The organism is Paraburkholderia sp. SECH2 (assembly GCF_030464795.1).
Lineage (GTDB): Bacteria > Pseudomonadota > Gammaproteobacteria > Burkholderiales > Burkholderiaceae > Paraburkholderia > Paraburkholderia aspalathi.
In genome coordinates this window covers 1-48,073 of record NZ_JALPRH010000040.1, presented here as the reverse complement: position 1 = coordinate 48,073, position 48,073 = coordinate 1, and the positions used below count along the sequence as shown (strand labels likewise).

General features: G+C 62.7%; 43 protein-coding genes, 1 other RNA gene and 1 riboswitch. Of the genes, 22 read left to right on the top strand and 22 right to left on the bottom strand.

The window, feature by feature from the left end; genetic code table 11:
* Nucleotides 1-86 precede the first annotated feature (86 nt).
* From M0D66_RS35900 to lptF, 3 genes are read right to left on the bottom strand one after another with little or no spacing between them, the layout of a single operon-like run.
* Nucleotides 87-461, bottom strand: coding sequence for a sirohydrochlorin chelatase (locus M0D66_RS35900; protein WP_093636188.1), 375 nt, complete (start codon nt 459-461; stop codon nt 87-89).
* Between the two features lie 11 nt (nt 462-472).
* Entirely contained in the window at nt 473-1,621 is a 1,149-nt protein-coding gene (lptG, locus tag M0D66_RS35895) for an LPS export ABC transporter permease LptG (protein ID WP_054035129.1), read from the bottom strand.
* Between the two features lie 3 nt (nt 1,622-1,624).
* Entirely contained in the window at nt 1,625-2,722 is a 1,098-nt protein-coding gene (gene lptF / locus M0D66_RS35890; RefSeq protein ID WP_093636190.1) for an LPS export ABC transporter permease LptF, read from the bottom strand.
* A gap of 137 nt (nt 2,723-2,859) precedes the next feature.
* Between lptF and M0D66_RS35885 the strand changes: the two genes are divergently transcribed.
* From M0D66_RS35885 to M0D66_RS35875, 3 genes are all read left to right on the top strand, one after another.
* The gene (locus tag M0D66_RS35885; protein WP_266212738.1) at nt 2,860-4,386 is read left to right on the top strand and encodes a leucyl aminopeptidase; all 1,527 of its coding nucleotides are present in this window, start codon (nt 2,860-2,862) and stop codon (nt 4,384-4,386) included.
* Between the two features lie 52 nt (nt 4,387-4,438).
* On the top strand, nt 4,439-4,855 hold the full coding sequence (locus M0D66_RS35880; RefSeq protein WP_093636194.1) for a DNA polymerase III subunit chi: 417 nt from the start codon (nt 4,439-4,441) through the stop codon (nt 4,853-4,855).
* A gap of 106 nt (nt 4,856-4,961) precedes the next feature.
* Nucleotides 4,962-5,648 (top strand): DUF2486 family protein, encoded by a 687-nt coding sequence (locus M0D66_RS35875; RefSeq protein ID WP_211703044.1) that lies wholly within the window; start codon nt 4,962-4,964, stop codon nt 5,646-5,648.
* Nucleotides 5,649-5,731: 83 nt separating this feature from the next.
* Here the strand turns inward: M0D66_RS35875 and M0D66_RS35870 are convergent, their stop codons facing one another.
* Nucleotides 5,732-6,073, bottom strand: coding sequence for a c-type cytochrome (locus M0D66_RS35870; RefSeq protein WP_266212737.1), 342 nt, complete (start codon nt 6,071-6,073; stop codon nt 5,732-5,734).
* Between the two features lie 195 nt (nt 6,074-6,268).
* Complete coding sequence (gene ilvD, locus M0D66_RS35865; protein WP_200564325.1) at nt 6,269-7,942, bottom strand: dihydroxy-acid dehydratase; 1,674 nt, start codon at nt 7,940-7,942, stop codon at nt 6,269-6,271.
* 226 nt (nt 7,943-8,168) lie between these two features.
* Between ilvD and M0D66_RS35860 the strand changes: the two genes are divergently transcribed.
* Together M0D66_RS35860 and lgt are read left to right on the top strand one after the other, a co-directional pair.
* Nucleotides 8,169-9,152: a LysR family transcriptional regulator gene (locus M0D66_RS35860; protein WP_266212736.1), complete on the top strand. Its 984-nt coding sequence runs from the start codon at nt 8,169-8,171 to the stop codon at nt 9,150-9,152.
* Nucleotides 9,153-9,295: 143 nt separating this feature from the next.
* Entirely contained in the window at nt 9,296-10,201 is a 906-nt protein-coding gene (gene lgt / locus M0D66_RS35855; protein WP_256456164.1) for a prolipoprotein diacylglyceryl transferase, read from the top strand.
* A 95-nt stretch (nt 10,202-10,296) separates the two neighbouring features.
* Here lgt and M0D66_RS35850 read toward each other — a convergent pair whose 3' ends face one another.
* From M0D66_RS35850 to M0D66_RS35830, 5 genes are all read right to left on the bottom strand, one after another.
* The gene (locus M0D66_RS35850; RefSeq protein WP_200618764.1) at nt 10,297-11,028 is read right to left on the bottom strand and encodes an SIMPL domain-containing protein; all 732 of its coding nucleotides are present in this window, start codon (nt 11,026-11,028) and stop codon (nt 10,297-10,299) included.
* 197 nt (nt 11,029-11,225) lie between these two features.
* Complete coding sequence (locus M0D66_RS35845) at nt 11,226-11,684, bottom strand: EVE domain-containing protein (protein WP_266212735.1); 459 nt, start codon at nt 11,682-11,684, stop codon at nt 11,226-11,228.
* Between the two features lie 91 nt (nt 11,685-11,775).
* Nucleotides 11,776-11,957: non-coding RNA, 6S RNA (gene ssrS / locus M0D66_RS35840), on the bottom strand.
* Nucleotides 11,958-12,050: 93 nt separating this feature from the next.
* Entirely contained in the window at nt 12,051-12,362 is a 312-nt protein-coding gene (locus M0D66_RS35835) for a cell division protein ZapA (RefSeq protein ID WP_266212734.1), read from the bottom strand.
* Nucleotides 12,359-12,715, bottom strand: coding sequence for an ATPase (locus M0D66_RS35830; protein WP_093636210.1), 357 nt, complete (start codon nt 12,713-12,715; stop codon nt 12,359-12,361). The genes M0D66_RS35835 and M0D66_RS35830 overlap by 4 nt, the downstream gene beginning before the upstream one ends.
* A 207-nt stretch (nt 12,716-12,922) precedes the next feature.
* A riboswitch (cobalamin riboswitch) is annotated at nt 12,923-13,180 on the top strand.
* 90 nt (nt 13,181-13,270) lie between these two features.
* On the opposite strand from M0D66_RS35830, the gene M0D66_RS35825 reads away from it, so the two are divergent.
* The 7 genes from M0D66_RS35825 to M0D66_RS35795 all read left to right on the top strand — a co-directional run bounded on the left by M0D66_RS35825 (nt 13,271) and on the right by M0D66_RS35795 (nt 21,223).
* Nucleotides 13,271-15,175 (top strand): TonB-dependent receptor, encoded by a 1,905-nt coding sequence (locus M0D66_RS35825; RefSeq protein ID WP_266212733.1) that lies wholly within the window; start codon nt 13,271-13,273, stop codon nt 15,173-15,175.
* 27 nt (nt 15,176-15,202) lie between these two features.
* Nucleotides 15,203-16,258, top strand: coding sequence for an iron ABC transporter permease (locus M0D66_RS35820; RefSeq protein WP_266212732.1), 1,056 nt, complete (start codon nt 15,203-15,205; stop codon nt 16,256-16,258).
* Complete coding sequence (locus M0D66_RS35815; RefSeq protein WP_266212731.1) at nt 16,255-17,094, top strand: ABC transporter ATP-binding protein; 840 nt, start codon at nt 16,255-16,257, stop codon at nt 17,092-17,094. Before M0D66_RS35820 ends, M0D66_RS35815 begins: the two co-directional genes overlap by 4 nt.
* Before the next feature lie 37 nt (nt 17,095-17,131).
* The gene (gene cobT / locus M0D66_RS35810; protein ID WP_200618759.1) at nt 17,132-18,202 is read left to right on the top strand and encodes a nicotinate-nucleotide--dimethylbenzimidazole phosphoribosyltransferase; all 1,071 of its coding nucleotides are present in this window, start codon (nt 17,132-17,134) and stop codon (nt 18,200-18,202) included.
* 48 nt (nt 18,203-18,250) lie between these two features.
* Nucleotides 18,251-19,027, top strand: a complete 777-nt coding sequence (locus M0D66_RS35805; RefSeq protein ID WP_200650725.1) for an adenosylcobinamide-GDP ribazoletransferase — start codon at nt 18,251-18,253, stop codon at nt 19,025-19,027.
* A complete protein-coding gene (gene cobC, locus M0D66_RS35800; RefSeq protein ID WP_200618758.1) occupies nt 19,012-19,602 on the top strand; it encodes an alpha-ribazole phosphatase in 591 nt (196 codons plus the stop codon). The genes M0D66_RS35805 and cobC overlap by 16 nt, the downstream gene beginning before the upstream one ends.
* A 205-nt stretch (nt 19,603-19,807) precedes the next feature.
* Nucleotides 19,808-21,223, top strand: a complete 1,416-nt coding sequence (locus M0D66_RS35795; protein WP_093636223.1) for a Fic family protein — start codon at nt 19,808-19,810, stop codon at nt 21,221-21,223.
* A 36-nt stretch (nt 21,224-21,259) separates the two neighbouring features.
* On the opposite strand, the gene M0D66_RS35790 is transcribed toward M0D66_RS35795, so the two are convergent.
* Genes M0D66_RS35790 through cobU form a run of 4 tightly spaced genes read right to left on the bottom strand, consistent with a single transcriptional unit; the run spans nt 21,260 to nt 24,687 of the window.
* Nucleotides 21,260-22,171: a cobalamin-binding protein gene (locus M0D66_RS35790; protein WP_266212730.1), complete on the bottom strand. Its 912-nt coding sequence runs from the start codon at nt 22,169-22,171 to the stop codon at nt 21,260-21,262.
* Entirely contained in the window at nt 22,168-23,205 is a 1,038-nt protein-coding gene (gene cobD, locus M0D66_RS35785; RefSeq protein ID WP_266212728.1) for a threonine-phosphate decarboxylase CobD, read from the bottom strand. The genes M0D66_RS35790 and cobD overlap by 4 nt, the downstream gene beginning before the upstream one ends.
* Nucleotides 23,198-24,133 carry an adenosylcobinamide-phosphate synthase CbiB gene (gene cbiB / locus M0D66_RS35780; protein ID WP_200618755.1) on the bottom strand — a complete coding sequence of 312 codons (936 nt, stop codon included), beginning with the start codon at nt 24,131-24,133 and terminating at the stop codon, nt 23,198-23,200. The genes cobD and cbiB overlap by 8 nt, the downstream gene beginning before the upstream one ends.
* On the bottom strand, nt 24,133-24,687 hold the full coding sequence (gene cobU / locus M0D66_RS35775) for a bifunctional adenosylcobinamide kinase/adenosylcobinamide-phosphate guanylyltransferase (protein WP_266212727.1): 555 nt from the start codon (nt 24,685-24,687) through the stop codon (nt 24,133-24,135). Before cobU ends, cbiB begins: the two co-directional genes overlap by 1 nt.
* A gap of 164 nt (nt 24,688-24,851) precedes the next feature.
* Between cobU and M0D66_RS35770 the strand changes: the two genes are divergently transcribed.
* Together M0D66_RS35770 and M0D66_RS35765 are read left to right on the top strand one after the other, a co-directional pair.
* Nucleotides 24,852-26,321 (top strand): cobyric acid synthase, encoded by a 1,470-nt coding sequence (locus M0D66_RS35770; RefSeq protein WP_266212739.1) that lies wholly within the window; start codon nt 24,852-24,854, stop codon nt 26,319-26,321.
* Nucleotides 26,322-26,464: 143 nt separating this feature from the next.
* Nucleotides 26,465-26,881, top strand: a complete 417-nt coding sequence (locus tag M0D66_RS35765) for a DoxX family protein (protein WP_054035112.1) — start codon at nt 26,465-26,467, stop codon at nt 26,879-26,881.
* 164 nt (nt 26,882-27,045) lie between these two features.
* Here the strand turns inward: M0D66_RS35765 and M0D66_RS35760 are convergent, their stop codons facing one another.
* On the bottom strand, nt 27,046-27,465 hold the full coding sequence (locus M0D66_RS35760) for a PaaI family thioesterase (RefSeq protein ID WP_093636233.1): 420 nt from the start codon (nt 27,463-27,465) through the stop codon (nt 27,046-27,048).
* Between the two features lie 210 nt (nt 27,466-27,675).
* Between M0D66_RS35760 and M0D66_RS35755 the strand changes: the two genes are divergently transcribed.
* Nucleotides 27,676-28,314 carry a ParA family protein gene (locus M0D66_RS35755; protein ID WP_266212726.1) on the top strand — a complete coding sequence of 213 codons (639 nt, stop codon included), beginning with the start codon at nt 27,676-27,678 and terminating at the stop codon, nt 28,312-28,314.
* A 74-nt stretch (nt 28,315-28,388) separates the two neighbouring features.
* Here the strand turns inward: M0D66_RS35755 and panD are convergent, their stop codons facing one another.
* The 4 genes from panD to M0D66_RS35735 form a co-directional block, all read right to left on the bottom strand.
* The gene (gene panD, locus M0D66_RS35750) at nt 28,389-28,775 is read right to left on the bottom strand and encodes an aspartate 1-decarboxylase (protein WP_046566452.1); all 387 of its coding nucleotides are present in this window, start codon (nt 28,773-28,775) and stop codon (nt 28,389-28,391) included.
* Nucleotides 28,776-28,824: 49 nt separating this feature from the next.
* The gene (gene panC / locus M0D66_RS35745) at nt 28,825-29,658 is read right to left on the bottom strand and encodes a pantoate--beta-alanine ligase (protein WP_266212725.1); all 834 of its coding nucleotides are present in this window, start codon (nt 29,656-29,658) and stop codon (nt 28,825-28,827) included.
* 188 nt (nt 29,659-29,846) lie between these two features.
* The gene (locus tag M0D66_RS35740; RefSeq protein WP_093636239.1) at nt 29,847-30,719 is read right to left on the bottom strand and encodes a ScpA family protein; all 873 of its coding nucleotides are present in this window, start codon (nt 30,717-30,719) and stop codon (nt 29,847-29,849) included.
* Nucleotides 30,720-30,723: 4 nt separating this feature from the next.
* Nucleotides 30,724-30,909, bottom strand: coding sequence for a DUF3460 family protein (locus M0D66_RS35735; protein WP_054035105.1), 186 nt, complete (start codon nt 30,907-30,909; stop codon nt 30,724-30,726).
* 422 nt (nt 30,910-31,331) lie between these two features.
* On the opposite strand from M0D66_RS35735, the gene M0D66_RS35730 reads away from it, so the two are divergent.
* Nucleotides 31,332-33,170, top strand: coding sequence for an autotransporter assembly complex family protein (locus tag M0D66_RS35730; protein ID WP_211705764.1), 1,839 nt, complete (start codon nt 31,332-31,334; stop codon nt 33,168-33,170).
* Nucleotides 33,171-33,198: 28 nt separating this feature from the next.
* Nucleotides 33,199-37,590 (top strand): translocation/assembly module TamB domain-containing protein, encoded by a 4,392-nt coding sequence (locus M0D66_RS35725; protein ID WP_266212724.1) that lies wholly within the window; start codon nt 33,199-33,201, stop codon nt 37,588-37,590.
* 119 nt (nt 37,591-37,709) lie between these two features.
* Here the strand turns inward: M0D66_RS35725 and metG are convergent, their stop codons facing one another.
* Together metG and M0D66_RS35715 are read right to left on the bottom strand one after the other, a co-directional pair.
* Nucleotides 37,710-39,845, bottom strand: coding sequence for a methionine--tRNA ligase (metG, locus tag M0D66_RS35720; protein ID WP_200618749.1), 2,136 nt, complete (start codon nt 39,843-39,845; stop codon nt 37,710-37,712).
* A 406-nt stretch (nt 39,846-40,251) separates the two neighbouring features.
* A complete protein-coding gene (locus M0D66_RS35715) occupies nt 40,252-40,905 on the bottom strand; it encodes an OmpA family protein (RefSeq protein WP_093636247.1) in 654 nt (217 codons plus the stop codon).
* Between the two features lie 340 nt (nt 40,906-41,245).
* Between M0D66_RS35715 and apbC the strand changes: the two genes are divergently transcribed.
* The 5 genes from apbC to M0D66_RS35690 all read left to right on the top strand — a co-directional run bounded on the left by apbC (nt 41,246) and on the right by M0D66_RS35690 (nt 46,934).
* The gene (gene apbC, locus M0D66_RS35710) at nt 41,246-42,334 is read left to right on the top strand and encodes an iron-sulfur cluster carrier protein ApbC (RefSeq protein ID WP_266212723.1); all 1,089 of its coding nucleotides are present in this window, start codon (nt 41,246-41,248) and stop codon (nt 42,332-42,334) included.
* A gap of 131 nt (nt 42,335-42,465) precedes the next feature.
* Nucleotides 42,466-42,999, top strand: coding sequence for a superoxide dismutase family protein (locus M0D66_RS35705; protein WP_093636251.1), 534 nt, complete (start codon nt 42,466-42,468; stop codon nt 42,997-42,999).
* Nucleotides 43,000-43,248: 249 nt separating this feature from the next.
* A complete protein-coding gene (dcd, locus tag M0D66_RS35700) occupies nt 43,249-43,818 on the top strand; it encodes a dCTP deaminase (protein WP_028200499.1) in 570 nt (189 codons plus the stop codon).
* An 84-nt stretch (nt 43,819-43,902) separates the two neighbouring features.
* Complete coding sequence (locus tag M0D66_RS35695) at nt 43,903-46,188, top strand: arginine/lysine/ornithine decarboxylase (RefSeq protein ID WP_093636253.1); 2,286 nt, start codon at nt 43,903-43,905, stop codon at nt 46,186-46,188.
* 2 nt (nt 46,189-46,190) lie between these two features.
* Complete coding sequence (locus M0D66_RS35690; protein WP_266212722.1) at nt 46,191-46,934, top strand: lysozyme inhibitor LprI family protein; 744 nt, start codon at nt 46,191-46,193, stop codon at nt 46,932-46,934.
* Nucleotides 46,935-46,945: 11 nt separating this feature from the next.
* Here M0D66_RS35690 and M0D66_RS35685 read toward each other — a convergent pair whose 3' ends face one another.
* Nucleotides 46,946-47,872 carry a bestrophin family protein gene (locus M0D66_RS35685; RefSeq protein ID WP_093636257.1) on the bottom strand — a complete coding sequence of 309 codons (927 nt, stop codon included), beginning with the start codon at nt 47,870-47,872 and terminating at the stop codon, nt 46,946-46,948.
* Nucleotides 47,873-48,073 lie beyond the last annotated feature (201 nt).

Here is a 48,073-nt window from a genome sequence, read left to right as displayed (position 1 = left end):
AACAATTCAAGGAAAGGCACCAAAGCCAGAACAAGGAAAGGCCAAAACCCTAAGAGCACGGACAAAAGCGCCGCACAGGCAAAAAATCAACCCTGCCGAAGGCAATACCCAGCAACAGCATCCAACACCCCTTCATCCTCGCCAACGGCAACAGCACACCGAATCTCGACAGCCGGATACACCCCCCGACACCTCTCAATCACCTCCGGCAGATCCCTCCGCACATGCCCACCTTGCCCAAAAAACACAGGCACAACAGTCACAACAGAGCACCCGTCGGAGACAAGATCCCCAACAGCAGTAGGCAAATCCGGCTCCATCAACTCAAGAAAAGCCAACAAAACCGCCCCTGCATCAGCGCCGCGCGCAGCGCGAACCTTCTCAGCGAGCCTCTCAAACGGCTCCCGCCACCGCACATCCCTCGCGCCATGCGCAAACAAAACAAGTCCATGCGTAGCCATGACAAAGGCCCCTAATGGCGATCAACCCACTTCAACCCGACCAGCCCGAGCACGAGATAAACCAGCCCAGGCGTAGCCGCAGTCAACGGCGCAGGCCACGTATTCAACGTGCCGATATGCGAGAACAGCGTATTGAACAACTGGAAACTCATCCCCAGCATAATCCCGCCGAAAACCTTCACCCCCACCACGCCGGCGCGCGTATGCAGATACGCAAACGGCAACGACAACACCAGCATCACGAACACCGCAAACGGATACAGCAGCTTGCGCCACAGCGCAATTTCATACCGCTGCGTGTCCTGATGATTCTCGGTCAAATGCTGGATGTAGCGGAACAGGTTGAACATCGACATCCGGTCCGGCGACACCAACAGCACCGACAAGATCTGCGGCGTCAGTTCCGAACGCAGCGAATACGCCGGCAACGCCACCTGCTTTGCACGGTACACCGGATTCAATGCATCTGCCGGCGTGCCCGCAGGAGGGGGGACGTCGATCAGTTGCGTGTCCGTCACATCAGTCAGTTGCCAGTGACCCGGCGGCTGGTACGTGCCGCTCTTCGCGATCCGCACGTTAGAGAGACGGAACTGCGAATCGAATTCGTAGATGCGCACGTTGCTGATCGTCGCGTCCGGCTTCAATTCGCCGACGTTGACGAAGCGCGTCACCTGCTCGCCGTCCGCGCGCGCCGTGAGCGTGTCCTTCACCCACACGCCCGACTCGAAGTTGCTCGATACCGACGACCCCAACGCCTCGAGCCGCACGCGTTCCGACAACTGATCCGTGTACGGACCGACCACTTCGCCGATCAGGTAAGTCAGGAACACCAGCGGAATGCCGATCTTCATGAGCGAGCGCAGCGCCTGATTGGTGGCGAGGCCGGACACGCGGAAAATCGTGTACTCGGAATTCGCCGCCATCTGCGCGAACACGTAGATCGCGCTGATCAACGCAGCAACCGGAATGATTTCGTAGAACCGCGACGGCGTTTGCAGCGCGACGCGCAGCACCGCGTACTGGAACTTGTAGTTGCCGTGGCCGACGGAATTCAGTTCGTTGATCAGGTCGAAGAAGAAGAACAGACCCGAAAACGCAAACAGAATGAAGATGAACGTGAGATAGATCTGACGCGCGAAGTACCTTTCATAGATGCGCATCGGTCAGCTCCCCTGCGAACGGCTGAACATCGCCCGCGTGAATAGCGGCCGGTTGCGCACGCGCAGCCAGAAGATGAACGCGACGATCACCGCCACGACAACGTGCAGGCCCACCAGTCCAGCCGCGAACGACATCCTGCCTTGCTCGATCCACGACTGCACGACGTTCAACAGATTGGAATACGTCAGATAGATCAGGACGGCCATCACCAGGTTGATCGTGCGGCTGCGCCGCGGGTTCTGGTGCGCAAGCGGAATCGCCAGCAGCATCAGGTTGATCGCGATCAGCGGCAACCCCGCGCGCCAGGCAAATTCGGCGAGATTTTCATCGGTGGGGTTACGCAGGAGCGTGAGCGTGGGCAAGCTGGTGGTAGTGGGCGTATTGACGACCGGCTGGCTCTGGATCTTCAGGCCGTAGCGTTCGAATTCCATGATGCGGAAATCAGGGTGGCCCGGTTCGCCGTCATAGCGGCGGCCGTTTTCCAGCACGACAAAGCGGTCGCCGTTCTTATGAGTTTCGGTGTGGCCGGTTTTCGACACGACCACGTTGACCTTGCCGTTCTCCGTACTGGTCACGAAGACGTTCTCGACACGCGCCTGGTCGGGCGACATCTTCTCGATGAAGAACACGCGGTGGTTGGTGGCCGACTCGCGGAATTGACCCGGCGCGAGCAGCGAGACTTCGTCGCGCTGCTGGAAACGCGCGCGCAGCAGCTTGTTCTGTTGGTTCGACCACGGCCAGCCGACGAACACGAAGAACATGATGAGGATGATGATCGGTGTGGAAAAAATGGCGATCGGCTTGATGAATTGCGTCAGGCTGACCCCGGAGGACAGCCACACGACCATCTCGGAGTCTTTGTACCAGCGTGTCAGCACGAACAGGATCGACACGAACAGGGTCGCGACGAGCATGATCGCCAGGTAGCCGATCACAGTCAGGCCGATCAGGACCAGCACGTCGCGCGGGTCGATCTCGCCTGAGGCCGCGAGGCCGACGATGCGGATCATCATCGTCGTCAGCACGAGCGTGAGGAGAACCATGAACACGGCACCAGCCGTATACGCGAGTTCGCGCTGGAGGGAGCGTTCGAAGATCATTATTGATGATGAGGTGGGGCGCTCTCGGTGACGTACGGATTGGTTCCCGTCACGCCTCCGGTGCAGCCGCCGCGGGAAAAATAGCGGATAATTGCGGCTTTCATCCTAAGCCCAGATTTTATCCGAGGACAAGCGCGATGGACTTTAGCATAAAAGCCTGTGATTGGACCAAAGGCTCGTCAAACGGTTTCCTGACCGGGAAATCCGATTGCATCGTAATCGGCGTGTTCGAGTCGCAAACGCTCTCGGGCGCTGCGCTGGAGATCGACGCGGCCACCAAGGGCCTCCTGACCCGCGTCATCAAGGCCGGCGACATGGACGGCAAGGCCGGCACCACCCTGTTCCTGCATGAAGTCTCAGGCATCGGCGCTTCGCGCGTGCTGCTGGTCGGCCTTGGCAAGCAGGATGCTTTCGGCCAGAAAGCCTACGGCGAAGCCGTGCGGGCCGCCTGGCGAGCACTGCTCGGCACCAAGATCGTCCAGGTTACGTTCACGCTCGCCCAGCTGCCAATCCTCGAGCGCTCGGTCGATTGGGGCGTGCGCGCCGCGATCCTCGCGCTGCGCGAGTTGAGCTACCGCTTCACGCAGATGAAGAGCAAGCCGGACAACGCGCCGCGCGCCCTGAAGCGCATCGTGTTCAGCGTCAACACCGGCGACGAGAAGGCCGCCAAGCTCGCGGCCAAGCAGGGCGCAGCGCTCGCCAATGGCATGGATCTGACGCGCGACCTCGGCAACCTGCCGAGCAACGTCTGCACGCCGACCTATCTTGCCAACACCGCGAAGAAGCTCGCCAAAGACTGGAAGCTGAAAGTCGAAGTGCTCGGCGAAAAGCAGTGCGAAGCCCTGAAGATGGGCTCGTTCCTGTCGGTCACGGCCGGCTCGGTCGAACCGGCCCAGTTCATCGTGCTGCAGTACCAGGGCGGCGCCGCGAAAGCCGCGCCGGTGGTGCTGGTCGGCAAGGGCGTCACGTTCGATACCGGCGGCATTTCGCTGAAGCCGGGCGAAGGCATGGACGAAATGAAGTACGACATGTGCGGCGCCGGTTCGGTGCTGGGCACGTTGCGCGCCGTCGCCGAAATGGGCTTGAAAATCAACGTGGTCGGCATCATCCCGGCCGTCGAGAACATGCCGTCGGCCACCGCCACCAAGCCGGGCGACATCGTCACCAGCATGAAGGGCCTGACGATCGAAGTGCTGAACACGGACGCCGAAGGCCGGCTCATCCTGTGCGACGCGCTGACCTATGCCGAGCGTTTCAAGCCGGCGGCGGTGATCGACATCGCCACGCTCACCGGCGCCTGCATCATCGCGCTGGGTCACCACAACAGCGGCCTGTTCTCGAAAGACGACGCGCTGGCGGGCGAGCTGCTCGATGCCTCGCGTGAAGCCTCCGACCCGGCCTGGCGCCTGCCGCTCGACGACGAGTATCAGGATCAGCTCAAGTCGAATTTCGCGGATCTGGCGAACATCGGCGGCCGTCCGGCGGGCAGCGTGACGGCGGCGTGCTTCCTGTCGCGCTTCACTGACGCGTATCCGTGGGCCCATCTGGACATCGCCGGCACAGCGTGGAAGAGCGGCGCGGCGAAGGGCGCCACCGGCCGCCCGGTGCCTTTGCTCGCGCAGTTCCTGATCGATAGGGCCGCGGACGGTCGCGCTGCACAATGACGCATTGCAGTAAGGTTGCAGGCATTGCTGTAGACGCAAAGCGGAGCCGCCGATGACGAGAATCGATTTTCACTCGAACGTCGGCGATTCGCTGCTGTATGCGTGCCGCCTGATCCGCAAGGCGTATCAGGCGGGCCAGCCGACTATCGTGCTGGCCGAGCCCGCGCGTCTGCGAGCTTTCGACGAGCAGTTGTGGACCTTCTCACCCCTCGACTTCGTGCCGCACTGCATGGCGGGCACGGCGCTTGCCGCGCAAACGCCAATCGTGCTGGCCTCGAACCTCGATGATGTGCCGCATCATCAGGTGCTGCTCAATCTCGGCGCCACGGTGCCGGCGCAATTCGCCCGCTTCGAAAGATTGCTGGAAGTGGTCGGTAACGCACACGACGAACTCGCGGCTGGCCGCGAACGCTATCGTTTCTATCGCGATCGCGGCTATGCTTTGAACAACTACAAGCAAGGCAGTTAGGCCCCCAGCCGGGTCCTATTTCGCCCGCGTCGCGTGATGTTTTTGTCGGATGGATTCGACGCGCGCGCGGCCTGCCTCGGCTTGGACTCAAACACGGAGAGCGCGCGTGTCCGATCCTAACGATAGTTCGATCCCGGTTTTGAACGAGATTCTCGTGCCGGGCAATCCCGCCCAGGCGCGCCAGGCGGAGGGCGGCGCAGCGGCGCCGGCTACCCAGCCAGTGTCCGATCCCGCCACTGCGCAAGAACCGGTCCTTACGCCGGAACCCACACACGAGCCTGAGCCGGTGCCTGCGCCTGCGCCAGAATCCCAGCATGCGCCAAAGGAGCCGACGCTCGCGCCGGAGCCCGCGCACGTGTCGGAGGAAGCGCATCCGGCCGAGCACCACGCCCACCCGAAAAAGCGTTCGAGGGCACACCACGCTTCCGATCACCGGCACGGGCATGAGCCGGCCATGGCGCCGTCAGCAGGCGTCTTCGATCGGGCTGAACCGCATGCGCCGATCGAGGCGGGTACGATCGTACCGCCGGATATCGCTTATGAAACGCAGCCGCAACCGAATCTCGATGCCGATGTCATCGCTGAACGTCTGCGTGGACGGTTCGCGGGTTTTCTGACGGGAGATGGGCGCGGCATCATCGAAGCGCGTTGCCGCGATGCGTTGCAGGATCACACCTCCTGGCTCGTCAACCAGATCACACGCGAAGTCGCGTTGGCGCTGGAGACCGAATTGACCGGTTGGGTCAGGGAAGCGGTCGATCAGGAGATCGCGCGGCGCTCGGGCAGCGCGTGATCGTGGCCGAGGGCGCGCCGTTATCCGGGCGCGCTCACCGCTTTCATCAAGCGGTGTTCATTTGAGTCTTCGTTTAAGTGTGATTATTTGAGCGTCAGCACCCAGCTCGCCAGCGTAGCCGCCTGATCGGGCGTGAGTTGCGTATTCGCGGGCATCGGCACCGCGCCCCACACGCCCGTGCTGCCATCCAGAATCTTGTGCTTCAGATAGGTGGCGGCATCTTCGCGGCCGGCATATTTCGAGGCGACGTCATGCAGCGCCGGTCCCATGAATGGACGCGTCACCGAGTGGCAGCTCATGCAGTTTTCTTGCTGAGCCAGCGCGAGGGCGGCGGGCACCTCCGCGTGCGCCGCCGGACTGCCGGCGCCTAACATAGCGCTCAGCACGCTGGCCGTTGCGAGCGCTGCATACGACATTGATTTCATTCTGGTCTCCGTCGGTGCAGGTGCCCGACTCGTGGTCCACGCATTATAAAAGGAAAGGGGCGCACGGTTTCCCGTGCGCCCCTTTGCGCTTTTTCGTAACTGACGCAGCCGATATGGCGTTGAGCGATGCTACGCGTTAGCCCCGGCGAATCGAGGTGAATCGAGGCGGATCAGCGTAGTGTGCTCAATGCCCGCTTAGCCCGTCACTGCGCCCTTGTTGGCCGGCAGCGCCAACGCGGAGTACTTCGCCAGCACGCCACGCGTGTAGCGCGGCTTCGGTTGCTGCCATGCAGCGCGGCGGCGTTCCAGTTCGGCGTCGTCGATGTTCAACTGCAGAAGCAGCTTGTGCGCGTCGATCGTGATCGAGTCGCCTTCCTGCACGAACGCGATCGTGCCGCCCACGAACGCTTCCGGCGCCACGTGACCGACCACCATCCCCCACGTGCCGCCCGAGAAGCGGCCGTCGGTGATCAGGCCCACGCTTTCGCCGAGTCCCTTACCGATGATTGCGGACGTAGGCGCGAGCATTTCCGGCATGCCGGGGCCGCCCTTCGGGCCGAGGTAGCGCAGCACGACCACGTCGCCGGCGACGATCTTGTCGGCCAGAATCGCTTCCAGCGCGCTTTGCTCGTCGTCGAACACGCGGGCCGGACCCGTGATGACCGGGTTCTTCAGACCGGTGATCTTGGCGACGGCGCCGTCGACGGCCAGGTTGCCCTTCAGGATCGCCAGATGGCCTTCCTTGTACAGCGCCTGCTCGATCGGGAAAATCACCTGCTGATCGGCGCGCGGCTTGCTCGGCACGTCCTTCAGCTCTTCGGCGATCGTCTTGCCGGTGATCGTGATGCAATCGCCGTGCAACAGGCCCGCGTCGAGCAGGATCTTCATGACTTGCGGAATGCCGCCGGCCTTATGCAGATCGGTCGCCACGAACTGGCCCGACGGCTTCAGGTTGCAGATCACCGGCACCTTCTTGCGCATGCGCTCGAAGTCTTCGATGGTCCATTCCACTTCAGCCGCGTGGGCGATGGCGAGGAAGTGCAGCACGGCGTTGGTCGAGCCGCCCGTCGCCATCAGCACGGCCACGGCGTTTTCGATCGCCTTCTTCGTGACGATGTCGCGCGGCTTCAGATCCTTCTTGACCGCTTCGACCAGCACGCGTGCCGATTCGGCTGCCGAGTCGACCTTTTCCTGGTCCGGATTGGCCATCGTCGACGAATAAAACAGCGACATGCCCAGCGCTTCGAACGACGAGCTCATCGTGTTGGCGGTGTACATGCCGCCGCACGAACCCGTAGACGGGCACGCGTTCTTTTCGACCCCTTCAAAATCTTCTTGCGACATGCGGCCGGCCGTGAACTCGCCCACGGCTTCGAACGAGGACACGATGGTCAGGTCGGTGCCCTTCCAGTTGCCCGGACGGATCGTGCCGCCATACACGTAGATGCTCGGCACGTTGGTGCGCAGCATGCCGATCATGCCGCCCGGCATGTTCTTGTCGCAGCCGCCGATCACCACCACGCCGTCCATCCACTGGCCTTGCACGCACGTCTCGATGCAGTCGGAGATGACTTCGCGCGACACGAGCGAGTACTTCATGCCTTCGGTGCCCATCGACATGCCGTCCGAAATCGTCGGCGTGCCGAAGATCTGCGGATTCGCGTCGGCGCCCTTGACCGCGGCGACGGCCGCGTCGGCCAGTCGCTGCAGGCCGGCGTTACACGGCGTGATGGTCGAGTGGCCGTTGGCGATGCCGATCATCGGCTTGTCGAAGTCGGCCTTTTCGTAGCCGAGTGCGTAGTACATCGAGCGGTTCGGTGAGCGCGCCACGCCTTGCGTGATGTTCTTCGAACGACGGTTGTATGCCATGGGGAACTCCAATCTGTTTTGTTTTGATCCGTGCTGCGTGTGCGGGACTCAGGTGCTGCCGCAGAGGCTTGCGCTGACGCTGCCAATGCGTTACCGGCGGCGTCGGCCGATACGGCGGTTCTGGTCAGTTCAGTTTAGTTCCGACGCGTTGCGCAAGGGTGCAGTTTTGCGAAGCGCGTGTCCAATATATTATTCAGGCTCGATTAGGTCGTAAAATGTATTAATCATGTTGCCTACGATCCCTGACCTGCGCCAATTGCGCTATTTCGTGACCGTCGCTGAAGAAAAGCACTTCGGGCGGGCGGCCGTGCGTCTTTCCATGACGCAGCCGCCGTTGTCGCAGGCGATTCGGGCACTGGAGGACACGCTCGGCGTCGAGTTGTTCGCGCGCACCAAGCGCTCGGTGGAGCTGACTCCGGTGGGCGCTGACCTGTTGCCCGAAGTGCAGCGCCTGCTGGCGAGCGCCGAGGGGCTGCGGCCGCTGGCGCAGAGCCTCGCGCGAGGCGAGGCCGGGGCGCTCTCGCTGGCTTTCGTCTCAACGGCGGATTACGGCCTGCTGCCGCTGCTGCTGCGTGATTTCGGCGCGCGCCATCCGCGGGTGCGCCTCGAACTGACCGAAGCCACCAGCGACGTGCAGATCGACGAACTGGTGGCCGGGCGCATCGACGCAGGCCTTGTGATCGCGCCGCTGCCGTCGCGCCATGCCACCCAGCTCTCGTGGCTGCCGATCGCCCGCGAGCCGCTGGTGATCGCGATGTCGACGGACATGGCAAAGCGCGTGGGCAGTGCCGCGGGCTCCAGGGTTGACTCGCACGCGGAGTGGCTGGACACGCCTATCAGCCTGCGTGACGTCGCCGACGAGCTGCTCGTGATCTTCCCAAGGCGTCTGGCGCCAGGCTTTTATGACATCATTATGGATTGCTACGGCGTGGCGGGCCTCGCGCCCCGGGTCGGCCAGGAGGCGATCCAGATGCAGACGATCGTGAGCCTCGTGTCGGCCGGGATGGGCGTCGCACTGGTGCCGCAATCGTTGCGTAATCTGCGCCGCACGGGTGTCGTGTACCGGCCGCTCTCCGAATCGGTGCCGGCGATCGAGACGGGTTTGGTCTGGCGCACGGCGGAGGTGAGTCCGGTGCTGGCCGGCTTCATCGAGATCGTGCGGGCGCACGCGGCGACCATGGAGGCGCAGTTCGCGGCGCCTCGTGTTTAGGCGAGCTTAGGTGAGCCGCTGCCGCGAACGCATTGCAAGCGGAACCGTCCAACGCATGCGCCGCATGATGCGCACACCGCCGGCTGCTACTTGAAACCCGACTAGAAATCCGCTTCTGAACCTGAACTGCCCATAACAACACGATGCTCATTCACCCGAATTTCGACCCCGTTGCCATTCATCTGGGGCCGCTTGCTGTGCGCTGGTATGGACTGATGTACCTCGTTGCGTTCATCGCGGCGATTGTCGTCGGCCGCTTGCGGCTGCGTTTGCCGTACGTCGCCGCGCAAGGCTGGACCGCTAAAGATATCGACGACATGCTGTTTTACGGCGTGCTCGGTACGATCCTCGGCGGCCGGCTCGGCTACGTGCTGTTCTACAAGGCGAGCTTTTACTTCGCGCATCCGCTCGACATCTTCAAGGTGTGGGAAGGCGGCATGTCGTTTCACGGCGGCTTCCTCGGCGTCACGCTGGCAATGGTGCTGTTCGCCTATCAGCGCAAGCGCTCGTGGCTGCAGGTCACCGATTTTGTCGCGCCGATGGTGCCGACCGGGCTCGCGGCTGGGCGCCTCGGCAACTTTATCAACGGTGAGTTGTGGGGCCGCGTGACCGACCCGTCGGCGCCCTGGGCAATGCTGTTTCCAGGCGCCGCGCCGGACGACGCCACGTGGCTCACCACTCATCCGCAACTGGCCGCGCAATGGCATCTGAACGAAGTGTTCGCGCAATATCACATGCTGCCGCGTCATCCGTCGGAGTTGTATGAGATCGCGCTCGAAGGCGTGGCGCTGTTCTTCGTGCTGTTCTTCTTCTCGCGCAAACCAAAGCCGTTGGGCGCGATTTCCGCGGTGTTCCTGATCGGTTACGGCCTCGCGCGTTTCACGGTGGAATTCGCACGTGAGCCGGACGATTTCCTTGGGCTCTTGGCAATGGGTCTCTCGATGGGCCAATGGCTCTCGCTGCCAATGATCCTCGTCGGCATCGGGATACTGGTGTGGTCCTATCGCCGTGCGCGGCGTGAACCGGCGCAGCCAGTCGGCGCAAACTGAGCGCTACGTTTTATCGTAGTGAGAAGCCAACAAAAAAAGCCACGGCATGCCGTGGCTTTTTTTCTTTGCAGCAGGACGTCCGCCGTAAAAACGCGTTACTTCATCTGCACCGAGCCCGACACATTGACCGTGACAGTCGACGTTCCGCCTTCAATCGGCACCGGCGCGGATGCCTTCGCATCGGCACCCATTGCGCGTGCGCTCATCATCATCATGGGACGCGGCATGACGCCGTTGTGCCCGACGTTGACCTCGCGAATCGAATAGCCGTTGTAGCCGAATGCCTGCGCCGACGAAGCGGCTTGCTCGCGGAACGACTTGATGGCTTCGCCGGTGAGCTTCTGCTCCGCGGCACGCTGCGCTTCTGGCGACAACGAGAACTGCACGTTGCCGACCTGCATGATCGATGCCATCTGGCCCGCGAGTTTCGACGCCGCGGCGAAGTCGTGCGACTCGAGCACAACTTCAGTACGGCCGCGCCATGCGGAAATGCGGCCGTCACGATCGGTGGACGGGTAGATCGAGAAGGAGCCGGTGCGAGCCGTTACGCCGTTCACGCCCTTGGCTTTTTGCAGCGCCGCATCGGCGCGTTGGTTCAGCGTGGAGGTGAGCACGGACGGATCACTTGCTTCCTGCTCGTAGAACAGCGTGATATCGACGACGTCTTGCGGCACTTCCGAGCTTGCTTGCGCATTCAGCGACAGCACGCCCGCGGGCTGATATTGCGTCACGCCCTGCGCGCGGGCCATGGCCGGCGTCAACGCGAGCGCAGCAGGTGCGGCGCATATGAGAGCGAGAGCGAGTGCACGTGCGGTGTTTTTCGTCATTCTTGGACTCCTTGCTTGAACAGGTTGTGCACGATTGGAGCGAACGCCATGCGCGTGGCACAACGTTTGCGAGTCCGTTAGGCGCTTGTAACCTGAGCTTGGTTCCCTAATTTGACGTTTGCTGAACGTTTGTGTTCATCGGCGCACAGACATGCGCGTGACACAAGCGGCAACGGGTCACATGCGCGTATGCAAGGTCAAACAAGACGTTTGGTGATGAAGCGCCATTCAGCTTCGGTCACCGGTGTGATCGACAGGCGGTTGCCTTTGACGAGCACACGCATGTCCTTCAATTCTTCATGCTCGCGCAGCGCGGCAAGCGGAATCAAGGGGATCTTCTTCTTGAACACCACATCGACGAGTAGCCAGCGCGGCGTTTCCTGCGACGACTTCGGGTCGTAGTAGGAGCTCTTCTTGTCGAATTGAGTGGGGTCCGGATACGCGGTGGACGACACCTCCGCGAGCCCCGCAATGCCCGGCTCCGGGCAACTCGAGTGATAGAACAGCACACCGTCGCCGACCTGCATCATGTCGCGCATGAAGTTGCGCGCCTGATAGTTGCGCACGCCGGTCCACGGCAACGTGTGGTGCGGTGCCTCTGCCAGATGGTCGATGCTTGCTTCGTCCGGTTCGGACTTCATTAGCCAGTAGCGCATGAATCGAGTTGAACGTTAAAGGTTTGACACAGCAAAAAAATCGAGGCCCAAAGAAAAACGGCACCGAACCGAAGTCCGATGCCGTTTGAATAAGGTCCCCGCCTTAGCCGCTAGGCCGGCATCCTGAACCGGGAGTTCAGAATTGGTCGCAGTTAGCAGCACTTCGGGTACATCAGACAGAGTGACGCGCACACCCGTGCTACAAATTTCCACAACCGTGCACATGGCATTGGTTCAAGGAATATATGACCTTGGCGAACCAGGCAGGGAAGTCAAACCGATTGAATTCAAGACGTTTGCATGAATCTTTGTTCATGCATCTCGGTTGAATTCGCAGCCGATCTCAGGACCGGCTACAAGATACTTTTACATGCTGTACTGCTGAATCACAGTACCCAGTTGCTCGTTCATTTGGTGCATTGTACGCCGGATTTCTTCAGCGGGAAATGCTTCTCCGTGCCGCACGCTGCTTTGCAGCTTAAGCAGTTCTGATGCCAGCGACAGCGCGGCCATGACGGCAATGCGATCCGTGCCGCGCACGTTGCTGCCATTGCGGATCTTCGACATCTCGGCGTCGACGCGTGCAACCGCTTCAAGCAGCGCGCCTTCAGTTTCCGGCGAGCAGGCTAGACGATAGGGCACGCCGAGAATCGATACTTCGATCTGCTTGGTGGTCATGCATTTTCTCCATGGCGGGTGACGTCGCTCTCCGCTTCTTCCTCATGCGGCGCGGTCTCGAGCAGATCGAGCTGATTATCAGGCTCGCTGTGCGCGCGGGCCCGCGGCAATTTTTCGAGGATCGCATTGAGGCGCACCTGTGCGTCGTCGATCTTTGCCGACAGCGCGTCGCGTTCCGCCTGCAGCGCATCGCGCTCCTCGCGCATCAGCGCGAGTTCCGTGCGCGTGGCCTCGGCTTCGGCACGCGTTTGGGCGAGCTGATCTTCGAGCGCGAGCCGCGCTTCATTGTGGCGTTGGCTGATCGTGATCAGCTTGCCGATATTCTGTGAAAGTGTTTCGAGTTCGGTGAGCATCTGCTGCGTCCTCTAAAGACATCGCATTTTAGCGCGGAATGTCGCAGGTTCCGACAATTGTCTCGTTTCGAGACGTAACAACATCGCTTTGTGCCGGCTTTTATCGACCATATGATGAAAAACAACTCATGCATCGGACAATAACCTGCACTTAACAGAACAGTTTGCGCACGGATTAACCATTCTTGACGGACCCGAGGGCCGCTCCTAAACTGGCCGCACTTTGGTGCCCGCGCGCGCTTTTCCACAGTGTGCGCAGTTAAACGGGAAGCAGGGCGCGCGCTTCGCCTGAACGCGCCAACCTGCGCTGCCCCCGCAACGGTAAGCGACCGCATTCGTCATGCAGGTCGATCCTGATCGCGTGTTTGATGCTTAACACGCGAGTGTGCCACTGCGCGTCACGCGTGGGAAGGCGGGATCGATGTGTCGCCAGCCCGGATACCGGCCAGAGGGAGAGGCTCGTTCCCGCGCAAACGTAAAACAACGCGGGCGCCTCGTTACGCATCGGCCCGCGGGGAAGCGGGCCGCGCACGCTATCCACAGGAATGTCATCCCATGCTGTCCCCTATCGCTCGCGCGGCGTTGCTCGCCTTTGCGAGCCTGCCGCTCGTCGTGCATGCTCAAGCTACTGCTTCTTCTGCGTCACCGTCCTCGTCGTCATCTTCTTCTGCCGATACGGGGGCGAGCGGTTCGTCAGCCGCGGTGTTGTCGCCCGTTGTCGTGACCGCGGAGCGCGGGCCGCAACCGCTCGCCGATGCGATCCCGCAGACCACGCTGTTCGACCAGCAGGACATCGCCGATACGACCGCGACCGATTTGCCCGGCCTGCTGCAACTCGCGCCCGGCGCGCAAATCTCGCGCACCGGTGGTCCGGGTTCCACGACGAGCCTGTTTCTGCGCGGCGCGTCGTCGACGCAATCGCTTTTGCTGATCGACGGCGTGCGGGTCGACTCCGTGAGTCTGGGCGCGCCGCAACTCGCGCAGATTCCCCTCGACCAGATCGATCACGTCGAAGTGGTGAATGGCAACGTGTCCGCGCTTTACGGCTCCGGCGCAATTGGCGGCGTGGTGCAGGTGTTCACCAAAGACGGCGGCGACCATCCGCCGCGTTTCAATTTTTCGGTGGGCTATGGCAGCTATCACACGCAGACGCAGCAGGCCGGCGTGAACGGCTCGCTGGATAAAGACGGCAACACCACCTTCAGCATTTCGCTCGCGCGTTCGAAAGACGACGGCTTCTCCTCGCTCAATCCGTCGCAGGCGCCCAACGCGAATCCGAACGCGAACGGCTATCTGAACGAAAGCATCTCGGCTTCGCTGCGTCACAAGTTCAGCGACAAGTGGGACGCGGGCGCCACCTATTTCCAGTCGAACGGCAATAACAGCTACGACAACGCGTACGGTGTGCCGACCGATCTGAACAACCTCTACAGCAAAGTGCGCCAGGTGTCGGTGTTCGCGAACGGCAAACTGACCGACTGGTGGACCACGCACTTCATCGTTTCCGAAGGCGACGACCGCAGCGTGGCGAATACCAACGGCATCTACAACGGCCGCTTCGATACCGACAATCGCCAGTACACGTGGCAGAACGATTTTGCGCTCGCCGCGCAGCAGAAACTGCAGGTCGGCTATGAGCATCTGGATCAGAGCCTCGACTCGGATACATTCACTGCGCCCGACCGGCATGTGGATTCGGGCTTTGTCGGCTACACGGGGCGCTTTGGGCGCAATCAGATTCAGGCCAACGTGCGGCGCGATCAGTATTCCGATTTCGGCGGGGCGAACAGTTACTATCTCGGCTACGGTTTCGATATCACCGAGCATTGGAAGGCGACTGCAAGCTATTCGGATTCATTCCGCGCGCCGAGCTTCGACGATTTGTACTATCCGCTCAGCGGCAATCCGTCGATCCAGCCGGAGCGCAGCCATTCGATCGAAGCAGCATTGCAGTACGCGTCGAACGCGCTTGGCGTGATGCGTCTGAGCGCCTTCCAGACGCGTTATTCGAATCTGATCGACTACGAGCAGGTTACGCCCGGCATTTTTTTGGCCGAGAACGTCGGCCGTGCGAAGGTGCAGGGGCTTGAAGGATCGTGGAGCGGCCATATGGGCAAGACCGACGTGCGCGCGTCGCTAACGCTGCAGAATCCTGTCGACCTCGATAGCGATACCGATCTTGTGCGTCGTGCAAGACGCTTCGCGTCGCTGGCGGTAAATCGCAGCATTGCCGGGTGGCGTGTCGGCGGCGAGTGGATTGTCAGCGGCGCGCGTGAAGATAGCAGCGGCACGCTGGGCGGCTACGGCGTGGTGAATCTGTCGGCGCGCTACAACATCACGAAGGCATGGTACGTCGCCGCGCAGATCCAGAACCTGTTGAACAAGGACTATGAAACGGCCTACTCGTATAACTCGCCGCGGCGCGGTGCGTATGTCACGGTTGGTTGGCAGCAGCAATGACGAACGTACTTGCATGAGAACGTGCCGATGAACCGTAGCTCGAGCCCGATGCCCACGACCACGTTGCGCGTGATGAGCGCAAAGCGCGCCGCCGCGATCTGGCTCGTGCTCGCGGCGATCGCGCTGGTTGTGCTGATGGCATCGCTCGCACTGGGCAGTGTGTCGCTCGCGCCGGCGCGCGTGTTGGCGGCGTTGCTGCCGTCGCACGCGTCGCATGTGGCGTCCGGCGATCTTGCCGGCGAGATCGTGCGCACGCTGCGTTTGCCGCGCGCGCTGGCCGGCTTCGCGTGCGGCGCGTTGCTTGCGCTGGCGGGGGCGCTGCTGCAAGTGCTGTTGCGCAATCCGCTGGCCGAGCCCTACGTACTAGGCGTGTCGGGTGGCGCGGCGACGTTCGCGCTGGTCGCGATGATCGCTGGTTGTGCGTGGTGGATCGTCGACGCCAGCGCATTCGCCGGCGCATTCGTGTCGATCCTGCTGGTGCTCGGACTCGCACGCCGTGAATTGTGGCGGGGCGAGCCGCAGGATACGTCGCCGCGTTTGCTGCTGACTGGTGCGGTGATCGCGGCCGGCTGGGGCGCTGTCATTACCCTGTTGCTTAACCTTGCGCCGGACAATCGGCTGCGCGGCATGTTGTTCTGGCTGACCGGCGATCTGAACGGCGGCGCGATGCCATGGACAGCGCTCGCCGCGCTCGTCGTCGTGCTGATGGCGATCGTACCCGCTGCGCCGCGTCTGAACGTGCTGTTGCGGGGCGACGCCGCTGCGCAGGCGCTCGGTGTCGCGGTGATGCCGCTGCGCCTGCGCGTGTATCTGGTGGCGTCGCTGGCGGCAGCCGCGGCGGTGACCACAGCCGGCACGATCGGTTTTGTCGGGCTCGTCGTGCCGCATATGCTGCGGCTCGCCTTCGGTAACGATCAGCGCATGCTGCTGCCCGCAGCGGCGCTCGGTGGCGGTGTCGCGGTGATGGGCGCGGACCTGATTGCGCGCACGGTGATCGCACCCGCGCAATTGCCGGTCGGCGTGATCACGTCGATCGTCGGCGTGCCCGTGTTCCTGTGGATGCTGTTGCGCAGGCGCCGATGATGAACGCACACAACGCTCCGCATTCGGCGCTTAGCGCGCAACGCCTGACTTTGCGTGCGGGCATGCGCACCTTGCTCGACGCATTCACGCATACGTTCTATGCGGGCGAGATCTGGTGCGTTGCGGGCCCCAATGGCGCGGGCAAGACGACCTTGCTATCCACGCTTGCCGGTCTGGCGCAGCCGTCGGCGGGGCATGTCGAACTCGACGGTGTGCGTCTCGCCGACTGGCAGCCATTGCCGCTCGCGCAGCGTCGCGCGCTGATGCCGCAAAGCGCTGCGGACGCCTTCAGCGCGAGCGTGCTCGACATCGTGATGCTGAACCGCTTTCCGCATTTGACCGGCTGGGGTTGGGAGGGCGAGGCCGATCGCGCGGCCGCGCATGCCGCGCTGGACGTTTTGGGCCTCGCCGCATTCGCTGCGCGCGACGTGCTGTCGCTTTCCGGTGGCGAACGTCAACGCGTTGCGCTCGCGGCGGTGTTGTGCCAGGAGGCGCCGTTGTTGCTGCTCGACGAACCGCTCTCGCATCTGGATCTGCACCATCAGATCGACTGTCTCGAAGCGGTGACCGCCTGGACACGCGAACCTCGGCGTACAGTGATGTTTTCGTGCCACGACTTGAACCTGGCGCGCCGCTTCGCAACGCATGCGTTGCTGCTCGACGGCAACGGCGGCGCGTATGCCGGGCCGGTGCACGACGTGCTAACGCCGACGCTAACGAGCCGTGCGTTCGGCTATCCGTTGATTCTGATTCGCGACGGCGAGCATGAGGCGCTGATTCCCGCGCCGCGCTCGCGTCACGAATCGCCTGCGGCGCATGACACGTCAGCAGGCTAAGCGCTTGATAAAAACACTCTCTTTTCTAGAAACGTCTATGACTTCTTTACCAGGATTGCCGGGATTGGCGGGATTGACCGAAGTCGAACCGCTCGATCAAACGCTGCGTGCCGAACTGCAACACATCATCGATACCAAGACCAAGCCGCCCGGCAGTCTTGGGCGGCTGGAAACGCTCGCGCGCCAGATGGGGCTGATCCAGCGTACGACGCACCCCACGGTCGCACGTCCTGCGATGATTGTGTTCGCCGGTGACCACGGTATTGCGCAGGAAGGTGTGAGTCCGTATCCGCAAGCGGTGACCGCGCAAATGGTCGCTAACTTTCTCACGGGCGGCGCGGCGATCAATGCGTTGAGCCGCGTCTCCGGCGTCGAACTCGAAGTGGTCAACTCAGGCATTGCCACGCCGCTGCCGTCGACGGAGGGTCTCATCGACATTCCGGTCGCAGCCGGCACGCGCAACTTCGCGCATGAACCAGCCATGACGCATGAACAGGCGCTGACCGCGATGCAGGCGGGCGCGGCTCGCGTGCGGCATCACGCGGCGCTCGGCACCAATGTGATTGGCTTCGGCGAAATGGGCATTGCGAATACGTCGTCGGCCGCGTGTCTGATGAGCCGCTTGTGCGGCGTGCCGATCGACGAATGCGTAGGCCGCGGGACCGGTCTCGACAACGCGGGGCTTGCAAAAAAGCGCAACGTACTCGCCTCTGCAGTCGCGCATCACGCGGCGTCCAGCGATCCGCTCAACGTGCTCGCCACCTTCGGCGGCTTTGAAATCGCCATGATGGTGGGGGCTTATCTCGCTGCCGCGCAAGCACGTATGACGATCCTCGTCGATGGTTTCATCGCGACCTCGGCGTTGCTGGTGGCCGATGCGTTCGCACCGAACGTCCGCGAGTATTGTGTGTTCGCGCATGCGTCGAACGAGGCGGGGCATCGGCGCATGCTCGATCATTTCGGTGCGCTGCCGTTGCTTTCGCTCGATATGCGTCTCGGCGAAGGCACCGGCGCGGTACTCGCGGTGCCGTTGCTGCGCGCAGCAGCGGCGTTCATTAACGAAATGGCCAGCTTCGAATCGGCCGGTGTCGCCAATCGCGATGCGTGAGCCGTTATACGAAGCGCAGTCATACAGAAGCGTGCGTCCGGCTCACTCATGAATCCGCTCGCTGAACTCCGCTATTTCTTCACGGCACTCGGCTATTTCACGCGCGTGCCTGTGCCGCGCTGGGTCGGCTATGAGCCGCACTATCTGAATGCGGCGGCGCGTTATTTCCCGCTCGTCGGTCTATTGGTCGGCGGATTGAGCGCGCTGGTCTATCTCGCGGCGTTGCATGTCTTTCCCGCGGGCGTGGCGGTGCTTCTGTCGATGGCGGTGTCGCTTCTCGTCACCGGCGCATTTCACGAGGACGGACTTGCCGATTGTGTCGATGCGTTCGGTGGCGCCTATACGCGCGAGGACGTGTTGCGCATCATGCATGATTCGCGCATCGGCGCTTTCGGCGCCATCGCGCTCGTGATTGCGCTAGCACTGAAGTGGCAAACGCTCACCGCGTTGCCGCCGATGCGCGCCGCAAGTCTGATGATTGCAGCGCATGCCGCGAGCCGTGTGTTCGCCATCAGTTATCTGGCCACACTCGACTACGTGCGAGCCGAAGGCAAAGCCAAACCGGTTGCGCAACGCTTGAGCGGCCCCGCGTTGCTCTGCGCCGCGGTGTTCGGTCTGCCCTTGTTGTTCTGGCCGAACTTGCTGGATTCGCCGAATTGGCGCTTCGCCTGCGTGACGCTTGTCATACTGGTGGCGTTGCGCTTTGCATTGGGCCGCTATTTCGTCAGACGCATTGGTGGCTACACCGGCGACTGCCTCGGCTTTGCGCAACAGATCTTTGAACTGAGCATCTACCTCGTGGGGCTCGCATGGATATCGTCCTGATCCGTCATCCTGCCGTCGCGCTCGATTCAGGGGTGTGCTACGGCCACAGCGACGTAGCGCTCGCCGAAGACGTCGAGATATCGGCAAGTGCTCTGGCGCTGAAACTGGCGACCTTGCAGATACCGCCGCCGCGTGTGCTGATGTCGAGTCCGTTGACGCGTTGCGCGACTCTCGCTGCGGTCATGGCGAACGATTTTGGTTGCGCGCTCAGTCATGACGATCGTCTGAAGGAAATGAATTTCGGCGATTGGGAGGAGCAGCGTTGGGACGCAATCGATCGCGAACTGCTCGACGCCTGGGCGGCCAACTTCGAGCACGCGCGTGCGCATGGCGGCGAGAGCGTCGCGCAATTCGTCGCGCGGGTGCGAGCGTGGTTCGACGCGTTTGCGCTGACGCGCGAGTTGTCGCCCGCGTACGTGGTTACGCATGCCGGCGTCATACGGGTGATCGCTTCGCTGGTGCTGGAGGTGCCGGTGGAAAGCTGTCTGCGCTGGTCGTTGGAGATGGCGGGGATTGTCTGGCTGCGCAGGGATGATGAGACGCAGCAGTGGTCGTTGGTGAGGTGGAATGTGTGAGGGAAGAAGCTTGGTTCCCGCAGTCCGCCGAATCGCGTCAGTCCAGCCTTATTCGTGACACTTTTTCAGGGAATTTGTCGCGAAAACAGAAATAGTGACACTTTTAGACGAAAAAAGTGTCGCAATTCGCGTGATTTGTGCCACAATGCCATGAAAAGTGTCGCGATTAGGAGTTGTCGCGACACATTGGCAAGAGGTGGCGCGTATGAACAGCAGTGGCATCAAGCAGGAACTGGATCTGATCGAGCAGCTCATCGCGGCAAGCGCCGAGGGGCGAGGCGTTCGTGCGCTTGCCGCGGCACTTGCCGGGCGCCGCCATCCCATGCAACGCCGTACGCTGCAACGTCGTCTTGACGTGTTGCTCGAAACGGGCCGGATCGTCTCGGAAGGTGCCGGTCGGGCAGTGTCCTACAAGCAGGCTGCGGCTCCTGGCGCGGCTGCTTCCCCCACCCAGGTTGTCGCTGGCGCAAGCACTTCCGGTGAGGCCTACGTGCCCGTATCCAGTGCTGGGCTCGAGGTGCGCGCGGAAGTGAACCGGCCGCTGCACGAGCGCCGGCCGGTCGGCTATAACCGTGCGTTTCTCGAACGCTATCGTCCGAATCAGGACGCGTATCTATCGCAAGCGCAGCGTGAACGGCTGCATGAATGGGGCCGCACGTCGGCGGATGTGCGGCCGGCCGGCACCTACGCACGCGACATCATGAGCCGGCTTCTGATCGATTTGTCGTGGGCGTCGTCGCGACTCGAGGGCAATACTTACACGCGGCTCGACACCGTGCGGCTGATCGAGCAAGGGCACATTGCGGAAGGCAAGGACGCTCAGGAAACGCAGATGATCCTGAACCACAAGGCCGCGATCGAAATGATCGTCGAGAGCGCGGACGAAGTGGGCTTCAATCGATTCACCGTACTGAATCTGCACGCGATTCTCTCCGACAATCTGATGTCCGACCCGTTCGCCAGTGGTCGTTTGCGCGCGCGCGAAGTGGAGATCAGCGGCACCGTATTTTTTCCGCTCGCCGTACCGCAGCAAATCGCGGAATGCTTCGAGGCGGTGTTGAACAAGGCCGCCCAGATCGACGATCCTTTCGAGCAGGCTTTCTTCAGCATGGTGCATTTGCCCTATCTGCAGCCGTTCGAAGACGTCAACAAAAGGGTCTCGCGTCTGACCGCGAATATCCCTCTGATCCGGCAGAATCTATGTCCGCTGTCGTTCATCGACGTTCCCGAAAAGGCCTACGTCGACGGCACGCTCGGGGTGTACGAGGCCAATCGTGTCGAGTTGTTGCGCGACGTCTTCATCTGGGCGTACGAGCGCTCGTGTCAGCGTTATCTGGCGATTCGACAATCTATCGGCGAGCCGGACGCGTTTCGCCTCAAGTATCGCAATGCGTTGATACAGGTCGTGCAGGAGGTGATTCGCGGCGGCCTTGCTGGTACGCGCGGTGAGATTGAAACTCTCGCACAGAATCAGGTGGATGCGGCGGAGGTATCTTCGTTCGTCGATGCGATTCAGTCCGATCTCGATCAACTCTACCTGGGTAATGTTGCGCGCTATCGGCTGCGGCTTTCGGAATTCGAACGCTGGCCGTTCAAGCGGGCGGACGCCGTCTCGCGCTAACGCGGCGCTGCCTGCTTCACAGCTTTCGCAGCGGCATCACTGCGTGCCGTTCTTCCTGCGCGAGCGCGCTAGCTCCAGGTCTTCGCACATTTGCTTTGCCCCCTGCGCAATACGAGGCGCCGGCCGGTTGATCAGATCGCCGTCGATGGCGAATAGATTGTTGTTCGCCACTGCTTTAAGGCTCGGCCACGCGCGCCATGTATCGAGTCGCGGCAAGGCGGTGTCCGGTTTGGTTGCGCCAGGTGCCGCGGTGACGATCGCTTCCGGATTCGCTGCGAGCACTGCTTCGGTCGAGACGGTCGGCACCAGCGGCTCGAGTTTCGCAAACACATTGCGGCCGCCGCATAGCGCGATCACGTCGCTGACCATATGTTCGCCGTTGAGCGTCATCAATGGTTGATCCCACACCTGATAGAACACGCTGACAGGCGGGCGGCTCGCATAGCGCGTACGCAGTCGTGCGATGTCCTGACGGTATGCTGCGGCCGCCGCATCGGCGGTCGGCGAGGTGCCGAGCAATTGTCCGAGCTTCGTCAGCGACACGGCAACATCGTCGAGATGATGCGGCTCGCTGAAGAACAGCGGCACATGCATCTCACGAAGACGATCGAGCTGGCGCTGCGCATTGCCATGCCGCCATACGACGATCAGATCGGGCTTCAACGCGACGATTCGTTCGAGGTCGAGCGCCTTATTGTCGCCGACACGCGGCAGTTGCTTCGCTTCGGGTGGATAGTCGCTGTAGGACACGGCGCCGACCAGTTTCGCGCCACCGCCCGCGGCGTACAGCAGTTCGGTGACGTGCGGCGCGAGACTGATGACGCGTTGTGCGGGAGCGGACAGCGTGACGGTCGCGCCGGTATCGTCGGTGACGGTGATCGCGGCGTGCGCGTGCAGCGTGCTCGCTCCAAGTGCTGCGGCGATGACGAAGCGCGAGAGTCGAATCATCGAACAGCCTCGCGCAGACTCTCTTCAAAGCGTGTCCATTCCGTGTCGCTGGCAGGTAGGCCGAAACGCACGCTGCCCGTTGCTGTGAAGAGGCGTGTCCACACGCCGCGTTGTGCTAACGCTTCATGCAGAGCGGCGGCGCGCTCGTCGGCGGTCCATGCGAAGAGCGGTGTGCTGTGCGTGGCGAAACCGTGTGCCTGCAAGAGACTTACCAGACGGGCGCTCTCAGCATCGAGCAGCGTGCGCATCTGCTGCTGCCACGCCGTGTCTTCAAACGCGGCTTTGACTGCGTGACGAGCCGGGCCGCTGACAGTCCATGCCCCGAGCGTAAGCCGCAAAGCGTCGAGCAAAGACGGCGCACCGAGTACGAAACCGGCGCGCACACCCGCGAGCCCGAAGAATTTCCCCGGCGAACGCAGCACGATCAACCCATCGCGATGAGTACTTGCCGCGAGCGACGCCGAAGGCATCGTATCGGCGAATGCCTCGTCGATCAGCAGCGTGCCGCCGCGTGCGATGAGTTGCTTATGCCAGCGCAGCAGCTTGTCGGCGTTGAGATGTTCAGCGGTCGGATTGTTAGGATTCACGACGACAACGTGAGTGAGCGCGTCGGGTAAAGTGTCCCAGGACACATCCAGTGGCACGACCTCGTGCCCAGCACGCTCGAATGCGGGCGCATGTTCGCTATATGTGAGCGGCGCGATGCCAACCCGGGCACGTGGCAAAAGCACCGGCAGTGCGCGAATCCCTGCCTGGCTGCCCGCGACGGGTAGCACATGGGCTGCATCGGGCGCGCCATAGTAACGCGCTGCGCAGGCTGCAAAACCGTCACCGTCGTCGGGCAGGCGGCGCCAGGCATCGGCGGGAACTGGGGGCACCGGATAGCCGTGCGGATTGATACCCGTCGACAGGTCGAGCCATTGCGCGTACGGAATGCCGTAACGTTCAGCCGCTTCGTGCAGATTGCCGCCATGAACCACGGCATTGAAGGTGGTGCCGGAATTGGTCGTGCGCTCAACCATTCGATCAACCATGAAAGGGCACACTCAGCAACGCCAGCACGATCAGCACAGCTAGCCAAAGAATGACCGTCCGTTCGACCAGCATCAACGCCGCTGTAACGTGACTGGCCTTCGCAGCGTGTCCGAAACCAAGCGTCGGCCTGTGTTCAAGCGCGCCGTGATACACCGCGGGTCCGCCGATCAACACATTCAGACTGCCCGCGCCCGACGCCATGACCGGCCCGGCATTCGGACTGTCCCAACGCGGCGCCTGTTCGCGCCAGCAACGCAGCGCGGTGCGCGTGTCACCGAGCAAGGCATAGCTCGCCGCTGTAAGGCGCGCGGGAATCCAGTTGAGCACATCGTCGATGCGCGCGGCGGCCCAGCCGAAGCGCAGATAGCGCGGCGTGCGGTAGCCCCACATGGCATCGAGCGTGTTGGCCAGACGGAACCCCAGTGCGCCCGGACCGCCCGCGATCGCGAACCAGAACAGCGCGCCGAAGATCGCGTCATTGCCATTTTCCAGCGCCGATTCGACGGCGGCGCGTGACAGCGCCGCTTCGTCGGCATGAGCGGTTTCGCGCGACACGATGCGCGAGGTCAAGAGACGCGCTTGCGCCAGATCGCGCCGCGTCAGGGCCTCGGCGATCGGTGCAATGTGATCGTGCAAGCTGCGCGCGCCGAGCGCGAACCACAGCAACACGACATGCACCGCGCAGGCCGCAAAAAAAGGCAGCACGGAGACGAGCCACCAGGCGATCAGCACCGGCGGCATCACCGTCAGCGACCAGGCGAGCAGCCCCTTGAGACGCAAGCGCCGGCCGGTGTTGTAGTGCGTTTCGAGGCGCATCGCCCATTTGCCGAAGCCGACCAGCGGATGCGCGGTGCGCGGCTCACCGAGCCAACGGTCGACGGCGACCCCTGCCGTTGCCAGCGTAACGATCAAAGGCAGCGACAGCATCACGCGCCTCCCGCTGTTTTCAAGGCGAGCGGCAAGCCCGCGACCATCATCGTGACCTGGGTGCTCAACGCGGCGATGCGCTGATTGAGCCGCCCGAGTTCGTCGACATAGAGGCGTGTTTCCGCGCCGAGCGGCACCACGCCCAAACCGATTTCATTGCTGACCACGATGATCTTGCCTCTGGCGTTGATGAGCGCTGTTTCGAAAGCGGCAAAGTGCGTGTGATAGTGATCGACCGGCAAGCCGTCGCCGTCAGGTGGGCATAGCAGGTTGGCGAGCCACAGCGTCAGGCAGTCGATCAGAATGCAGTGACCCGGCGCGTCGATTTGCGTGACGGCGCCGGCGAGATCCACGTCTGCTTCGTGCAAAGCCCAATGCGCTGGACGCCGCTCGCGATGATGCGCGATCCGCGCGCTGAATTCGGCGTCGTCGGCAACGCGCGCGGTGGCGATGTACGTGACGGGGAGGGCGCTGTCGTTCGCCAGTTTTTCGGCGTGCAGGCTCTTGCCCGAACGGGCGCCGCCGAGAACGAAGGTGAGGTCGCGGGAAATCATCGCGTGATTGTACCGGCGTGCAGTGCGTGCCGGCACGATGGGATAATGCCGCGTTCATCGCCCGCATTCATTGTCCGCATTTGCCTATTCACCGTCCAAGCCGATATTCCGTGACCGCCATTTCGAACCCGCATGACGCCGTACCTGTGCCGCGCGGCACGCTGATGATTCAGGGCACTACGTCCGACGCAGGCAAGAGCACGCTCGTCGCGGGTCTGTGCCGGCTGGCGCGCCGCGCCGGCGTGCGGGTCGCGCCGTTCAAGCCGCAGAACATGGCGCTCAATAGCGCGGTGACGGTCGACGGTGGCGAGATCGGCCGTGCGCAGGCCTTGCAGGCGGTGGCCGCGGGCATTGCCGCTCACACCGATCTGAACCCGGTGTTGCTCAAGCCGACGAGCGACCGTGGCGCGCAAGTGATCATCCACGGCAAGGCGCGCATGAATCTCGATGCACGCGCGTATCACGACTACAAGCCGGTCGCCTTCAAGGCTGTGCTGGAATCGTATGCGCGTCTGCAAGCGGCGTACGACACGATTTTTGTCGAAGGCGCGGGCAGTCCCGCCGAGATCAATCTGCGCGACCGCGATATCGCCAACATGGGTTTCGCTGAAGCGGTCGATTGTCCGGTCGTGCTGGTGGCAGACATCGACCGGGGCGGCGTGTTCGCGCATCTGACCGGTACGCTCGCGTGTCTGTCGGACAGCGAGCAGGCGCGTGTGCGGGGCTTCATCATCAATCGCTTCCGCGGTGATGTCAGTTTGCTCAAGCCCGGACTCGACTGGCTCGAAGCGAAGACCGGCAAACCGGTGCTCGGCGTGGTGCCGTATCTGCACGGTCTGACGCTCGACGCCGAAGACATGCTGCCGCCCGAGTTGCGTGCGGCGCACAGCGGCCAAAGCGACGATCCGAACCGGATGTTGCGGGTAGTCGTGCCGGTGCTGCCGCACATCAGCAATCACACTGATTTCGACGCGCTGCGCGCGCATCCGCAGGTCGATTTTCATTACGTGCGAAGCGGCACGCCGCTTCCGCCGGCCGATCTGATCATCCTGCCGGGTTCGAAAAACGTGCCGGGCGATCTGGCCTTTTTGCGTGCGCAAGGCTGGGACGCGGTGCTGCAACGGCATCTACGCTATGGCGGCCGCGTTATCGGAATTTGCGGCGGTATGCAGATGCTCGGACGCGAAGTGGCCGACCCGCACGGCGTGGAAGGCGCGCCTGGAACGAGCGCGGGCTTAGGCTGGCTCGATTACTCGACGGTGCTGACGCGCGAAAAAACGCTCAAAAACGTGACGGGGCATCTCGCGTTGCCGGGGTCGCCCGAGGTGGCCGGCTACGAGATTCACATGGGCGAGACGCAGGGCCCGGCGCTCGGCTCGCCCGCGCTGCAACTGGGCGAAACGCCAAATGCGCATCCGGACGGCGCGATCTCGGCCGATGGCCAAATTCTCGCGACCTACGTGCACGGGCTGTTCGACACGCCGGCCGCGTGCGCCGCACTGCTGGCGTGGGCGGGACTGAGCGACGCCGAGAAAATCGACTACCCGGCGTTGCGTGAGGCCTCGCTGGATCGCCTGGCCGACACGCTTGCCGAGCACCTCGATCTTCCGAAGCTTTTCGCTGCGATTGGTTGAGCGAGCTTGACCGGATGGTGGTGATTAAATCCCATTGGGAAATAATCAAAGCCTAAGAGGCGGTTTTTCACCTCATTTGGTTCGAATACAGTCGTGACGTCGACGCCCGATGCGGGGCGTCTCCCTCTCGGAAAGGACTCGTCATGAACTCGAACCGCTCCGCCGATCTGGCCGCCTTGATCCTTCGTCTTGCCTTGGGCGTTCTCTATCTCGCGCACAGCTTGCAGAAGATCTTTGTTTTCACGCTGCCGGGAACGGCGCAGTTTTTCGTTTCGCTCGGCTTGCCAGGCTGGCTCGGCTATGTGACGGCGTTCGTCGAATTGATCGGCGGTATTGCGCTGCTGCTTGGCGTGCAGGTCCGCTGGGTCGCGCTGGTGCTGCTCCCGTTCATGCTCGGCGCAACGTCGCAGCATCTGCAGAACGGCTGGGGGTTCGCGTCGCCGCACGGCGGCTGGGAATATCCGGCTTTCTGGGCGGTGACTCTGGTTGTGCAGTCGCTGCTCGGCGCCGGTGCGTTGGCGCTGAGCGGTGCGAAGGCGCCGCGCGCAGTGGCCGCCTGATACGCCTCACCTAGGCACGAAACCGCGCCGGCGCTTCAGCGCGCCGGCAACAAAAAAGCACGCGCCGTGTGGCCGCGTGCTTTTTTTATTGCGTTGAGCGCGGCGTACTTCAGGCGTTCCGGGCATTCCGGACCCCGCGCCGCACCCCCGCGCCATACAGTCAATCAATACAACACGATCTGCGTGCAGCGAAACAGCGCCATCGTTTTGCCGTTCGGATCGGTGACGGTGGCGTCCCACACCTGTGTGCTGCGGCCCAGGTGGACGGCCTTGGCGACCGCGCGGATCGTTCCTTCCGTCGCCGTGCCGAGAAAATTGCTTTTCAGTTCGATGGTCGTGAAATTGCGCGCCGTCTCGGGCAGGTGGGCGAGGCATGCATAGCCGCAGGCGGTATCGGCGAGGCCGATCACCGTGGCGGCATGCAAAAAGCCGTTCGGCGCCAGCAACTCCTCGCGCACGGTCAATTCAGCGGTCAGCGTGCCTTCCTCCAGCGCCAGAACCTGCACGCCTAGCAAGCCGGGCAGCTTGCCCTTCTGACGTTCGTGCAGGCGCTCGATGGAGTATTCCGGGCGAAGTTTGCTCATGAGATTCGGGTCCTCGATGGAAAAAATAGCGATGTAAGGCGGCCAATAGCCGTTTGGGGGCTTCGGCCCCGGTGAATTTGTCGATATTATCAACGGCTGGATCGGCGGGTGAACCTGAAACGGGCACGGATCAGGGCACATCTGGGCAAGTCAGAGCAAACTGCGCGGTAAACCGGCTGGCGGCGCCCAGCCTTCTTTCCGGGAGAATTCATGACGGTAATCGTGGTGGCGAATCCGAAGGGCGGCGTGGGCAAAAGCACGCTGTCCACCAATCTGGCCGGCTATTTCGCGTCGCAAGGGGAATGGATCGCGCTGGCGGACATGGACAAACAGCAGTCGTCGCACGCGTGGCTGTCGCTGCGGCCGCCTGCGCTGCCGGCCATCGAGACCTGGGAGGTCGACCTTGAAAACCCCGTCAAACCGCCCCGAGGTCTTGAACACGCGGTCATCGACACGCCCGCCGGCTTGCATGGCAACCGCCTGAATATCGCGCTGGATCTGGCCGACAAGGTGATCGTGCCGCTGCAGCCGTCGATGTTCGATATTCTCGCCACCCAGGAATTTCTCGAGCGGCTGGCTAAGGAGAAGGCGGTCAGGAAAGGCGCGATCGAGATCGGCGTGGTGGGCATGCGCGTCGACGCGCGCACGCGCTCAGCGGAGCAACTGCATCGCTTTGTCGAGGGCTTGAAGCTGCCGGTGCTGGGTTACCTGCGCGACACGCAGAATTACGTGCAACTGGCTGCGCACGGCCTGACTTTGTGGGACGTCGCAAAAAGCCGTGTGGAGAAGGATCTGGAGCAATGGCAGCCGATCATCCAGTGGACCAACGGCGCCGTTAAGAAGGCTTGAAATGAATGGCAGGCGGCGTGGCCGCCCGCTTGATGGAACCGTGCCGCGCGGCGAAAGCCCGGCTCGGGTCTGGCTCAGGTCCAGTTCTGGGTCGGCACGTGATCGCGGCTGCCCTTGATCTTGTTGTTATCGTCGACGAACACCAGATCCGGTTTCCAGCCTGCCTTCAGTTCCGCTTCGTCGACCACGGCGAACGCCGCGATGATCACCAGATCACCCAGCTGAGCGCGCCGCGCGGCCGAACCGTTCAGCGAAATCATGCCGCTGCCGCGTTCACCCTTGATCGCGTACGTCGAGAAACGCTCGCCGTTGTTGATATTCCAGATGTCGATCCGCTCGTTTTCAATGATGTTCGCGGCTTCCAGCAAGTCCTCGTCGATCGCGCACGAACCTTCGTAGTGCAGTTCGCAGTGCGTGACCGCGACGCGATGGATTTTCGACTTCAGCATGTTGCGTTGCATGACCAATCCCTTGTGCTTCTAATGCGTGTTTGCGCAGCCTAAGACGGCTTCAGATTTCGAGGTTGTCGATGAGACGGGTGGTGCCGAGCTTGGCGGCAGCCAGCACGACCAACTCCGCATTCATGTCTTGCGCGCCCGGCGCCAGCAGATTCGAGCGCTTGCGCACTGCGATGTAATCCGGCTGCCAGCCGCGCGCGGCCAGTGCCGCCATCGCCGCCTGTTCGAGTTTTGTGAAGTCGCGATCGCCTGCAAGCACCGCATCGCGCACGCGATTGAGCTCGGCAGCCAGCATCGGCGCCTCGGCGCGTTCGGCCGTTTCCAGAAAGCGGTTGCGCGAGCTGAGCGCGAGGCCGTCGCTATCGCGCACGGTTTCCGCGGCGATGATGTCGGTCGGCAGCGCGAACTGATGGCACATGCTGCGCACGATCATCAACTGCTGGTAATCCTTCTTGCCGAACACCGCGACGCGCGGCTGCACGCACGACATCAGCTTCATCACCACCGTGCACACACCCTGGAAGAAGCCCGGCCGGAATTCGCCCTCGAGGATGTCGCCCAGATCGTGTGGCGGATGCACGCGGTACTCCTGCGGTTCCGGGTACAGATCCCGTTCCGTCGGCGCGAACAGCACGTAGACGCCTTCTTTCTGCAGCTTCTCGATGTCGGCTTCGAGCGTGCGCGGGTATTTGTCGAAATCTTCGTTCGGGCCGAACTGCAGGCGGTTGACGAAGATGCTCGCCACCACCGGATCGCCGTGCTGGCGCGCGAGGCGCATCAGCGACAGATGGCCCTCGTGCAGATTGCCCATGGTCGGCACAAAGGCGGTGCGATTCTGGCCGCGCAACTGGTCGCGCAATTCATGGATCGAGCTGATGACTTTCATGATCGGACAGGGGTTTCCTCGCGCGGCGCGAGACTCGGTTGGCGCAAAAATTCAGGTTTTCGCGTGGCCCGCGGCCTCACTGGTAATGACAGGTTCGGAGCGCGGGATTGTAGTGGATTTGTTCCCGGGGTGCACCGAAAGGAGGCGTCTGCAGCAGCGCTGGCGCATGCAGGCCCCGTTTTGCGGCATCAGGCTGGCAGATAGGCGAGGCGCACATAGATCGGTGCGAACGGCTCGGCCTGCGTGATTTCGATGAGCGACTCGCGGCACAACTCCAGCATGGCGATGAAGTTCACCACGACCACCGGCACACCTTTGCTCGTGTCGAACAGGTCCGAGAACTCCATGAAGCGCGCGTTCTGCAGTCGCCGCAGGATCGTGCTCATGTGCTCACGCACCGACAATTCCTCGCGCGAAATCTTGTGATGCTGAACCAGTTTGGCGCGCTTGATCACGTCGGCCCACGCGGCGCGCAGGTCTTCGCTGTCCACATCCGGGAACCGCGGCGTGATGCTTTGCTCGATATACACCTCGGCGCGCAGGAAATCGCGGCCAAGCTGCGGCAGATGGTCGATGCGCTGCGCGGCGAGCTTCATCTGCTCGTATTCGAGCAGGCGGCGCACCAGTTCGGCACGCGGATCTTCGGCTTCGTCGCCGCTATCGGCCTTCTTCACCGGCAACAGCATGCGCGACTTGATCTCGATCAGCATCGCGGCCATCAGCAGATACTCGGACGCGAGTTCGAGATTGGTCTGGCGCAGCTGGTCGACGTAGCCGAGATATTGGACTGTGACATCCGCCATGGGGATGTCGAGCACGTTGAAGTTCTGCTTGCGGATCAGGTACAGCAACAGATCCAGCGGGCCTTCGAACGTTTCGAGGAACACTTCGAGCGCGTCCGGCGGAATGTACAGATCCGTGGGAAGCTTGAAGAGCGGCTCGCCGTACAGGCGTGCGAAAGCGATGCCGTCTACAGTGTCCGGCGTCGAATCGGTGGCGGGCGCGGCAAGCGCGGCGTCAGGCGCCTGTGCGGCGCCCTTTGCCTCGTCGGCGTGACTCACGCGCTTAGAAGTTTTGATAGTACGAGTAAGGCGTCTGCTCCACGCGCGAGGCTTTCTGCTCGGCGCGTTCTTCGAGGTCGATCGGCTGTTTGTCCCACAGCAGCGACCGGCCACGGCGCTGCTCAGCTTCCAGATTCGGTTTTTGTTGCTTGAGCTGGTTCAGGAACTGGGTGATGTCCGATTGATACATGGCTAGACGTCCGTGGTTTGGGGAATGGCGACTGCTTCGCGGGAACAAACAACAAGCGCGAACCCGCGCGGCATCGCTCCTATTCCATAATTTTACCGCATGCGCCGCGCGTGGTCGAAAAACGATGACCGGCGCGAGCGGCCCGTCTGCAAAAACGCCCGGAACCCGCGCTGCCGCGATGCGTCAAAGGCGGGCGCGTCGTCGGCGAGGCGGTGTGCGAAGCGGAACCGTGCGTCCATGTGGAAATCACTACGCATGCGGCATGGGGCGCGGCACACCGGGCCAAAACGCCTACCGGGTCTCATACGGCAAACGCCCTTTTAAGAGATGGCGCGGTCTCGCCGATGTGGTCAAATAGCGAGCTTCGGCCGCCGCGGCGAGCCCGAGCGACAGAATTCATCAACCACGGCCGGAGGTCCTGTTTGGCGGGGTGTGCGATCGAAGAGCCGCATAGGCGGCGCGGCAAAACCGGTGACGAGCGAGGGCCGCTGACGCCCATTCGGCGCTGGCTGCACGCGTGGCTGGCGTTCGGCATCGTCATGCTCATGCTTGCCTCGGTCGACGCGCACGCGGCGCGGCGCCCGCCCGCCAGCTACAAGGTCGATATCGAAGCCACGCCGCGCTCGTTGCGCAAGCTGCTTGAAGCGCATCTGGACGTGGCGCGCTTCGCCAAGCGTCCCGACATCAGCGACGACCAGTTTGAATTTCTGATTACGGCCACCCCGCAGCAGGTGCGCGATCTGGCCGCCACGCAGGGTTACTTCTCGCCGGTCGTGCGCACCGACGTGCGAACCGTCGACGACCAGAAGCGTGTGACGGTGAGCGTCGATCCCGGCCCGCAAACCCTCATCACCTCGATTTCGCTGTCGTTTCGCGGCCCGGTGCTGACCGAAGACCCGGCGCAGGAAAATGCCGCACGCTTCGCGTTTTCACTGCACGAGGGCGACCCGTTTTCGCAAGGCGACTGGGACGACGCGAAAAACGCTTCGCTCAAGGCGTTGCAGTCGCGCCGTTACCTGGGCGCGAAGATCTACCACTCCGAAGCGCGGATCGACCCACGTACGCACGAAGCGAAATTGTCGGTGACGTACGAGAGCGGCCCGACCTTCACGATGGGCAAGCTCGACGTATCCGGCACGCGGCGTTATCCGGAACAGATCGTCGACAACGTGAATCCGATTTCGGAGGGCGATATCTACGACGTGCAACGCATCGCCGAATTGCAGCGGCAGTTGCAGAACACGCCGTACTACGCGAGCGTGGCGATCGACGTGGACAGTGATCCCGCCAAACCGGTCGAGACGCCGATGCACGTGAAGGTGTCGGAGTATCCGTACAACAGTATCCGCGGCGGCGTGGGTTATTCGACCGACAACGGCCCGCTGATCCAGGGTTCGTATTCGTATCTCGACACCTTTGGCAAAGCGTGGCCGTTCACGGTCGACGGCCGTATCGACCAGATCCAGCAGTACGGGCAAATCCAGCTCGCGATGCCGCCGGGGCCGCGCGCGTGGACCAATAGCGTGCTGGCTTCCTACACCACGACCGACGTGTCCGACACACGCATCTACAGTATCCGCGGTGGCGTGCAGCGGGCCCGGACATCGCAGTTCATCGACTACAACTACGCGATCCTCTATTACCAGGACCGGCTCGACCAGAATGCGGCCGCACCGACCACCAGTCGCGCTCTGGTGCCGTCATGGTCGTGGACCCGTCGCAATACCGACGATCCGCTGTTCCCGCGTTCGGGCAACCTGATTCACGTCGAAGCGGGCTTCGCGGTCAAAGGCGCGCTGACCGACCAGACGTTCGCGCGCGGCTACGCCCGTGGCCAGCAGTACCTGCCGATCGGCAGGGAAGACCTTGTGCTGATCCGTGCCGAACTCGGCGGCGTGTTCACGAGCGGCAGTTCGAGCGGGATTCCGGCTTCGCTGCTGTTCCGCGCGGGCGGTTCGAATTCGATCCGTGGCTACAGCTATCAAAGTATTGGTAATAACGTCGACGGTTCGGTGCTGCCCACCAAGTATCTCGTGACCGCGTCGGCGGAGTACCAGCATTGGTTCAATCACGACTGGGGCGCAGCCGCGTTCTTCGACGTCGGCACCGCCACCGATACCTGGGGCGAGAAAGTCTTTTATCCCGGCGTCGGCGTTGGGGCGCGGTGGCGCAGCCCGGTCGGCCCGGTCAACGTCGATGTCGCCTACGGGATCCGCAACCGGAGCGTGCGGCCGTACCTGACCCTCGGCATCGCCTTCTGATGGAAAGCCGCTTTTACATGATCCACGCATGACCACGGACGTTTCCGCCCAACCTCCCGCGCAGCCGCCCGGCGCTCTTCCGCCAGGGGAGCCCGGACAGCAGCCTCCGTCCGATGCGCCACCGCCCAGGCGCCGTCGCGGGCGGTTGTTGCTGAAAACGCTTGCCTGGATGGTCGCCGTGCTGGTGCTGCTGGTCGCTGTGGCGATCGGCCTGCTGTACGGCGCGCTGACGACTGAGCGTGGCACGGCTTACGCGTGGCAGGCGGCCGTCAAACTGCTGGGCGGCAAGCTGACCGGCACGCTCGAGAGCGGCGCTATCGCCCACGGCGTGCAACTCCGGCAGGTGCGCTGGCGCAGTCTCGACGGCAGCGGCACCGATATCCAGATCGACCGCGTGGTCGGTCGCTGGGAACTGACGCACAAGCCTTGGCGCTTCGCGATCGACTATCTGCATGTCGGTACGATCGATGCCCGTATCGGTTCATCGTCGTCGAGCAGCAGCGCGCCGCTGAAACTGCCGCAAGACTTGCGCTTGCCGATGCAACTCGAGGTGCGCGACGTGCAGGTCGACAAGCTGCTGTTGCACGAGGGCGGGTCGACGACCGAGCTGTCCCGTTTCATGTTCCATGGCCGCAGCGACGGCCGGCACCACGAGGCCGCGATCGAGCGGCTCGACACGCCGTTCGGCGCCGTGACGGCAACGGCGAAGCTAGATGGGGTGCGGCCGTTTCCGCTGACCGGCGACCTCGGCTATTCGGGCAAGGTCAACGACGAGGCGGTGCAGGTGGGTGGCCATCTGAGTGGGTCGCTGGAGAATCTCATCGCCGAACTCGACGCTAGCGGCATGAAGCTCGCCGGCCATGCGCGAGTCGAGGCCACGCCGTTCGGCGACGTGCCGTTGCAACGCGCCACGCTGACTTTTGATCACATCAACCCGCAGGCGTTTGCGCCAGGCGCACCGTTGGCGGATCTGGCAGTGCGGGCTGAACTGCAGCCGGTGGGGCAGGATGCGGCTGGTGGCGCGACGTTGGGTGCGGCTAGTGGGGCTAGTGCGGTGAGTTCGGCCAGCGCTTCCCGCGCCGCGAGCACCGCCGGCGCCGGCAGCGCTACTGGTATTGCCGAGCCGCAACACGTTGTCAAAAACGGCAAAGGCGGCGTCAACCCCGATGCAGCAGCAAAAGCCGCAGCGGGGTTCGTCGTCGCAGGTCATATCTCGATCGTCAACGCCAAACCTGGTGCGATCGACCAGAACCTGCTTCCTGTGATCGATGCCAACGCCGACGTGCGGCTCGACGCGCAGGCGCAGCGCATTTCGAACCTGATGGTACGGCTCGTGAAAAGCGCCACGCTTACGGGCGGCGGCGCGCTGACCGGCAAACGCGGCCAGTTCGATCTGCAAGTTGCCGGACTCGACCTGAACGCACTTGAAGCGACCGTGCGGCCTACCCAGCTTTCCGGTCCGATCGGCATCCGTCTGAACGACGACGTGCAAAGCCTGACCCTCGATCTCGCCGACCCGAAAGCGGCGTTGCGCGCGCAAGGCAAGGTGACCTTCGATCCCGCGCGCTTGAGCTTCAACGACGTGCGTGTCACGTCGGGCAAGGGCCGCATCGATCTGTCCGGTGCGCTTAAGCACGACGCGAATTCCACCTACAACCTGAAAGCGCAGCTGACTGATTTCGATCCGTTGACGCTGACTTCGCAGATGCCGTCCCGCACGCCGGTAACGGGCCCGGCGCCTGCGGCAAGTACTGCCAAAAACGTGAAAGGTGCGAAAGTCGCACAAGGCGCGGCAGAAGCGGGCAGCACCGCCGGTGCGAAAAGCGCTGCCCCTGGCGACAAGGCCGCCGCCGTGGTGAAGAACACCGCCAAGGCCGCCGTGCGGACCGAAGTGGTTCAACGTAAAACGCCGCCGCCCAGACACACTGCGCCGCCTGCCCACAAGATCGAGGCACGCGTGAACGGCACGCTCACCGCGGCCGGCATGCTCGGTCCGGTCTTCACGACCAAGGCCGAATTCAAACTCGGCCCGAGCGTCTACGACGGCCTGCCGTTGACGGGCGGCGGCGTGGTCCAGTTGTCCGGCTCGCGGATTCTGCCGAGCCGCGCGAATCTCTCGGTGGCGGGCAATCAGGTGGATTTGCAGGGCAGCTTCGGCGCGCGCGGCGACCGGCTGCGTTTCCGGGTCGATGCGCCGGAACTTGAACGCCTTGGTTTCGGGCTCGCCGGTCTTATCGCCGCGGATGGCGACGTCACCGGCTCGTTCGCGCATCCGAATGTCGTGCTGAACTACAAGGCGGACAGTGTGGTGTTCAGCAGTAACCGCATCGGCCATGCGGAAGGTCACGCCGAACTGCGCGACGGCGCAAACGGCGCGCTCGTTTTCACGACCGACGCGCGCAATCTCAGCGCCGGCGGCGTCGATCTCACCACGCTCACGGCGCGCCTGTCGGGCACGCGTGCAAACCATACGCTGGAGGCGGCGGCCACCGGCAAATTGCAGGATCGTCCGCTCGATCTGACGCTCGCCGCCAACGGCAAATTGACTGAAGCACGTGACGGCACGCGCTGGGACGGCACCGTGACCCGTCTGCAGAATCGCGGCACACCGGCGTTGAATCTCGAGTCGCCGCTCGCCGTGAGCGCCGGGCCGAACCGCCTGACGCTCGGTGCGACCCGCCTCACGCTCGAAGGCGCGGTGCTGAGCCTGAAATCGTTCGCGTTCGACCACGGCAAGATCCAGTCCGCGGGCACCTTGACCGACATTTCGCTCGCGCGCCTGCAGGATCTGCGGCGGCAAATCACCGGCGAGCCACCGGCTGTCAAAACCGATCTGATATTCGACGGTGACTGGGATTTCGCGCTCGGCAGCACCGCGAGCGGCCACGTCCAGCTGAAGCGTCGCAGCGGCGACGTCACGGTCGAGATCGGCCGTGGTCTGGCCTCGCTGGGCATCACGGATATGACCGCGCGCGCTGAATTCAGCGGTGGCAACCGGTTGAATGCGACTGTCCACGCGCAGGCCAGCCGGATCGGCGTGATCGACGCCGACGCGCACACCACACTCGTGACGCGAGACGGCTTCCTGACCGTCAACGAGGAGGGCGCGGTCAGCGGAAATGTGAATGCGAATGTGCCGTCGCTGAAAACGACCGGCGGGCTGTTCGGGCCGAGCTATCTGCTCGACGGCCATCTCGCGCTGAAACTCGCGCTCGGCGGCACGGTCGCCAAGCCGAACCTGACGGGGTCGCTGATCGGCGATGGCTTGTCGGCGACGATGGTCGACCAGGGTGTGCAGTTGAAGGACGGCGTGGTGCGCATCGCGCTCTCGCAAAATCTGGTGGACTTCCAGCAGGTCGAATTTCACGGTGCGAGCGGCACGCTGCGCGCCACCGGCCGTGTGCGCCTGGATGGCGCGGAGCCGGATTTGACCGCGAGTATCGTCGCGGACAAGCTGGAATTGTTTGCGGCGCCGGACCGCAATCTGTCGCTATCAGGCAGCGCGAGCGTGGCGAACGCGGGGGCACAGGGCGGCATGGCGATCAACGGTAAATTCGTGGTCGATCACGCGCTGTTCGATATGCCGGAGCAGTCCGCGCCGAAGCTTGGCGACGACGTGGTAGTGGTGCGTCCGGACGGCACGGTGGCGGGCGAGCGGCCACCGCCGCAGGTCGCGGGCACGAACAAGCCAATCGGTCCGTTCGCGCCGCGCGCCAATATCGACATCAGTCTCGGCAACAGCTTCCGTTTCCGCGGCATGGGCGCGGATCTCGGCCTGAGCGGCACGATCACCGCGATGAGCGCGCCGAACCTGCCGTTGCGCGCGGTCGGCAATGTCCGCGTGACGCAGGGCTCGACCTATACCGCGTTCGGCCGCAAGCTCAACATCGAGAATGGCTTCTTCACGTTCAACGGTCCGGTGGCCAATCCGGGGATCAACATCCTCGCTATGCGCCGCAATCAGCAGGTCGAGGCCGGCGTACAGGTCACGGGCACCGTCCAGTTCCCGGTCGCGAAGCTGGTGTCCGAGCCGAACGTGGCGGATAACGAAAAGCTCTCGTGGCTGCTGTTCGGACACGGCACGGATCAGGGCAACAACCTCGGTCAGCAAAGCACCATGACGACTGCGCTCGCCCTGCTCGGCAGCGCGAGCGGCAAACGGATCGCGCAGACCTTCGGGCTCGACGAGTTTTCGATCGGGCGAAGCGAAGTCGGGCTGACCGATCCGCAAGTGGTGATGGTGTCGAAGGCGATCAACGAGTGGCTCGTGGTGGGCTACGAGCAGGGGCTGCAGTCGGCGAGCAATGCGATCAAGGCGACGGTGAACCTCACGCGCTATTGGTCGGTCGCGGCATATGGCGGCACGTTCGACGGCTTAGAATTGCTGTACACGCGGCGTTTCGATCAGATCCGGTGGTGAGCTGATCAAGACGACAGCGATGGCCGTGTTCTGATCAAGGCCACGACACAAAAGAAAACGGCACGCCTTTTAAAGCGTGCCGTTTTTGTTGATGCCTGCAGCGTTCGACGCCGCGCGCTTTATTTCACGCGCATGCCCGGCTTCGCACCGCTATCCGGCTCGAGCACGTAGAGGCCCGGTTCGGCTTTCTCGTCAGTGGCCGAAGCCGCCAACACCATCCCTTCGGACAGACCGAACTTCATCTTGCGCGGCGCGAGGTTCGCGACCATCACCGTCAGCTTGCCGACCAGTTGCTCCGGCTGATAGGCCGACTTGATGCCCGAGAACACGTTGCGTGTCTTCTCTTCGCCGATGTCGAGCGTGAGTTGCAGGAGCTTGTCCGAGCCTTCCACCGCCTTGCAGTCGACGATCTTCGCGATGCGCAGGTCGACCTTGGCAAAGTCGTCGATCGAGATGATGCCAGGCGTTTCATCCTTATCGGCGCCGGCTGCTTTCGCTGCCTTCGACTTGGCCTTCGCATCCGCCGGCGCCGCGGCTTCCGGTGTGGCTTGCAGCGAGTCGCGATTCGCTGCGATGAGCGCTTCGATCTGCTTCGGATCAACGCGCGTCATCAAATGCTTGTACGCGTTGATCGGGCGCGTGGAGGAGAGCGGCACGTTCGCGTCGGCCCACACCAGCGGTTCGATGCCGAGGAAGGCTTCGACCGCTTCCGCCAGCTTCGGCAGCACCGGCTTGAGCGCCAGCGACAACAGGCGGAATGCCTCGATGCTTACGCTGCAGGTTTCGTGCAACGCGACCGCATTCGCCGCGTCTTTCGCCTGATCCCACGGCTTGGCGGAGTCGACATACGCATTGACCGCGTCGGCCAGTTCCATGGTCTGACGCAGCGCGCGGTTGTACTCGCGCGCTTCGTAGTTCGCGGCGATTTGCGGCACGGCGGCGCGCAGCGTGGCGAGCAGCGGATGTTGCATTGCGCTGTCCTGCACGCGGCCCTCGAAACGCTTGATCAGGAAACCGGCGGCGCGGCTCGCGATGTTCACGTACTTGCCGACCAGATCGCTGTTCACGCGCGCCTGGAAGTCGTCGAGGTTCAGGTCGAGGTCTTCCATCGTGCTGTTCAGCTTGGCCGCGAAGTAATAGCGCAGCCATTCCGGATTCAGCCCCGTGTCGATCACGCTTTGCGCGGTGATGAACGTGCCGCGCGACTTCGACATCTTCGCGCCGTCCACCGTCAGGAAGCCGTGTGCGAACACGTTGGTCGGCGTACGGTGGCCCGAAAATTCGAGCATGGCCGGCCAGAACAGCGTGTGGAAATACAGAATGTCTTTGCCGATGAAGTGGTACTGCTCGGCGGTCGAGCCCTTGCGAATCCACGCGTCGAAGTCGAGGCCGCGCTTGTCAGCGAGGTTCTTGAAGCTCGCGTAATAGCCGATCGGCGCATCCAGCCACACGTAGAAATACTTGCCCGGCGCGCCCGGAATTTCGAAGCCGAAATACGGCGCGTCGCGCGAAATATCCCAGTCGGCGAGCTTGGCTTCGCCGGCGTCGCCGAGCCATTCGCGCATCTTGTTGGTGGCTTCCGGCTGTGCCAGACCGCCCACCCAAGCGCGCAGGAAATTCTCGCAGCGCGGATCGGACAGGCGGAAGAAGTAGTGCGTCGAAGTCTTACGAATCGGTGTGGCGCCTGAGACGACCGAATACGGATTGATCAGATCGGTCGGCAGATAAGTCGAACCGCATACTTCGCAGCTGTCGCCGTATTGATCTTTCGCGCCGCACTTCGGGCATTCGCCCTTGATGAAGCGGTCCGGCAAGAACATTTCCTTGACGGGGTCGTATGCCTGTTCGATGTCACGCGCTTCGATCAGGCCGGCTTCCTTGAGCGCCAGATAGACCGATTCGCTCAGCACGCGATTCTCTTCAGAATCGGTCGTGTAGTAATTGTCGAACGAAATCCCGAAGCTGTCGAAATCGCGCTTGTGTTCCTGCCAGACGCGGTCGATCAGCTGCTTCGGCGTCAGACCTTCCTTTTCCGCGCGCAGCATGACCGGGGTGCCGTGTGTGTCGTCGGCGCCCACGTAGTAGACCTCGTGCCCGTGCATTCGCAACGTCCGGACCCAGATGTCCGTCTGGATATATTCAACCAGATGGCCGATATGGATTTGCCCGTTCGCATACGGAAGGGCCGACGTGACGAGAACCTGGCGACGGCCTGACGGCGCGCCTGCGGAGAGATCGGTTGCGGGTGCTGACATAAGGATGGTGGGAGCCTGCGGTGGGACGAAACGTTGATTCTAGCAGGGCCGGCGTTTGGCGCGGGCTGGGCCGCCTGGGCCGCGTCTGGGTCGCTGCAAGGGTAGGGTGGTGTGTCCCTTAGGGAGATTCCTGCGGAACGAAAACCGAGCGCCCAAAAAAAACCGGGGCTATTAACCCCGGAGCAACAACGACAAGAGGAGAATGGTGACGCGGCGGCTTCGCCAGCCACGTACCGTAAAGACAGACCGCGGATTTTCGGCAGAGTTCGAAATTTTTTTCGTTCTCGTGCGAGATTTTGTTTCCCGCGCTTTTTTACTGCTTACCGGACGCCTCCGGCCAAAGTGGCAAACTTGCAAATGCAGCCGCCCGGCGCCCGGTTGCTTCTCCCTCTTTCAGGCTGTGCCCTTATTGCGTGGCGTGCTGAGCCGTGGCGCGCAGATAGATTTCCACGCGGCGGTTTGCGGCACGGCCTGCTTCGGTGTTGTTGTCAGCGACCGGCTGGTTCTGGCCCATGCCTTGTGCCGACAGGCGTTGCGGCGCAACGCCGCGTTGCCCCAGATAACCCGTCACGCTTTCCGCGCGATTGACCGACAGCGTCTGGTTGTAAGCCGGCTGACCCGTGCTATCCGTATAGCCGATCACCTGGGCGATCAGTTCCGGATTCTGCTGCATGGTCTGCGTCAGTTGATCCAGCACCGGCGCGAACGACGGCTTGACCGCGTAGCTGTTGGTGTCGAACGTGACCGAGCTCGGGATGTTCAGCTTGAGCGAGCCGTCGGGCTGCTCGGTGATCTGCGTGCCGGTGCCCTTGGTGGCGCCCGACAGCTTGTTGTGAATGGCTTGCCAGTTGTAGCCGGTGATGCCCCCCACCGCCGCGCCGACGCCTGCGCCGATCGCCGCGCCCTTGCCGCCGCCGAAGATTGCGCCGAGTGCCGCGCCCGTGCCGGCGCCCACGCCCGTACCGACGGCCGTGTTAGTGCCTTGTTGGGTTGCGCAGCCAGCCAGCAACGAACCGGCAACGGCAAATACAGCCAGGCGAGTCATGAGTTTTGCGTTCATTTTCTGTGTCCTCTTGAGTGAAGCGAGTAAAGCGGGTGGAAGCGATAAATCTATCCGTCGGACGTGACGGCCGTAAAGCGCGCAAGTCGACAATATGAGAATCCTGCGTCTTCCCTGGTCCCGGTCCGACAGCGGAGAAGGGTCTTCCGGCAAGGCTTGGCGCCAGCCACTACAATGATGACTGAAGTACGCAGCGATGCGACCCCATGGCGTTCCGCCTGCCCGAAGGGTGCACGGCACGCCTGGTTTTAGCAATGCTGCCTAACAATTTTTTTCAAATTCTGGCGCGTGGCGGAGACTTGGATTCCACCGCGCCGCAAGTGTTCCCCACGGAGTGTCAATGAGTATCGATCGGGCTTTGGTCGACGCTGCCCTCGCGGCCGTCACTGACCCCAACACGGGCAAGCCCTACGCGGCTGCCAGGAACATCAGGAACGTGGCCGTGGAGGGTGACACGGTTAGCCTCGAGGTGGTACTCGGCTATCCGGCCAAACGGCAGTTTGAAGCGATTCGCACGCAATTCACCGAAGCGCTGAAAGCCGTTTCCGGCGTGGCAAACGCGCGCGTCGAGGTGTCCCAGCAAATCGCCGCGCATACCGTGCAGCGCGGCGTCAAACTCTTGCCGAACGTTAAAAACATCGTCGCGGTGGCGTCGGGCAAAGGCGGGGTCGGCAAGAGCACGACCGCCGTGAACCTCGCGCTGGCACTGGCGAGCGAAGGCGCGTCGGTCGGCATTCTCGATGCGGACATCTACGGCCCCTCGCTGCCGATGATGCTCGGCATTGCCGGCCGTCCGGAATCACCCGACGAAAAGTCGATGAATCCGATGACCGGCCACGGTCTGCAGGCCAACTCGATCGGCTTTCTGATCGAGCAGGACAACCCGATGGTGTGGCGCGGCCCAATGGCCACTTCAGCGCTCGAACAGCTGCTGCGGCAGACCAACTGGCAAGATCTCGACTACCTGATCGTCGACATGCCGCCGGGCACCGGCGACATTCAGCTGACCTTGTCGCAGCGCGTGCCGGTGACGGGCGCCGTGATCGTCACGACGCCGCAGGACATCGCGCTGCTCGACGCGAAGAAGGGTCTCAAGATGTTCGAGAAGGTCGGCATTCCGATCCTCGGCATCGTCGAGAACATGGGTATGCATATCTGCTCGAACTGCGGCCACGAAGAGCATATCTTCGGCGCGGGCGGTGGCGAGCGGATGGGCAAGGAATATGGCGTCGACGTGCTCGGCAGCCTGCCGCTCGACATCGCCATCCGTGAGCAGGCCGACTCCGGCAAACCCACCGTCGTGGCGGACCCGCAGGGACGTATTGCGGAGATCTACCGGTCGATCGCACGCAAGGTTGCGATCCATATCGCCGAGCGGGCGCGTGACATGACCTCGAAGTTTCCCAGCATCGTCGTCCAGAACACCTGACCCGCCGTTCGGACAAGGGGTTAAAGCGGGGCCAAGTCGCCAATTTGCGGCTGGTCTCGCGGTATCATGTCGACTTCACAAGTTCGGCTCGGCGGCCGCAGGGGCGGCCACCAGGCCGGCAAGAGGATCGCATGGGAAAACGAATCGACGGGCAGGCGGTGCATGCGTTCATCGTCCTGGCTGCCAGCAGTGTGCTGTTATGCGGCTGTAGCACGTTCCTGAGACCACAGGAAAAGCGTGCTGACGCGCAGTTGCTGCCCACCGTGGGCAATCAGGCACGCGGTCTCGTCACGTTCATCGAGCGTTCGGACGGTGTGCAGGTTACCTACAATCTCTCCGGCTTGCCGCCCGATAGCGACCACGCGTTGCAGGTGCATGAGCGTGGCGACTGCAATGCCGCCGACGGCTCCAGCGCCGGCCCGGTATTCTCGCCGGCAGCCGAGCGTCTGAAAACCGGCGCCCGGGTCGAAGGCGATCTCGGCAACATCCATGCGGACGCGAACGGCGTGGCCACCGGCTTTATCGTTGCGCCGGACGTGTCGCTCGACGGCATCCGCTCGGTGTTGCAACGCGCGGTTCTGCTGCATCACGACGCGACCGACCCTTACGCGTATCCGCAGCATGGCGCGGGCCCCGCGCTCGCATGCGGGTTGATTCGTCAGTGAGGGCAATGCCCTGCGGGTTCATCCGACGCAAGCGGTTAGCCGTTTGAATGGCCTTGCGGCAAGCCTTTCGCGGTGCCGGGGACGACTCTCAGGTCCCTTCCGCGGCAGCATTCTCCTGATCGCGTAAAATAAGCGCCTTTCGGCGGGGGCGCCCAGCCCGGAGCGCGTAGCCGGCGGCGCCCGGCCCGGACCTTATGCCGGATCGTTACCCGTCACACATCTGTCACTCAAGTCGAGCAGCGTTCACCTATGACTATCAAATCCGACAAGTGGATCCGGCGCATGGCCGAGTCGCACAACATGATCGAGCCGTTTGCACCGGATCAGGTCCGCGTCTCAGAAGACGGCCGGAAGATTGTCAGCTACGGCACCTCGAGCTACGGCTACGACATCCGCTGCGCCGACGAATTCAAGATCTTCACCAACATCAACTCGACCATCGTCGATCCGAAGAACTTTGACGAGAAGTCGTTTGTCGACTTCAAGGGCGATGTCTGCATCATCCCGCCGAATTCGTTCGCGCTGGCCCGCACCGTCGAGTATTTCCGCATTCCGCGCAGCGTCCTGACCGTGTGTCTCGGCAAATCCACGTATGCGCGTTGCGGGATCATCGTGAACGTGACGCCGTTCGAGCCGGAATGGGAAGGACACGTGACGCTCGAATTCTCGAATACGACACCTTTGCCTGCGAAAATCTACGCGAACGAAGGCGTCGCCCAGGTGCTGTTTTTCGAAAGCGACGAAATTTGTGAAACGTCGTACGCGGATCGCGGCGGCAAATATCAAGGTCAGCACGGCGTCACGTTGCCCAAGACGTGACGTCGGCAGCGTACTGACCCACCAGCTATTCGGGTGACCGCTGCTTAGTCAAATGCAGCGGTCGTTCTTTTTGGAGAATCGCCCATGAAGTTTCGTTTTCCCGTCGTCATCATTGACGAAGATTTTCGCTCCGAGAATATCTCGGGTTCCGGCATCCGGGCTTTGGCCGAAGCTATCGAGAAAGAAGGCGCGGAAGTGCTCGGGCTGACGAGCTACGGCGACTTGACTTCGTTCGCGCAGCAGTCGAGCCGCGCGTCGTGCTTCATCCTCTCGATCGACGACGACGAGTTGCTGCCGTACGTCGATAACGTGGTGGTGGAAGGCGAGACGCCCGAACTGGCGGCCGCGATCATCGCGCTGCGCGCGTTCGTGACCGAAGTGCGCCGCCGCAACGCCGATATTCCGATCTTCCTGTACGGCGAAACGCGCACCTCGCGCCACCTGCCGAACGACATCCTGCGCGAACTGCACGGCTTCATCCACATGTTCGAGGACACGCCGGAGTTCGTTGCGCGCCACATCATCCGCGAGACCAAGGTGTACCTGGATTCGCTCGCGCCGCCGTTCTTCAAGGAACTGGTGCAGTACGCGGATGAAGGCTCGTATTCATGGCATTGCCCGGGGCACTCGGGCGGCGTCGCGTTCCTGAAGAGCCCGCTTGGCCAGATGTTCCACCAGTTCTTCGGCGAGAACATGCTGCGCGCCGACGTGTGTAATGCCGTCGACGAACTCGGTCAGCTGCTCGATCACACCGGCCCGATTGCCGCCTCCGAGCGCAATGCGGCGCGCATCTTCAGCGCCGACCACGTGTTCTTCGTAACCAACGGCACGTCGACCTCGAACAAGATCGTCTGGCACGGCACGGTTGCACCGGGCGACATCGTGCTGGTGGACCGCAATTGCCACAAGTCGATCCTGCACGCGATCACGATGACGGGCGCGATTCCGGTGTTCCTCACGCCGACGCGCAATAACTTCGGCATCATCGGCCCGATTCCGCGCAGCGAGTTCGAGCCGGAAAACATCAAGAAGAAGATCCTCGCGAATCCGTTCGCCCGCGAAGCGTTGGCCAAGAATCCGGACCTGAAGCCGCGCATCCTGACCATCACGCAGAGCACCTACGACGGCGTGATCTACAACGTCGAGATGATCAAGGAAATGCTCGGCGACTGGCTCGACACGCTGCACTTCGACGAAGCGTGGCTGCCGCATGCCGAGTTCCACGAGTTCTATCAGGACATGCACGCGATCGGCGCCGGCCGTCCGCGTATTGGCGCACTGGTGTTCGCCACGCACTCCACGCACAAGCTGCTGGCCGGTATTTCGCAGGCTTCGCAGATCGTCGTGCAGGATTCGAAGAACAGCCGCTTCGACAAGCATCGCTTCAATGAAGCCTATCTGATGCACACGTCGACCAGCCCGCAGTACGCGATCATCGCCTCGTGCGATGTGGCCGCGGCCATGATGGAAGCGCCGGGCGGCACGGCTCTGGTTGAAGAGTCGATTGCCGAAGCGTTGGATTTCCGCCGCGCGATGAGCAAGGTCGACGCCGAATACGGCGACGACTGGTTCTTCAAGGTGTGGGGCCCGGAGACGTTCGCGGAAGAAGGCATCGGCTCGCGCGAAGACTGGATGCTGCGCCCGAACGATGCGTGGCACGGCTTCGGCCCGCTCGCCGACGGTTTCAACATGCTGGACCCGATCAAGGCGACCATCGTCACGCCGGGTTTGGATATGGACGGCGGTTTCGGCGAATCCGGCATTCCGGCTGCGATCGTCACGAAGTATCTGGCCGAACACGGCATCATCGTCGAGAAGACCGGCCTGTATTCGTTCTTCATCATGTTCACGATCGGCATCACCAAGGGTCGCTGGAATTCGATGGTGACGGAGTTGCAGCAGTTCAAGGACGACTACGACAACAACCAGCCGCTGTGGCGCGTGCTGCCCGAGTTCGTCTCGCATCATCCGATGTACGAGCGTGTCGGTCTGCGCGATCTGTGCGAGCAGATTCACAGCGTGTACCGGGCGAACGACATTGCGCGCCTGACTACCGAGATGTACCTGTCGAGCATGGAACCGGCAATGAAGCCGTCAGATGCGTTCGCCAAGCTCGCGCACCGCGAGATCGACCGGGTACCGATCGACGAACTCGAAGGCCGCGTCACGTCGATCCTGTTGACGCCGTATCCGCCGGGTATTCCGCTGCTGATTCCGGGCGAGCGCTTCAACAAGACCATCGTCAACTATCTGCGTTTCGCGCGCGAGTTCAACGAGCGCTTCCCGGGTTTCCACACGGATATCCACGGGCTTGTCGGCGAAACCATCAACGGGCGCATCGAATACTTCGTCGATTGCGTGCGCGCCTGACGATGTGGGTGGTGAAGTCCCTGCTGGGTGCTGACGGCTGGCGGCGCGCGTTTGGCGCGCTGGCCCTGACATCGGCGCTGTCGGTGGCCGCGCTCGGCATCGCGCCGCTTCAGGCGCATGCCGAAGTCGCCGCTGCCGACCCGATCGACGCGTCGATGCGCACCTGTCTGGCGCGCAGTGACATGTCGTCGACGGCGGGGCAGGTGCAGTGTATGGACAACGCGCGAATCGGCTGGAAGGCCGCGTTGGACGGCGCGTGGCAGCAGCTTCAGGCGAAGTTGCCGCCGGCGCAGCGCAAAGCATGGGAAAAGAGCCAGGCAAGCTGGCTGGCCTCGCGCGATGTCGAGAAGCAGTTGCTCGCTGCCGTGTTCGAGACGACGCACGGCACGATGTATGTGCTGGCCGAAGCCGACATGCAATTACAGCCGGTGCGTGACCGCGCGCTTGCGCTGCGCAGCGCCCTGGCCAAGGTCAGCGCCGGCGGCGGAGACTCGCCGCGCCGTCTGCGCGCCTGTACGGCGGACGCGCAATGCGAGCACGCGATGTTCGATCTGAACCGCTATTACCGCCGCTTGCAAGCGAAGATGCCGGCGCGCTCGCGCCCGACGCTTGTGCGTGCACAAAAGGCCTGGACTGCGTATCTCAACGCCGCCACGCCGGTGATCGATGAAAACAGCCGCATCGATATCATCGGTGCGCGGGTGGCGACGCTCAAACGCTTGTCGGAGACGGTCGGCAACAGCTGAGTGTTCGCGGCTTACGTGAGCACATGGCTTTCGGCTTGCGACGCGGGCCGCGCAACGGCCGGCTCTCCTAGCAGATCACGCATGGCGTCTTCGATGCCGAGCGACATCGATTCGAGCGCGAGGTCGTTGTCGTCGATGCCGAAGGGCTCTTCGATCTGCGCGGCGATCGCTTCGTGCGCCATGAAGGTGTACGCGACGAACACCGCGAAGACTGGCGTGAAGATCCCGATGCTGTCGACCAGTCCGAACGGCAGGGACGCACAGAAGAAATACACCGTGCGGTGAATCATCACCGAGTAGGCGAAGGGCAGCGGCGTCGACACGATGCGCTCGCAACCGCCGATCACATCCGACAGACCATTCAGATTCCGATCGAAGGCGAGCACTGCCATCGGATCGATCGCGCCTGTTTGCGCGTGGCGCTGCACCCATTCCCCGAGAAACAGCAGGAGTGTTGCCGGTTTGTAGCGCGACGCTATGACGCGGTCAAACAGCGCCTTGGGCAGGCGATCCGCGAGATCTTCACGCGGATCGCTGTCGCGGAGCTGGTGGCGTAGGGCATGGGGGAGGGCGCTGAGGGCGGCGACGAACTCCTTGATGTCTTCCTTTGGCAACTGTTTATTTTGCAGCGTGAGGGCCTGGCGGGTAAGCGAGCGGGACTCGTTCAGGAGCTGGCCCCAGAGCTTGCGGGCTTCCCACCAGCGGTCGTAGCTGGCGTTGTTCCGGAAGCCTAGAAACACGGCTAACGCTATGCCCAGCAGGGAGAATGGGGTGGTGGTGTTTAGGTTGAGCGAGACTGGCAGCAGGTGGTCGTGGGCGGCCACGGCGACGATCGCGATGCAGAAAATGAGGAATAGCCTGGGCAGCAGTTGCGGGAGGACGGAGCCTCTCCAGGCAAGCAGCATGCGGAACCAATGGAGGTGGGGGCGGATGATCATCGCAGCGGGGGTTTTGCCTTCGGCGGGTGGGGGTCTATTATCGCTAATGGCGGTGGGGCATGGTTTTTTTTGCCTTTGGCGGCGGCATTGGTCGTGTTCTTAGGGCTTTGGGCTTTCCTTGATCTGGGTTTGGTGCCTTTCCTTGTTTTGGTAGTGGTCTATTAGCGTTGCCCCTGTGCGGGGCGGCACTTACTTTCTTTG

Coding starts and splice junctions, on each gene's coding strand:
- M0D66_RS35755 (WP_266212726.1), top strand. CDS start 27,676: ATGACGGTAATCGTGGTGGCGAATCCGAAGGGCGGCGTGGGCAAAAGC.
- M0D66_RS35870 (WP_266212737.1), bottom strand. CDS start 6,073: ATGAAATCAATGTCGTATGCAGCGCTCGCAACGGCCAGCGTGCTGAGC.
- M0D66_RS35815 (WP_266212731.1), top strand. CDS start 16,255: ATGATGAACGCACACAACGCTCCGCATTCGGCGCTTAGCGCGCAACGC.
- M0D66_RS35705 (WP_093636251.1), top strand. CDS start 42,466: ATGGGAAAACGAATCGACGGGCAGGCGGTGCATGCGTTCATCGTCCTG.
- cbiB (WP_200618755.1), bottom strand. CDS start 24,133: ATGCTGTCGCTGCCTTTGATCGTTACGCTGGCAACGGCAGGGGTCGCC.
- cobU (WP_266212727.1), bottom strand. CDS start 24,687: ATGATTTCCCGCGACCTCACCTTCGTTCTCGGCGGCGCCCGTTCGGGC.
- M0D66_RS35770 (WP_266212739.1), top strand. CDS start 24,852: ATGATTCAGGGCACTACGTCCGACGCAGGCAAGAGCACGCTCGTCGCG.
- panC (WP_266212725.1), bottom strand. CDS start 29,658: ATGAAAGTCATCAGCTCGATCCATGAATTGCGCGACCAGTTGCGCGGC.
- M0D66_RS35900 (WP_093636188.1), bottom strand. CDS start 461: ATGGCTACGCATGGACTTGTTTTGTTTGCGCATGGCGCGAGGGATGTG.
- metG (WP_200618749.1), bottom strand. CDS start 39,845: ATGTCAGCACCCGCAACCGATCTCTCCGCAGGCGCGCCGTCAGGCCGT.
- M0D66_RS35685 (WP_093636257.1), bottom strand. CDS start 47,872: ATGATCATCCGCCCCCACCTCCATTGGTTCCGCATGCTGCTTGCCTGG.
- M0D66_RS35860 (WP_266212736.1), top strand. CDS start 8,169: ATGTTGCCTACGATCCCTGACCTGCGCCAATTGCGCTATTTCGTGACC.
- M0D66_RS35880 (WP_093636194.1), top strand. CDS start 4,439: ATGACGAGAATCGATTTTCACTCGAACGTCGGCGATTCGCTGCTGTAT.
- M0D66_RS35765 (WP_054035112.1), top strand. CDS start 26,465: ATGAACTCGAACCGCTCCGCCGATCTGGCCGCCTTGATCCTTCGTCTT.
- apbC (WP_266212723.1), top strand. CDS start 41,246: ATGAGTATCGATCGGGCTTTGGTCGACGCTGCCCTCGCGGCCGTCACT.
- ilvD (WP_200564325.1), bottom strand. CDS start 7,942: ATGGCATACAACCGTCGTTCGAAGAACATCACGCAAGGCGTGGCGCGC.
- M0D66_RS35715 (WP_093636247.1), bottom strand. CDS start 40,905: ATGAACGCAAAACTCATGACTCGCCTGGCTGTATTTGCCGTTGCCGGT.
- M0D66_RS35820 (WP_266212732.1), top strand. CDS start 15,203: ATGAACCGTAGCTCGAGCCCGATGCCCACGACCACGTTGCGCGTGATG.
- M0D66_RS35830 (WP_093636210.1), bottom strand. CDS start 12,715: ATGCTCACCGAACTCGAAACACTTTCACAGAATATCGGCAAGCTGATC.
- lptF (WP_093636190.1), bottom strand. CDS start 2,722: ATGATCTTCGAACGCTCCCTCCAGCGCGAACTCGCGTATACGGCTGGT.
- M0D66_RS35725 (WP_266212724.1), top strand. CDS start 33,199: ATGACCACGGACGTTTCCGCCCAACCTCCCGCGCAGCCGCCCGGCGCT.
- cobC (WP_200618758.1), top strand. CDS start 19,012: ATGGATATCGTCCTGATCCGTCATCCTGCCGTCGCGCTCGATTCAGGG.
- M0D66_RS35695 (WP_093636253.1), top strand. CDS start 43,903: ATGAAGTTTCGTTTTCCCGTCGTCATCATTGACGAAGATTTTCGCTCC.
- cobT (WP_200618759.1), top strand. CDS start 17,132: ATGACTTCTTTACCAGGATTGCCGGGATTGGCGGGATTGACCGAAGTC.
- M0D66_RS35735 (WP_054035105.1), bottom strand. CDS start 30,909: ATGTATCAATCGGACATCACCCAGTTCCTGAACCAGCTCAAGCAACAA.
- cobD (WP_266212728.1), bottom strand. CDS start 23,205: ATGGTTGATCGAATGGTTGAGCGCACGACCAATTCCGGCACCACCTTC.
- M0D66_RS35835 (WP_266212734.1), bottom strand. CDS start 12,362: ATGACCACCAAGCAGATCGAAGTATCGATTCTCGGCGTGCCCTATCGT.
- lgt (WP_256456164.1), top strand. CDS start 9,296: ATGCTCATTCACCCGAATTTCGACCCCGTTGCCATTCATCTGGGGCCG.
- M0D66_RS35790 (WP_266212730.1), bottom strand. CDS start 22,171: ATGATTCGACTCTCGCGCTTCGTCATCGCCGCAGCACTTGGAGCGAGC.
- M0D66_RS35825 (WP_266212733.1), top strand. CDS start 13,271: ATGCTGTCCCCTATCGCTCGCGCGGCGTTGCTCGCCTTTGCGAGCCTG.
- dcd (WP_028200499.1), top strand. CDS start 43,249: ATGACTATCAAATCCGACAAGTGGATCCGGCGCATGGCCGAGTCGCAC.
- panD (WP_046566452.1), bottom strand. CDS start 28,775: ATGCAACGCAACATGCTGAAGTCGAAAATCCATCGCGTCGCGGTCACG.
- M0D66_RS35845 (WP_266212735.1), bottom strand. CDS start 11,684: ATGCGCTACTGGCTAATGAAGTCCGAACCGGACGAAGCAAGCATCGAC.
- M0D66_RS35760 (WP_093636233.1), bottom strand. CDS start 27,465: ATGAGCAAACTTCGCCCGGAATACTCCATCGAGCGCCTGCACGAACGT.
- M0D66_RS35885 (WP_266212738.1), top strand. CDS start 2,860: ATGGACTTTAGCATAAAAGCCTGTGATTGGACCAAAGGCTCGTCAAAC.
- M0D66_RS35795 (WP_093636223.1), top strand. CDS start 19,808: ATGAACAGCAGTGGCATCAAGCAGGAACTGGATCTGATCGAGCAGCTC.
- M0D66_RS35805 (WP_200650725.1), top strand. CDS start 18,251: ATGAATCCGCTCGCTGAACTCCGCTATTTCTTCACGGCACTCGGCTAT.
- lptG (WP_054035129.1), bottom strand. CDS start 1,621: ATGCGCATCTATGAAAGGTACTTCGCGCGTCAGATCTATCTCACGTTC.
- M0D66_RS35690 (WP_266212722.1), top strand. CDS start 46,191: ATGTGGGTGGTGAAGTCCCTGCTGGGTGCTGACGGCTGGCGGCGCGCG.
- M0D66_RS35850 (WP_200618764.1), bottom strand. CDS start 11,028: ATGACGAAAAACACCGCACGTGCACTCGCTCTCGCTCTCATATGCGCC.